Raw genomic sequence first — 56,010 nt, forward strand, 5'->3', positions numbered from 1 at the left:
GCGTCGGGGATTTCGACGGCGGTGGCGTTGCCAGAGGGGATGACGACGGCGCGGAACTGCATGGCTCGCCTCAGTGCGCGCGGATGAAATGCACCGCGGCCGCACCATACTCGCGGCGATCCTCGATGGTGAAGCCCTCGGGCAGCGCGAGTTCGACCTCGGAGCTCTCCTCCAGCACGATCGTCACGTCCTTGGCGAGCCAGTTGCCGTCGCGCAGTGAAATCAGCGCCTGCTCGCCCAGCCCCTTGGCGTAGGGCGGGTCCAGGAAGACCAGGTCGAAGGGGCCCATGGTGCCGGCGGGGCCCAGCGTGGTGGCGTCGCGGCGGAGGAGCTTGGCGATGCCGGCGATGCCGAAGGCTTCGATATGGTCGCGGATCAGGCCGCGGGATTCGGCTCCGGTGTCGACGAATACCGCGCCCGAGGCGCCGCGGGAGAGGGCTTCGAGGCCCAGCGCGCCGGTGCCGGCGAAGAGGTCGAGGACCTTGAGGCCGTCGAGGTGCACGCCGATGCGGCTCGCGAGGATGTTGAACACCGATTCGCGGGCCCGGTCCGAAGTGGGGCGGATGCTGTCGTCAGACGGCGACAGCAGCGCCTTGCCGCGAAACTTGCCGGCGACGATGCGCATCGCTTACTCGCGCGGCTTCTTGGGTTCGCGCGGACGGTCACCCGAAGGACGGCCAGCGCCGCCTTGGGGGCGACCAGCACCGCCTGACGGGCGCCCGCCGGACGGACGGCCACCGGACGGCTTGCCGGCGTAGGGCGGCTTACCGCCACCGCCGCCGGGCTTGCCGGAGTACGGCTTCTTGTCACCGAAGCTGCGCGGCTTGTCGCCGAACGAGCGGGCGGGACGATCGCCGCCTTCGCGGGGCGGACGGGTGCCGTAGGGTTTCTTGTCACCGAACGAACGCGGGGCAGCGTCGCCACGCGCCGCGTAGGGCTTCTTGTCGCCCAGCGGGCGGCTGCTGGTGCGCTCGCGGGGCGTCGAGTTGCGCGGTGCGTAGGGGCGCTCCTCGGCGCGGGGGGGACGGTCGGCGCCGTCGCGCGGACGATCGCCAGAAGAGCGATCGCCGCGGGGCGGACGGGCGCCGGAGGGCTTTTTGTCACCGTACGAACGGGGGCCGGCATCGCCGCGGGGCGAGTACGGCTTCTTGTCACCAAAGCTGCGTGGCTTGTCGCCATAGGCGCGGGCAGGACGGTCGCTGGCGTCGGTGCGGGGGGCGTAGGGCTTCTTGTCACCGTACGAGCGGGCAGCGCCGTCACCGCGCGGAGCGTAGGGCTTCTTATCGCCATAGGGACGGTCGCCGGCCGGGCGGGCCGAGCGGGGCTTGTCGCCATACGACCGTGCACCGGCCGGCTTGTCGCCATACGGGCGCTTGCCCGCCGGCTTGTCGCCGTAGGCGCGCTTCTCGCCATACCCAGGCTTGTCGCCATAGGCACGCTTCGGGCGGTCACCGCCCTCCGGACGCGGGGCGCGAGCGGGACGGTCCTCGTGGTGGGCGGGGCGGCCGAAGTTCTTGGCCGAGCTGTCCTCGGGGTCGTTCCAGCCCTTGCGAGCTTCGCCTGCCGGGCCTTCGCGGCGCGGCGGTTTGACATGAATTTCGGCTTCGCGGCCATCCTCGAAATGGATGGTGCGGATATCACGCGGATCGACCTCACGCGGCCGGCTCGGGGCCTTGACCGGGCGCTTGTCGAAGCGGCCAGGGCGATCCTGACGCGGACGTTCGGCGAAGGCAGCAGCAGCCGCAGCCTCGGTCTGGTCGTCCTCGAAGCGGAACTTGTTCTCGCGCGACTTGTGCGGCGAATCCTTGGGCAGTGGCTTGCCCGGCGCGGCGGCGCGGAGCTTGGGATTGGTGGCTGGCTTCTTCTTCGGCGCCGTCTCCGGCATTTCGCTCTCGAAATCGGTGTTGGCCTCGGCGGCAAGGCGCTTGCCGAGCTGCTCGCGCAGCACGCGTGCGGCCACGACCTCGACTTCGCCCTCGGGCAGGTCGCCGAGCTGGAACGGGCCGTAGCTGACGCGGATCAGGCGGTTGACCTGGAGGCCGAGCGCACCGAGGACGTTCTTGACCTCGCGGTTCTTGCCTTCGCGCAGGCTCAGGACCAGCCAGCTGTTGGAGCCCTGGGCGCGCTCGAGAATGGCCTCGATCGGGCCATACTGGATGCCTTCGATCTCGATGCCGTCCTTGAGCGTATCGAGCTGCGCCTGGGTGACGGAGCCGAAGGCGCGGACGCGGTAGCGGCGGAGCCAGCCGGTGGCCGGCAGCTCGAGCACGCGCTTCAGCCCACCATCATTGGTGACCAGCAGCAGGCCTTCGGTGTTGATGTCGAGCCGGCCGATGGAGACGACGCGCGGCAGGTCTTTTTCTTCCAGCGCCTCGAAGACGGTGGGGCGGCCTTCCGGGTCCTTCTCGGTGACCACGAGGCCGGCGGGCTTGTGGTAGAGCCACACGCGGGTGCCCTGGCGGGCGGCCAGCGGCTCGCCATCGACCTTGATCTTGTCTTTTTCGGAAACGTTGAAGGCCGGCGTGAGGACCTTCTTTCCGTTGACGGTCACTCGACCGTCCTTGATCCAGCCCTCGGCATCGCGGCGGGAGCACAGACCTGACCGCGCGATGACCTTGGCCAAGCGGTCGCCGTCCGTCGGGACGGCTGAAACATTCGACATATGATAACTCCTGCGGGACCCGTTACGGGCGGCGCATCTTTCGAGTTGAGGGGGTAGGTCCGTCTCTTCGAGACGTCCCCTACCGGCTAATTAGCCTGCGCGGTCAGGGCCTTGCGGACTTCCGGCGGGCACGACTTGTCAGTGAGCGGCACGAGGTCGCCGTTGGGCGCGAGACACACCAGGTCCTGCCCCTTGACCGTGGTGTAGTATTCTTCCGGCGGCAGATAGAGCGGACGCGGGCCGCCCTTCAGCTTTGCCGCGGTCATGCGGGCAGTCAGCTGCTTGGCTTCGACGTCGGTGAGCGGGCGCCCGTTGAGGGTGCGCAGGTCGACGACGCGGGCGTTACGCAGCCGCTTCAGGTCGGCCTCCGAGAGGTTGGAGGTGTCGATCTGGACGTTGCTCGAATCCTGGGGCAGCAGTTCGGCGGTCTTGCTTTCCGCCTGTGGCGCCGGCAGCGCGGCGGACTTGGGCAGGACCAGCGGGCCGCGGCGTTCCGCGTTCTCCGGCTTCTCCTCGCGCTCCATCACGCCCATGCCCTTCATGGTCTCGGTCAGCACTTCGCGCTCGAAGGTGCCGACGTCGCTGAGGGCATTGGTGCCTTCGGTCGTGGTGCAGGCGCTCAGGCCAAGGCCGAGCACCAGCCCAACGGTCAGCAATCCGCCCCGGGTCACGGCTTTGAAAGTGGGCCGCCGCCCGGTCAAATCACTCAGCATGAAACTTCCCTTTTCCCCGGCCCGTGCGCGCCCCGCGCGGGCCTTATAGACCATCATAGGCCCACGAACAATTCGCTCGGAATTGTTATCGCTTTCGTTGCCCACGCAACCGGGCCCTAAGGCCAGATTGAGGCGCCTTTGCGTTCAGGCAGGCTTCCTGCGGCCGATCCCGACGAAGTCGAGGAGTAGCAGCAACACCCCCAATGTGATCGCCACGTCGGCGATATTGAAGATGTAGAACGACCAATCCTGCCAATGAAAGTGAAAGAAATCCGCAACGGCGCCGTAAAGCATCCGATCGAGCGCGTTGGACACCGCGCCGCCGATGGCCAGCATCAGGCCATAGCGGACGAGGACGTCGGAGGTGCGCGACCACCAGACGAAGAGCGCGACGATGGCCACCACCGCAACGGCGCCGAGCGCCCAGACCGGCAGATCGCCGAGCAGGCCGTAGGAGACGCCGGTGTTCCAGACCAGCACGTAGTCGAAGAAGCTGGTTACGGGGACGATCTCGCCGCCGCGCCAGCCGAACGGCGCGGTGGGGGTGAAGAAGCCGAGATGCTCGATGCAGACGGTGGAGGCGGCGCCGACGCAGTCGGAGCTGACCTGCAGGAACTTGTGGCCACGATCGAGGGCGAAGGCGGCGACGCCGGCAAGGAGCGAGAGGAGGAGGTGGGGGCGGGTTAGCATGGGGAGCCTCTGTTGCCTTCTCCCCTTGTGGGAGAAGGTGCCCGCAGGGCCGATGAGGGGTTTCTCTCCGCGGACGCTGTCGCCCGTCGCTTCGCTCCGATCGCGCAACCCTTGGTTGCGGGACCCCTCATCCGGCCTTCGGCCACCTTCTCCCTCAAGGGGAGAAGGCAATCCGACTGTGAGGTCGGTGCCAAGCTCAGAGCCCCGCCGCCTTCAGTTCGCGCATCGCCTGCGCGTCGCGTAGGCTGAGGTCCGGGTACTCCGCGTCGCTGCCCACCTCCGGCAAAATCCGCCACGAACGCGCGCAGCGCTGGCCTTCGGCTTTGGCGAATACCACCGCAACACCACGAACTTCATCGAGACGGAACGCGTCGGACGGGCCCTCGCCCTCGATCACTTCAATGTCCGAGGTGATGGAGATTTCGGCCATGTCGGTGCCGCGGACGGCGGCGGCGAGCTTGTCGTCGGTGATGTACACCTTGGGCGCTGCTTCGAGGGAGGCGCCGATCACCTTGTCGCGGCGCTGGATTTCGAGGGCGCCGGTGACGACCTTGCGGACTTCGCGGATCGCCTCCCACTTCTCGTCGAGCTTTGCGTCGGTCCACTCGGCCGGGAGGTTCGGGAATTGCCTGAGGTGCACCGACGAGTCGGCGCCGGGGTGACGCTCCAGCCACGCCTCTTCCATGGTGAACACCAGGATCGGGGCGAGCCAGGCGGTCAGCGCGTCGAAGACGTGATCGAGCACGGTGAGGCTGGCGCGGCGGCGGACCGAAGAGATCGGGTCGCAGTAGAGCGCATCCTTGCGGATGTCGAAGTAGAACGCCGAGAGGTCGATGTTCATGAAATTCGACAGCGCAGCCACGATGCGCTTGTAGTCGTAGCTCTCGTAGGACTCGCGGACGAGCACATCGAGGTCCTTCAGCTTCGACAGGATCAGCTGCTCGAGTTCGGGCATGTCGCGGTAGTCGACGGTCTCGTCGGCCTTGCGGTGGGCGAGGTTGCCGATCAGCCAGCGGATCGAGTTGCGGAGCTTCCTATAGTTGTCGACGGTGGAGTTGATGATCTCCTTGCCGATGCGCAGGTCGTCCGAATAGTCGGACTGGGCGACCCAGAGGCGGAGGATATCGGCGCCGTACTGCTTGATGACGTCCTGCGGGGCGGTGGTGTTGCCCAGCGATTTCGACATCTTCTTGCCCTCGCCATCGAGGGTGAAGCCGTGCGTCAGCACGCTCGCATAGGGGGCGTAGCCGTTGGTGGCACTGCTTTCGAGCAGCGAGGAGTGGAACCAGCCGCGGTGCTGGTCGGAACCCTCGAGATACATGCCGGCCGGGAACTGCATGTCCGGCCACTTCTGCGAGTTGCGCAGCACCCAGGAGTGCGTGGTGCCGGACTCGAACCAGACGTCGAGGATGTCGTCGACCTTGGTCCAGTTGTCGGGATCGGGCACGGCGTTGCCGAGGAAGCGCTCCTTGGCGCCAGGCTTGAACCAGGCGTCGGCGCCCTCCTCGTCGAAGGCGAGGCCGATACGCTGGTTCACCATTTCGTCGACGAGGATGGTGTCGGTTTTCTCGTTGTAGAAGACGGCGATCGGCACGCCCCAGGCGCGCTGGCGGCTCAGCACCCAATCGGGGCGATCGGCGATCATCGAGCGGAGGCGGTTCTGCCCGGCCTGCGGGTAGAACTTGGTGTTCTCGATCGCAGTGAGGGCGATACTGCGGACGGTGTCGCCCGGCTGGACCTTCACCCGCTCCGGATGGTCCGAGAACAGCTTCAGCGTCGCGATCTTTTCTGCCGCATACGGGCGGTCCATGTAGACGAACCACTGCGGGGTGTTGCGGAAGATGATCGGCTTCTTCGAGCGCCAGGAATGGGGATACTGGTGCTTCACCCGGCCGCGGGCGACCATGGCGTTGCGCTCGGCGAGGGCGGCGATGACACGGTTGTTGGCGTCGCCCTTCTTGCCGGTATCGTCGATGACGCGCGCGCCCTCGAAGCCGGGCGCGGCGGCGGTGTAGAAGCCGGCGTCGTCGACGACATAGGGGATGGTGGTGTCGATGCCGTGCTCGGCGAGCTTGCGGCCGGAATCCATCCAGATGCCGAAGTCGTCAAGGCCGTGGCCCGGCGCGGTGTGCACGAACCCGGTGCCGGTGTCGTCGGTGACGTGTTCGCCATCGAGCAACGGCACTTCGAAATCATACCCGCCGCCGAGCCCGCGCAGCGGGTGCGAGCAGGAGACGATCTTGGAGCAATCCACATCGTGGAGACGGATGAAGGTATCGACCTTGGCCTTTGCCAGCGTCTCTTCGGCGAGCTTGTCGGCGAGGACGTATTTCTCGCCCTTCGAGGCCCAGTTGCCTTCGGGCGCGCCGGTGACCTCGTAGAGGCCGTAGCTGATCTTCGATGAGTAGCTGATGGCGCGGTTGGCCGGGATGGTCCACGGGGTGGTGGTCCAGATCACGACGTAGGACGAGCCGAAATCCTCGAACGAGCCGGTGCCGAAGGCGCCGTTGGCCGAGTGGATCGGGAACTTCACCCAGATCGCGTCGCTCTCGTAGTCCTGGTATTCGATCTCGGCTTCGGCCAGCGCGGTGCGCTCAACTACCGACCACATGACGGGCTTCGAACCACGATAGAGCTGGCCGGAAGCGGCGACCTTCATCAGCTCGCGGGCGATCTGCGCTTCGGCGTCGAAGCTCATGGTGAGGTAGGGGTTGGACCAGTCGCCGACCACGCCGAGTCGCTTGAACTCCTCGCGCTGGGTATCGACCCAGTACTGCGCGAAGCTCCGGCACTCGTTGCGGAACTCGTTGATCTCGACGTCGTCCTTGTTCTTGCCCTTGGCGCGATACTGCTCCTCGACCTTCCACTCGATGGGAAGGCCGTGGCAGTCCCAGCCCGGCACATAGGCCGAGTTGTAGCCGAGCATGGTCTTCGAACGCGAAACGAGGTCCTTGAGGATCTTGTTGAGCGCGTGCCCGATGTGGATGTTGCCGTTGGCGTAGGGCGGGCCGTCATGCAGCGTGAACAGGGGCTTGCCCTGAGCAGCGGCGCGCTGGCGAGCGTAAATGTCCATGTCTTCCCAGCGCTTCAGCCACTCGGGCTCGCGGGCGGGCAGCCCGGCGCGCATCGGAAACTCGGTTTCGGGCAGGAAGAGCGTCGCGGAATAATCGGTCTCGGCGCCGCTGGTCGCAGTATCGTTCATCGGAAGGTACCTTGGAAGCTGCGGGCTTTTAGCAAGCGGGGGGCTTGGGTGAAAGGGCGAATTGGGCTCGACCTCTCCGCCCTGCCTTCTCCCCTCGCCAATAGATCAGCGAAAGAACCCGAGCTTCTCGTCGAGGTCGGACACCGGCAGCGTCGCCTGCAGTAGATGCCGTGCCTGGGCGGCGTCGTTGTTCACCGCGGCGATCAGTTCGTCGAGACCGGCGAACTTCACCTGGCCGCGAACACTGCCGAGGAGCGCGACTTCCAGCGTCTGGCCGTAGATGTCCTCGTCGAAATCGAAGATCCAGGTCTCGAACGGCGGGCGCTCATTGTTGAACATCGGCTTGCCGTAGCTGGCGACGCCATCGAGCAGGCGGTTGCCGAGCTTGGCGCGGACGGCATAGACGCCCTGCAGCAGCCCGAAGCCGGTGGGGCTCGCGACATTGGCGGTGGGGAAGCCGAGCTCCCTGCCCCGCTGGTCGCCCTTGACCACTTCGCCCGAGAGGAACCAGTGGTAGCCGAGCAACTGTGCGGCAGCGGCGACATCGCCCTCGCCGAGCAACGCGCGGATGCGGGAGGATGAGATGTGGTCGTCGCCTTCATCGAGCATGTCGAGGATTTCGACCTCGAAGCCGTGGCGGATGCCGGCGTCCCTGAGGAAATCCGGAGTGCCCTGGCGCTTGTAGCCGAAGTGGAAATCGGCGCCGACCGAGACACCACGCACACCCAGCGCTCCGACGAGGAAGCGGGTGACGAAATCCTCGGCCTCGATGTGCGAGAACTCGAGCGAGAACGGCATCACCACGATGCCGTCGAGCCCGAGCGCCTGGGCGATCTCGGCCTTCTGGTCGGCATAGGTGAGGCGGAACATGAATGGGGCCGGCGCGAAGACGTCGCGCGGGTGAGGCTCGAAAGTGAGCACGAGCGCCGGCACGCCAAGCGCTGCGGCGCGGGCCTTCATTGCCCGGAACACGTGCTGATGACCGCGATGGCAGCCGTCGAAATTGCCGATCGCGACCATGGCGCCGCGAAGCGACGCCGGAACCTGGTCGAGGCCAGCGAGCCTGATGAAGCCGCTCAAATTCGTACCCGCCCTGAAAGTGATGGCGATATGGCAAGAAACCGGATGGGTTGCAAGGCGGCTAAGGTTGGAGGCTGGTATGCGGGGCGTGGGCCTTCTGCCTTCTCCCCTTGTGGGAGAAGGCATCCCGACTGATGGTCCTGCTGCTACCAGGTCAGCTTCGGCATGAAGCCCGCGACGTTGGCGCCGCTGGGTTCGACGAGCGCGCGGATAGCTGCAGGGTCGGCCTTGCCGAAGGCGTCGAGTTCGGCGGCGTGGATCGAGCCGGTGATGAACAGCAGGTCGAGCCCTGCCCCGGCGGCGCCGATGGCGTCGGTGCGGACCGAGTCGCCGATGGCGAGGATGCGGGAGCGGTCGACGGGTTGGCCGGCGGCCTTTTCGGCGAGGCGCAGGGCTTCGGAGTAGATCGGCTTGTAGGGCTTGCCGACCATGACGATCATGCCGCCGCGGGCTTCGTAGAGATCGGCCAGGGCGCCGCCGCAATAGATGAGCCGATCGCCGTGTTCCACCACCCGGTCGGGATTGGCGGCGATCAGGGGCAGGTTGCGGCTAAGCCACAGGGTGATGCGATCGTTGTACATGTCAGGCGTGTCGTCGTCGGTGTCGAGGTCGGTGACGACGACGGCGCGGGCGTTTTCGGCGGGGCCGATGGTGATGTCGAGGCCCTCGAACAGGCTGTCGTTTTCCTTGGGCGGGCCGACATAGTGGACGGTCTTGCCGCGATAGCCCTCGAGGATGACGCGGGTGGCGTCGCCGGAGGTCACCACGTTGTCATAGGCTTCGCGCGACACGCCGAAGCCATCCATCATCTCGATGATCGGGCCGGACGGGCGCGGGGCGTTGCTGATCAGGACGACGCGGCCGCCGCCACGGCGGTAGTTGACCAGCGCCTCGACGGCGGTGGGATGGGCGGCGACGCCGTTGTGAACGACGCCCCAGATGTCGCTCAACACCACATCGTAGCGAGGGGCGATCTCGCTCAGTCCATCAAGTGCCTGCATTGTAGATCCAGTCTGTTAGGCTTGCGCCTCGACGCGGCGCCCGGCATCGCGCGGGCGCTCGACCACGAGGTCGGGGCGCACCGGGCCGGGCCGGCCGATGTGGGGGCCCTGGACCAGGCTGATGCCATCTTCGAACAGGCTGAGCAACTGCTGCTCGTCGATCACCCCGGTGCCGCAGAGCTCGATTTCGAAGCGCTTGGCATAGGGCGCGATGTCGGCGGTGTGGAAATCGGTGAAGGTCTGCGGCTGGCCGAGGAAGCGGGTGGCATCGAAGCGGACCGAGCCGAAGCCGAGGCCCTCGAGCTCGGCGAAATCGAAGCGCAGCGACGTGGCATCGGTGAGCACGAACCCGGCGCCGGCCTTCCTGAACTCGTAGAGCGCGCGCTTTTCGCTGGGGCCGAGCGGCTTCCATTCGGTCTGGCGGATGGCGAAGTTCAGCGACGAGGTGATGGCCTGGTTGGCGACCAGCGTCGCGGTAACCTGCTCCAGCGCCTTCTTGTCGAGGATGGTGGCGCGGCTCAGCGGCAGGAAAAGCCTTATCGGCTGGCCGGCGGTCTTGGCGCGGCGGGCGATGGTGACGGCTTCCTCGAGCGCCATTGCCTCGATACGGCGGATCAGGTCCTCGCCGCCGCGGCGCGGCATGAAATCGGGGGCATCGGCGAGGCCCCCGGCGTCCTGCATCAGGCGCGGCACGAGGTCGTAGCCGAGTGGCTTGCGGGCCGGCAGGATGACGATCGGCTCGATGTGGAACACCAGGCGGTTGGCATCGAGCGCTGCGCGAAGTTCGGCCTCGGGGATCAGCGGATCGAGGAAGATGTCGTCATCGGCCGGCGGAGGCTCCTCGACCAAGGCACCGCGGACCGAACCGCCATCGGCGCGGCGGGCTTCCTCGAACTCGGCGAGCGCCTCGGCGAGCTGGCGGGTGACGGTGCCGAGCACCGAGATATCGGCTTCGATGCCATCAAGGCGGTTGCCGGCATTGGTGTCGGCGATGGCGTTGACGCGCTGGCTCAGCACTTGCCCGGCCTTGGCGTCAGTGGAGAGCAGGCGCGCCAGGTCCTCGACGGCGCGCTCAAGCCGCGCTTCGGAGCGCTGGCGCAGGCGACGTTCCATCAGCACGACGGCGATGGCGCCGAAGGCCATGGCGGTGACGAAGGCTTCGATGGGCGAAAAGGTCAGCCCGAAATACGCTGCGGCCGCTACGCCGAGCGTGGCCAGCGCGATGAAAATGTAGACGAGGCCTTGCACGTACGCTCAGGCTCCCAGGATGGCCAACACAATTCGACGCATCCCGTCATAGCATCGGGCGCGTGGCGCTGAAAGGCGCGGGAGAGAGGCAGGTGTGGCTAACCACGCGCTTTGGCGCGTTTTCGCACCGATCGCCTGGAACGCTTTATTTACCCAGTTCGTCAACACTCCATTCAGCACAGCCACGTGCCCGAGGACTTGTCGCCATGCCCGCTCCCGGCTTCGGCCAGGAAACTGCCGCCCGCATTCTGCTCGTCGATCGCGACGCGGCGGGTTGCAGCGCATTGATCGAAACGCTGAATGGCTGCCTCGTGGTGGCGCCGGCTGTTGCCGAAGCCCGCAACGGACGGCAGGCGGCGGATCGGCTGCGCGCCGAACGCTACGATGTGCTGTTGGTCGACCTGATGAGCCTCGACGACCTGTCGGCGGAAGCCGAGGAGGCGGTGACGCGCCTCGTGCGGCTGTCGCAGGGCGCACTGGTGATCGCGCTGTCGGACGGGGCTTCGGTGAGCGCGACGCTGTCGGCGCTCAGGGCTGGCGCCCATGATCATATTGCGCGGCCGCTCGGCGGGCGCGCCTTTGCAGCGCGGGTGGGCGAGCTGGCGCAGCGGCACGGCAAGACGCACGCGCTGTCGCTCGATCCGCGCGGCGCCGAGCGGACGGGACGCTATGGCGGGTTCGTCGGCGCCTCGACGCAGATGCAGGTGGTGTACGAGCAGATCGAGCGGGTGGCCGACTCAGCCGCTCCGGTGTTCATCACGGGCGAGAGCGGCACCGGCAAGGACCTTTGCGCCGAAGCGCTGCATGAACGCAGCAGCCGTGCACACCGGCGTTTCGTTGCAGTCGATTGCGCGGCTATCCCGCAGGACATGATGGAAGCCGAGCTGTTCGGCGTAGTCGGCGGCGCCATGGCCGGCGCGGACGAGCACAAGGGTGCGGCGGAGCTCGCCGATGGCGGGACGCTGTTCCTCGACGAGATCGGCGAGATCGACCTCAGTCTCCAGGGCAAGCTGATGCGGTTCCTGCAGACCGGCACGATCAGCCGGCTGGGCGAAAGCGGCGTGCGCCGGCTGGACGTAAGGCTGATCTGTGCCACGCATCGCAACCCGATGCAGCTGATCGCCGAGCGCAAGTTCCGCGAGGACCTGTTCTACCGGCTGCACGTTCTGCCGATCCACCTGCCGCCATTGCGACAGCGCGCATCGGATGTCGCCGTGCTGGCGCGACACTTCCTCGACCGCTTCGCGGCCGAGGAGCGCAAGAGCTTTGCCGGCTTCACGACGGAGGCGGCGGCGCAGTTGATGGCCCAGGAGTGGCCGGGCAACGTGCGGCAGCTCGAAACGCTGATCCACCGGCTGGTCGTGATGTTCGACGGCGGCGAGATCGACGCCGAGATGCTCGCGCAGGCCGACCTCGACGGGCCGGTAGCCACGCCTCAGCAGCAGCCAGCGCTGTTGCCGCGCCGCCAGACCGTGCTGCCGATGTGGCAGCAGGAGCAGCGGATCATCGAGGAAGCGATCGAGAATTTCGGCGGCAACATCGCGCTGGCCGCCCAGGCGCTCGAACTCAGCCCCTCGACGATCTACCGCAAGCGACAAGCGTGGGCGGAACTGGAAGGCAAGAAGGGCGCGGCTTAGCCCGCCTCAAGCCTTCGTCAGCTTGTCCCGGAACTTCTTGGCGGTTGCGAAGGCCTTGTGCTCTTCGCCGAGCGCGGTGCCGGTCTTTGCCACCTTGCCGTCGGCGCCGATCAGTTCCCACGTCCATTTGGTATTGGGGCCGACGCCGCCGGTGCGGCGGAGCTTGATTTCGAGTTCTGCGCTTACCGCCATGTGAACACCTTTGTAACAGAGTAGTTGAAGACCACGCTCATCAGCACGCCGAGCAGGCCCGCGAGGTAGAACGAGCCGTCATAGGCATAGATCCAGCTGGCGACGGAGACGTTGGCCAGGGCGCCGATGGAACAGACGGCGTAGAAGGTCAGCATGCCGGTGAGATAGCGCCAGCCGCGCAGCTTCTTGCTGGCGTAGGTCAGCTCGTTGTTGAGCACGAAGTTGAAGGTCATGGCGAGGATGGTCGCGGCCGTCTGCGCCCAGACGAAATTGAAACCCAGCCGCTCGTGTGTCAGCCAGAGCGTCCCCATGTGGACGATGACGCCGAAGCCGCCGACGAGGCCGAAGAGCAGGAAGCTGGTGGGCAACAGGCCGCGGGTGAGCTTGGAAACGATCAGGCCCAGGAACTGGACGACGATGATCGGGCTCATCTTGCTCTCGCCGGCATGGCGCGGGCGGAAGGTATAGGGCACCTCGCCTATCCTGAGCTGCTTGCCATGGAGAGCGTGGAACCGGCCCGCCGAGACGATGATATCGAGCAGAATCTTGAATCCGTCGTCGCTGAGCGCAGGGGCCACCTCGTCAAACACCTCGCGGCGCATCAGGAAGAAGCCGCTCATCGGGTCGCTGAGCGTTTCGCCGGTCAAGACGTTCGAGAGCTTGGTGGCGAAGCGGCTGCCGGCCTCGCGAGTCTTGGAAAGTCCCTCACCGACGCTGCCCTGGCCGTCATACCGGGTTCCGACGACGATGTGGTCGCCGGCGATGGCCTTCTCCAGCATCTGCGGCAGGATGCGCTCGTCGTGCTGGAGGTCGGCGTCGATGACGGCGAAATACGGCGCAGCACTTGCGAGGATGCCCTCGATGACGGCCGAGCTCAGGCCGCGCCGCCCGAGCCGATGGATGCCGCGCACGTTGGGGTGCCGACGCGCCATGTCTCGTACCAGGTCATGGGTGCCGTCGGGCGAGTTGTCGTCGACGACGATGAACTCGAACGGTATGGAGCCGAGCGCCGCAGTGACCTTCTCGTACAGCAGCGCGATGTTCTCGCGCTCGTTGTAGCTGGGCACGATGACGGCCAGTTGTGGGGCGACCCAGGCTTCCGGGGATTTGCGGGTATGGCTATCGAATTGGACGACGGTCACGTCTGCTCCGGGGTAATTTCAGCCTCAGGTACCGCCAAGCCGGGCGCTTTGCAACTTACCATCGGTCGGGTTTACGGTTTCTGTCCGCACCCAAACGCATCGGCAAGCCTCCTGTTTCATGCGCTCGTCGCATAGTCGCCACATCGCCAGCGTATGGCTGCGCTCGTCCTTGACTCGTTTCGGGGCCCCTCCTATATCCCCACCCAGCCGTTAGCACTCCTCGATCACGAGTGCTAACAGGTGCGAAATCATTAGAGGCTGATAGGAGCAAAAATGGCTTTCCGTCCCCTGCACGACCGCGTGGTCGTCCGGCGCGTCGACAGCGAAGAGAAATCGGCTGGCGGCATCATCATCCCCGATACCGCCAAGGAAAAGCCCTCCGAGGGTATCGTCGAGGCCGTCGGCCCCGGCGCCCGTGACGAGAGCGGCAAGGTCGTGGCGCTGGACGTCAAGGCCGGCGACCGAATCCTGTTCGGCAAGTGGAGCGGCACCGAGGTGAAGCTCGACGGCAAGGACCTTCTGATCATGAAGGAATCCGACATCATGGGCGTGATCTCGTAACCAGGCGCTTCGCCGGTTTCGACCACTCCCTTTTCAACTCGTAAGGAGCGCCTCCAATGGCTGCGAAAGACGTAAAGTTCTCCACCGATGCCCGCGACAAGATGGTCCGCGGCGTCAACATCCTCGCCAATGCAGTGAAGGTCACGCTCGGTCCGAAGGGCCGTAACGTCGTGATCGACAAGTCGTTCGGCGCCCCGCGCATCACCAAGGACGGCGTCACCGTCGCCAAGGAAATCGAGCTCGAGGACAAGTTCGAGAACATGGGCGCCCAGATGGTGCGCGCTGTTGCCTCGAAGACCAACGACATTGCCGGTGACGGCACCACCACCGCGACTGTGCTGGCCCAGGCCATCGTCAACGAGGGCGTCAAGCTCGTCGCTGCCGGCATGAACCCGATGGACCTCAAGCGCGGCATCGATCTGGCCGTGCTGGAAGTCGTCGACAACCTCGGCAAGGCCAAGAAGACCATTTCTTCGAACGCCGAAGTCGCGCAGGTCGGCACCATCTCCGCCAACGGCGAAACCGCCATCGGCGAGATGATTGCCAATGCGATGCAGAAGGTCGGCAACGAAGGTGTCATCACCGTCGAGGAAGCCAAGACCGCCGAGACTGAACTCGACGTCGTCGAGGGCATGCAGTTCGACCGCGGGTACCTCTCGCCGTACTTCGTCACCAATGCCGAGAAGATGGTTGCGGTGCTCGAGGATCCGGTGATCCTGCTGCACGAGAAGAAGCTCTCGAACCTGCAGGCCATGCTGCCGATCCTCGAAGCCGTGGTGCAGTCGCAGCGGCCGCTGCTGATCGTTGCCGAGGACATCGAGGGCGAGGCCCTGGCCACGCTCGTCGTCAACCGCCTCCGCGGCGGCCTCAAGGTCGCTGCCGTCAAGGCTCCGGGGTTCGGCGATCGCCGCAAGGCCATGCTCGAAGACATCGCCGTCCTCACCGGCGGCCAGGTGATCTCGGAAGATCTTGGCATCAAGCTCGAGAACGTCACCCTCGACATGCTCGGCACTGCCAAGCGCGTGGAAATCTCCAAGGAGAACACCACGATCGTCGACGGCTCCGGTCAGAAGTCCGACATCGAGGGCCGCGTGGCCCAGATCAAGGCGCAGATCGAAGAGACCACTTCGGACTACGACAAGGAAAAGCTGCAGGAACGTCTGGCCAAGCTCGCCGGCGGTGTTGCGGTGATCAAGGTCGGCGGTTCGACCGAAATCGAGGTCAAGGAGCGCAAGGACCGCGTCGACGACGCGCTGAACGCGACCCGCGCCGCGGTTGAAGAAGGCATCGTGCCGGGCGGCGGCGTCGCGCTGCTGCGCGCTTCGAACGCCATCACTGCCAAGGGTGCGAATTCCGACCAGCAGGCCGGTATCGCTCTCGTCCGTCGCGCGCTCCAGGAGCCAGTCCGTCAGATCGCCAACAATGCCGGCGATGAAGGCTCGGTCGTGGTCGGCAAGATCCTCGAAAGCACCAACCCGAACTTTGGCTACAACGCCCAGACCGGCGAATATGGCGACATGGTCGCCATGGGCGTGGTCGACCCGGTGAAGGTGGTTCGCACCGCCCTGCAGGACGCGGCTTCGGTTGCTTCGCTCCTCATCACCACCGAGGCGATGATCGCCGAAGTGCCGAAGGACGCAGCTCCGGCGATGCCGGGTGGCGGCGGCATGGGCGGCATGGGTGGCATGGACTTCTAAGTCCACGCAACGACATCCGACCTTTTCCCAAAGGTCACGAACGGGAGGGCGGTCCGCATGGGCCGCCCTTTCGTTTTGAGGTTTGCGCAGGGCCGCTGCGCATATCCGCGCGATTGACTCCGCCCCGCGCCCCGCGCCACACGTTGCGCACCCGCCGCCCACCCAGGAGTAACCCATGAGCGTTGTGCCGCCGATGACGGCCGTTCCGCCGATGACGGAGCAGAAGTCCGTGCCCGACCAGCCGCTCGACAAGGATTGGTGGCGTGGGGCGGTGATCTATCAGATCTATCCGCGCTCGTTTCAGGACCACAATGGCGATGGGGTGGGCGACCTGGTGGGGATCACCGAGCGGCTCGACTATGTCGCCGATCTCGGCGTGGATGCGATCTGGCTCAGCCCGTTCTTCACCTCGCCAATGAAGGACTTTGGCTACGACGTCTCCAACTACCGCGATGTCGATCCGATCTTCGGCACGCTCGGGGATTTCGACCGGCTGCTGGAGAAGGCGCATTCGCGCGGGCTGAAGGTGATCATCGACCAGGTGATCTCGCATACCTCGGACAAGCATCCGTGGTTCGCCGAGAGCCGGCAGAACCGGACCAATGCGCGGCACGACTGGTATGTGTGGGCCGATCCGAACCCGGATGGCACGCCGCCCAACAACTGGCTCTCGATCTTCGGCGGCTCGGCCTGGACCTGGGACAGCCGGCGCATGCAGTACTACATGCACAACTTCCTGACCTCGCAGCCGGACCTGAACTTCCACAACGCGGACGTGCAGGACGCGGTGCTCGGCGACATGCGGTTCTGGCTGGAGCGCGGCGTCGACGGGTTCCGGCTCGATACGGTGAACTTCTACTTCGCCTCGCTGGGGCTCGAGTCGAATCCGGTGGTGAAGCCGGAGGATTTCAACGCCTCCACCGCACCCGCGGTGAACCCCTACAATTTCCAGGAACACCTCTACGACAAGAGCCGGCCGGAGAACCTCGAGTTCCTCACCCGCATCCGTGCGCTGCTCGACGAGTATCCGGGCCGGACTTCGGTGGGCGAGATCGGGGACAGCCAGCACCAACTCGAGGTGATGGCGCAGTACACGTCGGGCACCGACAAGCTGCACATGGCCTACACGTTCGACTATCTGGGCGGGGCATTCGATGCGGGGCATTTCAAGAAGTCGATCGATCTCACCGAGAAGGACGCGCCGGAAGGCTGGATCTGCCTCGCGTTCTCAAACCACGACGTGGTGCGGCATGTGAGCCGGTGGATGAGCCATGGCGATCGCGAGGCGTTCGGCAAGCTGACGGCGACGATGCTGCTGACGATGCGCGGGTCGGTGTGCCTCTACCAGGGCGAGGAGCTGGGGCTGACCGAGGCGGAGCTGTCGTTCGAGGACCTGGTGGACCCCTACGGCATCGAGTTCTGGCCGCAATTCAAGGGCCGCGACGGATGCCGCACGCCGATGGTGTGGCAATCGTCGGCGCACCTCGGCGGCTTCTCGACCGCGCCGCGGGCGTGGCTGCCGGTGCCGGGCGATCACCTGCTAAAGGCGCCGGACCTGCAGGAAAAGCAGAACGACTCGCTGCTGCACCACTACCGGGCGACGCTGAAGCTCCGGAAGGAGCACAAGGCTCTGGTGAAGGGGACTATAAAGACGCTCGACGCGCCGGAGGGGGTGCTGATGTTCACCCGCACGGCAGATGGCGAGACGCTATTGTGTGCCTTCAACATGACTGGCGGCCCGATCGTCGTCGGCCTGCCCGACGGGATCGGGGTCAGGGGGATCGACGCTCCCGGCTCCGTCCCCGCTCCCGCCGGCGATGGCGGGCTCGACCTGCCGGCTTTCGGTGGATTTGTCGGGGCTGTCATCTAGCGCGGGAGCCGGTGGCTCTTCGACCGGCGGAGGGGGCTCAGGGGCTGCGGGTGGCGGCTCGGGTACTGACGCCGGCGGCAGCGGCCCGGGATACCGGGCGGCGAGCAACGCCTGCGTCGCGGGATGCTCCGCGGCTTCGGTCAGCTCGGAGGGCTTGCCTCCTTCGACGATGTGACCGGCCTCGAGCACCAGGATGCGGTCAGCGATGAGGCGCAGCACGTCGAAGTCGCGGCTGCCGCAGAGCACCGTGAGGCCGTAGTCCGAGCGGACACGGTTGAACAGCACCAGGAACTCGGCCTGCTCGACCGGATCGAGACGGGCGGTCGGCTCGTCGAGGACGATCAGGCTCGGGCGGCTGACCAGAGCACGCGCCAGAGCCAGGCGCTGCAGTTCCATGGCGGTGAACTGGCCCGGCAGGCGGTCGAGCACATCGGGCGCGACGCCGACAACGCGCACGGCCTCGACCAGCCGATCGGCCTGCTCGTCGATCAGCAATTGCTCTTCGACCCGCAATGGCTCGGTGAGCGACAGGCCGACCGGCAGGTCCGGATTGAAGGCGGCATGCGGGTCGGGGAACATGAAGCTGATGCGGGCGCGGGCCTCGTGGGCGAGATCGCTGCCGCGATATGGCACCCGATCGAACCCCAGCTGGCCGGAGCTGGCGCGCCCGAGCCCCGCGACCAACTGCAGCAGCACCGACTTGCCGGCGCCGGCGCCGCCGAGCAGGCCGACGGCCTCGCCACGGCGGACCGACAAGGTAATGTTGTCGAGGGCGGTGCGCGGCGGCTTGCGGTTCCACAGGCGCGAGGCCGGATCGGAAAAGCGCTTGCTGACGCCATGCAGTTCGAGAAGCGGCTCGCCGATCGGCGGGCGCGCCATGGTGCGGGTGCGGGGTTTGCCGGCGCCGATCAGCTCGCGCGTTGCGGCGTGCTGGGGATGCTCCTGCAGGGCAGCAGCCGGGGCGCGCTCGATGAGCTTGCCCTCGCTCAGGATGGCGGTTTCGAGCCCCATGGCGAGCGGCAGACGGAAATCGCGGGTGAGGATCAGCAGGGCGACGCCGCGATCGCGGTTGACGGCGAGCAGCACGCTAAGCAATTCGCGCTGCGCAGTAGGGGTGAGCGCCCTGCCCGGCTCGTCGCAGACGAGCAGCCGCGGGTGGTGATCGAGTTGGCGGGTGAGCTCGGCGGCGTCGGCATCGGGGCCGATGAGGGCGGTGTGAGCAGCCGGCAAACCGGTGCCCTCGACGACTGCGCCCGAAGGAAGCAGGCCGGCGATCGCAAGTGCAAGCAGGGTCTTGCCGCTGCCGGCGCGGCCGACGATGGCAAGTGCGGCGCCGTCGTCGAGGGCGAGGTCGATGCCGGCAAGTGGGCGCCGGCCGGCTACCGTGATGGCGAGGGCGGCGAGCTCAAGCAGCGCCATGGCGCGCTCCCCTCAAACCGCTGGCCGCCAGCATCAGCGCCAGCGCCGTGACGACGGCGACCGCGCCCGGCACGATCATCAGCAAGGGACGGACCATCATGAACTGCTGGGCGTCGCGCAGCATCAGCCCGAGGCTGACGCCGGGCGGCAGCACGCCGAGGCCGGCGAAGGACAGGCTGACCTCGATGAGAATGGCTACCGCCAGCAGTTCGAAGCCGAGGGCACCGAGTTGCGGCAGCAGGCGCGGCAGCACGTGACGCTGGGCCGCCGCCAGCGGGCGCAGGCCGGCGAGGCGCGCCGCGGCGACGAAATCACGCTGCCACAGCGGGGCGAGCACCTCGCGCGTGATGGCCGCCGCGACGACGACCCCCGGCAGGACGATCGCGAGGAAAATGGTGAGGTTGGCGGGGGCAGCCAGGCCGGCGAACACCATGCCGATCAAGAGGGCTGGCGGCAGCATGGCGATGGCATGGGCGATGAAGGTGGCGGGGCCGCGCAACAGCGCCAATGCGGCGCCGATGGGCACGCCGACGAGCAGGCTGACGAGGGTGGCGAACCAGGCGAGTAGGAGCGTTGCGAGCGTTGCGGCCATGAGGACGGACGCGCCGTCGCGGCCGGCGGCGTCGGTGCCGATCCAGTGCACCGCATCGGGCTCGGCGAGTGGTGCCAGCAAGGCCGAGCCGTGCGGGGTCCAGGCGAGGGAGACCAGCGCGAGGGTCGCGATGACTACCGCCAGCGCCCCACCGAGGACGACGCTCAGATTGACGCCGCGGCGCGCAGAGGGTGCAGCTTCGGCTGTCATTGCCGCACCGCGGGGCGAAGTGCGGGATCGACGAGCACGCGCAGCAACGCGAACAGCAGCATGCCGGAGGCGGCGACGAGGATCAGCAGGAACAGCGCACCACGCAGAAGCGCGAGGTCGTGCTGCTCGGCGGCGCCGAGGATCTGGCGGCCGAGACCCGGCAGGTAGAACACACTCTCGATCAGCGCCGCGCCGATCAGCAGCGCGCCAAAGGTGCGGCCGAGGATTTCCGGGAACTCGGGCAGCGCTCGGGCGAGCCCGATCTGCCAGGTGGCCTGCCGCTCGGGAACGCCACTGGCGCGGAGGCGGAGGATATCGGCGGGCGGCGTATCAGCGAGATCGCGGCGAACGCGCAGCGCCAGCTGGCCGGCATAGGGCAGACCGAGCGCGAGGGCCGGCAGCAGCAGCGAGGCGAGTGCGCCGGAGATGCTGTTGCCCCAGGGCACGAAACCGCTGGCGGGCAGCAGGCGGAGCAGGCCAGCGAAGATCAGCGCCAGCAACATGCCGAGCCAGAATGGCGGCACGAGCGTGAGGACGGCCGACAGCGCGCGCACCAGGCGATCGACGAGCGTACCGCGATAGCGGCCGGCGGCGAGGCCGAGCCCAATGCCGAAGGCCCCGGCGACCAGCAGCGCCAGCAGCACCAGCGGCAATGTCACTGCAAGGCGTTCGCCGAAGCCGTTAGGGCCGCTGCCGGTGTAGCCGATGAAGAGGCCGAGGAACCGCGCCCAGACGGGACGATCGACACCACCCGCGTCCGGGAGGACGTCGAGGAGCAGGAACAGCACGACGGCCGCACCGACAACTGCCCCGACGAAAACCGCGAGCCGCGTGAGGACGAAATCTCTCATGCCCCGGCGCCCCAAGAACCGATCAAATGAAGGAAAGACCCAACCGGCTAATGCTTAGTCAATGAGAGGTTAATTTCCAATGTATCGGATCAGCGCCGATCGCTGAAGCGGGTGGAAAGAATGACGGGCACCAGACCCACCAAGACGATCGTCAGCGCCGGAAGCGCCGCTTCGGTAAATAGGCTGACATTGGCGCGGGCGTAGACCACAGTCGCCAGTGTTTCGACGCCGAGCGGACGCAGCAACAGCGTCGCCGGCAGTTCCTTGACGATCTCGACGAAGACCAGTGTCGCCGCCGTCAGCAGAGCCGGCGAGAGGGTCGGCAGATCGACGCGCAACAACAGTCGCCAGCCGGTGACGCCGAGGACGCGACCGGCATCGAGCATGGTGTCGCCGCGCTTCTTCATCGCTGCATCGATGGTGGAGTGCGACACGGCGAGGAAGCGGATGGCGTAGACATAGAGCAGCGCGGCGACGGAGCCGGAGAGGATCAGGCCGGGGCGCCAATCGGCCAGCGCCATGGTCAGGCGGTTGAACCACAGGTCGGCCTGGCCGAGCGGCTGCAGCAGGCCAAGCGCTAGGACGGTGCCCGGGATGGCGTAGCCAAGGGTGGCGATACGGATGATGCCGTGCGCGGCGCGCGACTTGCCGATGCGGGCGGCGGTGAGGCCGATGGCGACGGTGATCAGCGCGCCCAGCGCGGCGAGGGTGATGGTGGTGAGGCCGGCGTTGACTGTGAGGCCGAAGGCGTCGGGGCCGAGATTGCGCAGGGCGAGCACCAGCAGCTCGCCCACCGGCACACCGAAGCCGAGCAGCAGCAGGATGCTGCAGAAGCCGACGGCGAGGGCGCGCTCGGCGCCGACCAGTTGCTCGCGCGGCGGGGCGACGCGGCTGTCGCGATGCAGCGCGTAGACGCGATCGCGGCGGGCCCATTGTTCGAGGAGGATCAGCAGGCCGATGATCAGGACGATCATCACCGCCAGTTGTGCGGCGCCGCCGAAGTTCGAGCGGTTGATCCAGGTGGAGTAGATCACCGCGGTGAGGCTGTTGACACCGAAATACTGCACGGCGCCGAGGTCGTTCACCACCTCCATCATGGCGAGGGTGATGCCGACGACGAGGGCGGGGCGGCTCAGCGGCAGGGTGACGGAGAAGAAGGCGCGAAAGCCCCCTGCTCCCAGCGTGCGCGCGGCGGCGGAGATGGAGCCCGACTGCATGACGAAGAAGGCGCGGCAGGAGGCGTAGACGTAGGGATAGAGCACCATCGAGAGGACGAAAGCGGCGCCCGTGGGGCTTTTGATCTGGGGGAACCAGTAATCCTTGATGGTTTCGCCGCCGATGACGGCGCGCAGCGCCTGTTGGATCGGGCCGGTGAAATCGAGGAACTCGACGTAGGAATAAGCCGCCAGATAGGTCGGGATGGCCAACGGCAGCACCAGCGCCCACTCGAAGATGCGGCGGCCGGGGAAATCGAAATGTGTCACCAGCCAAGCCGAGACGAGGCCGAGGACACCGGTGATGGCGCCGACCCAGGCCATCAGCGTCGCGGTTTCGCGCAAGGCCGTCGGCAGCATGGCGGCGGCGAGGCCGCCCGCGCCGGTGGTGTCGAGCGCGGCGATGGCCAGCCAGAGGATCGGCAGGCCCATCAGGGCCAGCAGCACAATGGCCGAAACCGGCGGGAGCTTGCCCTCGCCGGTTCCGGATCTCATCGGTGCTGCAGTCGTTCGGCTGATGCTCAGCCTCCGCCTCTAGTTAGTTCTGCGCACCTTCGTTGAATTTCAGCTCATCGACCAGCGCCGCCGCTTCGTCGCGGAAATCGGCAGTGGCTGTGAGAGAGACCTTCGAGGGCTTGAGTGTGCCCCAGCTCTGGGTCAGTTCAGCCGGCTTGACGCTCGTTACCGCCGGATACTCGTAGTTGGCATCTGCGTAAAGCTGCTGCGCCTCGTCGGAGAGCAGGAATTCGATCAGCTTGTTGGCGTTGTCGGCGTTCGGCGCGTATTTGGCGATAAAGGCGCCGGCGGCGTTCACCTGGGTGCCGTCAGTCTCGGCGTCCGGATAGACGATGCGGGCGGAGGCGGCCCAGTCCTTCTGCTCGGGCTCGGCGTCGTTGGTGAGCATCAGGCCCATATAGTAGGTGTTGGCGATGGCGAGATCGCACGAACCCTCGAGGATGGCCTTGACCTGAGCGCGGTCGTTGCCGGCCGGCGGAGCCGACATGTTGTCGCGCACGGCGGTCAGCCAAATTCGGGTCTTGTCCTCGCCCCAGGCGGCGATGCGGTTGGCAACAAGGCCGATATTGTAGGCGTGGTCGCCCGGACGGGTGCAAAGGCGGCCCTTCCACTCGGGCTTGGCAATGTCCTCATAGGTCAGCGCGGTGGCCTCGACGCGGTCCTTGCTGACGTAGAAGACCCGGGCGCGCAGCGACAGCGCGGCCCAGTGGCCGTCGGCGTCGCGGAACTCCGGCGACAGGCGTTCGGTCAGCGCCGGGGTGGTGATCGGTTGGGTCAGGCCCTGCGTCTTGGCGCCGACGAGGTTGCCGATATCAACGGTGAGCACGACGTCGACCGGCGACAGTTCGCCTTCGGCGGCGACGCGCTCGAGCAGGCCGTCACCGGCGTAGAGCACGGTGGCCTTGACGCCGGTGGCGGCGGAGAATTCGTCGAGCAGCGGCTGGATCAGACCGGGCTCGCGGTAGCTGTAGATATTGACTTCGCCGCTCTGGGCAAAGCTCGGCGCGGCGGTGCCGGCAATCATCGCGGCGCCAAGCAGCGTAGCCGACAGTCGCATCGTCATGGTCATCAGAATCTCCTGTGATCGGCGCCCGTGAGGCGCCGGTGACAGGGGCAAACACGAATTCTGACACGTAAAGTCAACAATCCGGCGCGACAGATTGTTGCCGGTTTGTGACCGTCTTTTAGAACGGTTCCAGGGCGGCGCTGGAGTCGCCAGCAGAGCCGCCGGTTTCGGGGTTGCCGGCGGCGTGGGTCGCTGCGGCAACGTGTCCGCGCTAGTTCTGCGGGCCTTCGTCGAAGCGGAGTTCGTCGACGAGGGCGCTGGCTTCCTTGCGGTGGGCGGCGATCTCGGTGAGCGGGGTCTTGTCGGCCTTGAGTTCGCCCCAGCTCGCGACGAGATCGGACGGGGCGACGCCGGCGACCACGGGGAATTCGTAGTTGCCGCTGGCATAGAGGTGCTGGGCTTCGTCCGACAGCAGGAATTCGACCAGCTTCTGGGCGTTGGCCTGGTTGGGCGCGTACTTGGCGATCACTGCGCCCGAGACGTTCACCTGCGTGCCGTCGCCATCGGGATCGGGGTAGATGATGCGGGCGGCGGCGGCCCAGGTCTTCTGCTCGGGCTCGGCGTCGTTGTTGAGCATCAGGCCCATGTAATAGGTGTTGCCGATAGCGAGGTCGCAGCTGCCATCGAGGATCTTTTTCACCTGATCGCGGTCGGCGCCGGAGACCGGGCCATTGAGGTTGTCGCGCACCTTGGTGAGCCAGTCGCGGGTCTTGTCGACGCCCCAGTGCGAGATGCGGGTGGCGATCAGCCCGATATTGTAGACGTGCTGGCCGGAGCGGGTGCAGAGGCGCCCTTTCCACTCGGGCTTGGCGATATCCTCGTAGGTCAGCGCCGTCTCGGGGACGCGATCCTTGCTGGCATAGAAGACGCGTGCTCGCAGCGACAGGGCGATCCACTGGCCATCCGGATCCTGGTAGGCGGCGGGGACACGGGCCTGCGCCTCGGCCGGGATCGCCTGGGTGATGCCGAAATCCTTGGCGTTGGCGAGATTGCCGATATCGACGGTCAGCACCACGTCGGCGGGCGACAGCTCGCCCTCGGCCTGGACGCGTTCGAGCAGGCCGTCGCCGGCGAACAGCACGTTGGTCTTGATGCCGGTTTCGGCGGTGAACTTGTCGAGCAGCGGCTGGATCAGGCCGGGCTCACGGTAGGAGTAGACATTGACCTCGCCGCTCTGCGCCAGGACGGGCTGCGTGGCACCTACAGCCAGCGTGAGAATGAGTGCGGTGCCGAAACGCGAAATCAAAGTCATCGTTAAATCCCGATCGCGGGAGCTCCCGCTCGGGCGCGTTTTGCTTTTTCTGACCGGGGAAGTCAACAAACCGGATCGTGAACGGCTAACGACGCTCGAGACCGGCAGCCGCGAGGACATCGTCCGATGCCGGCGACAACAGGAATTTCGACAGCAACTGCGCAGCGCTTGCATCCCCTGCCTTGGCGCTGATGCCAATGGCGAAGTCGATGTAGCTTTGGAGTTGCGAGGGAAACCGACCGACAAGCACGACCTCGGGAGCGGCGGCGAGGATCGACGTCACGGGGACAACCGCAAACTCGGCCTCGCCCCGCGCTACGGCAGTCGCGGTATGCCCGCCCTCTGTGGCCACCAGCTTGGGCTTCACCTCATCCGCCAACCCCAGGCGCTCCAGCAAGGCGGAGAAGTATGCCCCGCTGGTTCCTTCGCTGGCGTAGGCGATTGATCGGGCGCTCTTCAACGCCTGTGCGAATGCGTCCACCGACCCAATATCGAGCGGCTGGCTGCCCGCTTTGGCTGCGAGGCCCATGGCTGTTCGACCAAATGCGGCCTGGCTTCCCGCTTCGACCTTGCCGAGGTCGGCCAGATCCTGAACCAGGTTCGGATTGATGATGACGAGATCGAAGGGTTCCCCGGCTTCGATCTGCTTCTTGACCACCGGATTGAGCTCCCACTTCGCCGCGACCGTCAGTCCGGTGGCAGCTTCGAACTCGGGTATCAGCGCCAGGATGGCGGGGCGGATCGCGATAGCGCCAAGAAGCCGGATCTCCCGCTTCACGCCCCGGCCTCGCGAACCAGATCCGCCGGGATCAGCAGCGAGAACATGGTGCCGACGCCGACCGCCGGATCGACGGAGAGCGACAGGGCGTTGACCGCCAGCAGCGAGCGGGTGAGCGCCAGGCCGACGCTGGAACGCACCGGCTGGAGGGTTTCGCCATCCTTGCCGATGCCGTCGCGGAACACCACGAAGCGCTCGCCGAGGTCGCGGCGGGCCTCGCCGCCATCGCGAACGTTGACGATCACCGCACCATCGTCCTCGCGCTGCGCCGACAGGATGACCGAGCCGCCAATGGGGGTCTGGTCGATGGCGCTGGCCAAGAGGTTGAGGATGGCCTGGGTGAGCGAGGCAGTGTCGGCGGAGATGCGCGGCAGGCTTTCGGAGACGGCGCTCCGCACCAGGACACGCGCCTCGCCGGCCTGGCCGCGGACGCGCATCAGGCAGCTTTCAAGCAGCGCCGCAAGATCGATATCGGTGGCGGTCGCCGGATAGCGGCCTTCGCGCAGCCGGGCATAGTCATCGAGTTCGTCGAAGAGGGTGGCGATCTCCTGCCCGGCGGTCTTGATGTCCTGCGCGTATTCCAGATAGCGCTGGTTCTCGATCGAGCCGAACGCGGCCGAGCGGATCAGGTCGGCAAAGCCGATGACGGTGTTGAGCGGCCGGCGTACGCCACGGCTGATGCGGGTGAGCATCGAGGGTTCGACCTCGTCGGGCACCGGCGGGGTGACGGGGGTCGGCGCGGCCCAGGTCACGGTCTTCCTGAGGAAGGCGTAGTAGCCGGCGACGATCCCCGCCTGGCCTTCGGCGAAGAGCGTGATGCGGGTGTTGGGCACCGAGCCGGTCAGCACGATCGCCGGGCGCGACGTCTCGGCGAAACGGGCCGGACGCTCGAGGAAACGCTTCAGCTCGCCGAGTTCGGATGGTTCGACGAAGCTGGCGAGCGGCTTGCCGACGATATCTTCCTCGATATGGCCGATGACGATGCGGCCGTTGAGCGACACCGAGGTGACCATGCCGGACCGGTCGGCGGCCAGGAAGCCGTCATCGGTGGTTTCGGCGGCGAGTTCGGCGAAGGTGCGGACGGCGGCTTCGTGGCCGATACGGTTCTCGGCGACGCCGGCCGACAGCATCAGCGCCGGGCGGCCATGCCAGGTGATCGACTGCAGCCGCGCGTTGACGGTGGCCAGCGAGCCGTCGCGGCGTACCAGCTGCGTCACCGGGCCCGACACGGCGCTGTCCTCTGATGGGAAGATGGCGGTTAGGCCGGCGGCCCGCAGGCTCTCGATCGACTCATAGCCCGTGAGATCGGTGAGCGCACGGTTGGCGAACAGCACCTGCTGATCGCGGAACACCAGGATGCCGAGCGGCAGCCGGTTGAGGATAAAGGTCTCGCCGGTGAGATTGATCAGCGCGCCATCGTTGGCGGCCGTCGGCGGCGCCGTCTCCTCGGGCTGCGCCGGCGACTGGGCGCTGACGCGATCGGTGAGGATGCGGCTCAGCTCGTCGAAATTGTAGCGCGAGACGCGCTCGACGGTCTCGGCGTCCGGGATCGGCGCGTCCTCGACCGGCTCTTCCTCGGCCGGGAGATCTGGCGTCAACGCGGCGAAGCCACGGCCGATGACGCGCCAGACGGTGGCCTCGACCGGCTCCGGCTCGTCTTCATCGTCGTCGGCAAAATCGATCAGCGCGCCGATGACATCGGGCTCGGGGGCTTCGACAGGCTTGGGTGCCTCGGCAACGGGCTCTGGCTCGAGCGCTTCGGCGACAACCTCAATAGGCTCCGCGACGGGCTCCGCGGGCGCGGCAACCGGTTCGGGCTCGACAGGCTCGGGTTCCACGATCGGCTCGGGAACCAGTGGCGCTTCGACCGGCTCCGGCGGCGGCCCCTCGAAGTGATCGTCGGCAGGGTTGAGGGCGGTATAGAGGCCGCTGTCGTCCGCCAGGCGGTCGAAAAGCGAGGCGAGCGTGCCCGGTGCTTCGGGGGCCGCGGGAATCGGCTCGACCCAATTGTCTTCCTCGGCGACCACCGGCTCGTCGTCGGCATGTTCGGCCGGCGGCAGGCCCAGGGGCAGCAGCGGCTCGGATTCGGGCTCTATGGTGGGTGGCGCGGCAGGCGCGTCCTCGCGGTCGATAACGCCCTCCTCCGCCCGGACGTCGGCGATGGCTCGCGCAGGCGCCGCATCGGCAGGGCGCTCGAACAGCAGCAGCATGGCGTCGTGCGGGCTGGCCTTGAAGCGCGTCAGCTGCAGCGCTTCGCCGGCCAGTTCGACATCGGCGCTTTCGGCCTCGTGCGGCAGGCCCTCGCTCTCGATGATCGGGCCGAAATGCTCGAGAGCGTAGCGGCTGCCGCCGGTGATCTGGCTGTCCTCGCTGATCAGCAGGAATTCGGTGCCAGGAGGCAAGAGGCCCGCGGTCAGCGCGTCGACCTGCATCGAGTCGTTCGCCTCGAGCAGTTCGGGTTCGATCGGATCGACGCCAACGATGAGGAGGCCCGTGTCCCCGCTCTCCAGTTCGAGCGGGGTGCAGGTGCAGGTGGTGGAGATCGGGCGCTCGCCGGCGAGGAACTGGATGCGGCTGAGGCTGGCGCGGCCCATCGAGCCGAGGCGGATGAGCCGGGCGATCTGGCCCTTGATCGGCACGGCTTCGGGCGCGAGTTTCAGCCCGTGCTTCTTGATCTTGCCGTGGAAGTAGCGTGCCGCGTCGTTGCGCCAGAGCAGGGTTTCGCCGTCCTGCGACCACAGCCAGGCGGGGCGCGCATCAGCCCAGTGCAGCAGCACCAGCCGGGCCGTCGGCGATTTGATCCACTCAGCGCGCACGCATTACTCTTTTCCTGCCTCGTGCCAATTCGACACAAAGCGAACTCGGAATTTAATCTTCTCTAAATATCCCGGGGCTTTGACGGGGTCTATATCGCCCGGACATAAGGGGCTGGCATTCGGTCCCGATGGTTAAGCCGGGCTCCGTCAACAGGCAGTGAAAACAGGGCCAAATCGGCGCTTGCCAGCGGCAAGAAGTGAAACTATGGTCCGCCGCGCTTGCCGGGCCGCCTTAGCTCAGTTGGTTAGAGCGCTAGATTGTGGATCTAGAGGTCCCCCGTTCGATCCGGGGAGGCGGTACCACTCCCGCACTGGCTCCGGCACCAAGCAAAAATCCCCCACCGAACTGACCGAACGCTGGCCCATCCGGGTCTAGCGTGGCCCTGACATGGAGCGTGCCAATGGCCCGCGAATTCATCCTGACCGGTGCCCCGGGCGCCGGAAAAACCGTTATTCTACGGGCACTTGAGGTCGATGGGATCGATGTGGTCGAAGAGGCCGCAACCGATGTGATCGCGTTGGAACACGGCCGCGGCGAGGGCGAGGCCTGGAAGGGACCGGCGTTCATCGAGCAGATTGCGCGGCTGCAGCTGCAGCGGGCGGCGAGGCCAGCGGTTGGGGCGGTGCGGGTATCGGACCGGTCGCTGATCTGCACGCTGGCGCTGGCGGAATACCTAGGCCATCCGGTGCCGGAAATGCTCGTCGAATCAATAGGCTCGATGGTCGCTGCGGGGCAGTTCGAGCGGCGGGTGCTGTTCGTCGAGCTGCTCGGGTTCATCACCAGGACGGAGGCGCGGCGGATCAGTTTGGAGGATTCGCGGCGGTTCGAGCGGTTCCATATCGCGGCGTACGAGCGGTTCGGGTTCGAGCTGGTGCGGGTGCCGCCGGGGCCGATCGAGGAGCGAATGGCCCTCGTGCGGTCACAGATCGGCCTCGGGATTGCCCCCGCGATGAACCGGTTCTGAACGGCGCGTTGGAGGCAGGTTCAAGCGCCGGGCGGCAAACAGGGTGCAACACTCCATTCACCATGTCGCCCGGGGCTCGCATGTCCAACACGCTCAAGTTCTTCGCCACCACCATCGTCGCCGCCGCGCTGTCGATCGCGCCGGCCTTCGCTGCGCAGTCGCCGGCGGGCACCTGGCAGACGGTTACCGGCGAGTCGCGCTTCGAGGTGACGTTGTGCGGCGACGGCACCGAGGTGTGCGCGAGGTTGGTGTGGCTGCGCGACGATGCGCGCACCGCCGAGAACCTCAGCTATCTCAACTCGTATGTGCTGAAGGGCGCCAAGCGGGCGCTCGAGAACAAGTGGCGCGGCAGCGCGGAGTACATGGGCGAAGTGGTGAAGGGCACGCTGACGCTGGTCGACGGCAACACCATTACCATCAACGGCTGCAAGGGCGCCTTGTGCCAGAAGTTCGAACTGACGCGGATTTGACCGCAAAATGACCCGGAACCGCCGCAACCTGCCCTACTATCCGGACGTTATTGAAGTGCCACGCGTAGACGGAGTATTCCAGATGGAACGCCGCAGCTTTAGACTGACCTCACCGGCTGCCAGCCGCAGGGCCAAGCTCTGGTTGGCGGCGTCGAACGACGTGCGCCTGCGCCCCACCAACCCGATCGCCCCGATCACCGCCCCAGAGCTGCCGATGATTGTCAGCTTCGAAGGGCTGACCGAGGCGGAGCAGCGCGCCGCGCTCGCCGCCTTCCCGGGCGGCAAGCGGTTCGTGCTGCAGGGCTGAAGGCTACTGCGATAGGCGAAGGTCGGAAATGTTCTCGCCGATCTTCCTGAAGGCATTATTCAGTTCATCGCCGCCGTCCGCGCTGTATGCCTTGGAAGGATCGCTGGCGCAGGCGGTGAGCATGTCCACCTCATCACCCGTCGCGGGGAGGTTGAAGCCCACGGTGTAAACCACGATGTCCTCCTCCTTCATGTTGTGGCAGAGGTCCTCCGCCTGCCCCATAGGGCCCGCCATGATCCCGGTGGTCCCGTTCGGTGCAGTGCAACCGGAGTAGCTGGGGTTCACACCCTTGCAATACTCAGTATTGTAAAGGCCGTCGGTCATGATGATGACGATCTTGAGCGTGTTGGGCGCATCGTAAGCGGCGGGCTTGGACTCGAAATCTCCTCCCACCACGTCCGCCGCGTCATCGAACAACTCGGCGAAGTGCGGCGAAACCAGGTACCAGGCCCAGGCACTGCCGATCTGTCCCGCAGTCGAGCCGCTCGGCAGGAGCGCATTGGCCACCGTGTATGCCTCCAGCTTGCTCTTGTCGGACGTCAGCGGCTGCATCTTGGCGGCGCTGCCACAGGTACCCGTATCGGTGTAGTGGATCGCGAGCGGCGTCGTGCTCGGAGCGGTATCAATGAAGCTGTTCGTGCTGCGCTCGGTGACGCAACTGGCCGTGGGCACATAGGTTCGGCTTGCGCCCAGCCGGTAGTACGAGCAGCCATACTTCATGCAGAACGACGCGCCGCCTGACGTGTAAGCGCTGAACGTGGTGCCGCCCCATACCCCGAGCGGTGAGCTGTTGATGATGAACATGTCGTTCGTCAGTTTCGTCACCTGGAAAATTCGCGAATTTGTCGACTTGTTGAAATTCAACTGCGTCATTCCAGCGACACCGGTGAATACGACATAGTCACTTGTCGCGTGTCCGTGGGCAGCCGACGTTACCGCGATGTCGCACGTGGCGTTATGGCACCGTTGTACGGTGCCGCCGCTGGTGTAGGTCGAGTATGAGCCACCACTGGTGTTTACGTTTGATCCAGAGACAGTCTGCAAGGAAAACTTCTTTGTCTGCCCGGTGATCGGGACGACTTTGTATATCTTGCCGTTGACCTGCGTCATGCCGACGACGCCAGAAATGTAGACGTAGTCACCGCTCGAGAAGCCGTGGTCGACGGAGGTCGTGACGACGCCCGGATTGGCCTTGGTGATGCCGGTGATCGACTTCGACGCGCCGTTTTTCCAATCCGCTGCCGTGACGGCCGTCGAGCCGATGATGCTGCCCCGCGCCTCAACCGCATAGGCGGCGCCGACGCTGACTGCGGTGGAAAAGGGAACTAGCGCCATCTTGGAGTACGTCGGCGTCTGCACGTCCTTGACCACGAGCGGGATCAGCGTCCCCAGCGCGGTCTGCAACTGAGTGATACCGGTCGTGCCCATCGAGCCGGTGGTGTCGAGCGCCACGGCGACTTCGAGATTGATCGAGCCACGCGTCGCCTCGGACTTGACGCTGGTGGTCATGCTGGAAATGCCGACCAACTGGACGAAGGCCATGGGGACGGTGAGCGTACCCCTGAGCTCCAGGGTGCCGGTGGCGGTGGTGGCATCGGCGACGTCGACCGTGACGGTCAGGCTGTCATCGTTCAGACGTTCGACGACCAGGTCCTGCGCCTGGACGCGAAGCTCCTCTTCAGTATCGTCATGGATCTTGGGGGCAAGTCCGAGAGCGGCGGAATCGAACGCGATCTGCGCCTTGGCGCGGGCCGCTTCCAGCGAGGTGTAATCCACCACGGCGCCCGCCATGGCGACAAGGACAATGGCCATGAGGCCGAAGATGACGGCGAAAACGCCGCGCTCGTCGGCGCGGAACCGGTTCAGAAGCTTGAAAATGCCGCGCATGGCGCCGGAAAACCCCCAGAATTCCGGCGTCAGTGTCGCTGAAAATCCTAACTAAAGAACAATCACCTTCGCGCCAATTTTGACTCGGGCGTATAGGTCCTCGACATCATCATTGACCATGCGGATGCAGCCCGAGGACACGTCCTGGCCGATGGTCCAGGGCTCGTTGGTGCCGTGGATGCGGTAGAGCGTCGAGCCGATATAGATGGCGCGGGCGCCGAGCGGGTTGTTGATGCCGCCGGGCATGTAGTCGGGCAGCTCGGGGCGGCGCTTCTTCATCTCGGCGGGCGGGGTCCAGCCTGGCCATTCGCGCTTGTTGGAAACGCGGTGCGTGCCGCTCCACTCGAAGCCAGATTTGGCCGTGCCGATGCCGTAGCGCAGCGCCTTGCCGTTGCCGAGCACCAGATAGAGGTGCTTCTCGCCGGTATTGACGATGATGGTGCCGGCTTTCTGGTTGGATTTGTAGGCAACGACCTGGCGGCGGAACTGCGGCGCGAGGCGGACCTTGTTGCTCTTCAGCTGCAGCCCGTGGCGCGGCTTGCCATTGCTCAGCGACATGCCGGGCGGCGGATCGAACATGAAGAAGCCCTGCGCGGCATGGGCAGCATCGGCGAACAACGAGAAGGAAACGAGGCAGGCAGCGGCGGCGAGCACCGCCCGGGACGAACGCAGCATGGCACATACTCTTCGTTACGAATGCAACGCCCGAGGCAGATCGAGCGCGGCGAAGTATTGACGAGAATGCCGAATGGCCGGTGAAGCGGGATGGTTAAGGGAGGGTTGGCAGGGGCGGAGTTCTAGATGACGGTGGGCCGGAGCCTGGTCGTCGATCGAGTTCCGAAGATCCCCCCCCACGGGGGTGGGGGCGCTCTTCCCGCACGGGGCTTTTTGGACCGACTATGCCACCTTCTCGGCCAGCAGGTCATCGAGCTGGTCGTAGCTCAACGCCATGCCGTCGGTCATGCCGGTCGCGAGGACCTGGTCGCGCATGGTTCGCGACTCGAAGCTCATGGTGATGCTGAGGGTGGTGCGGTTGCCGGTTTGCTGGAACGTGGTGGTGACCAGCGCCTCACCCGGCTGGCCGATCATGCTCTCGGTGTGGACCAGGCGCCCGGGCACGATGATCTCGCGGTAGCGGCCGGTGAAGCCGAATTCGGAGGCATCGGTGTCGTTGCGCCAGATGTAGCGGTAGGTACCGCCGACCTTGAGGTCGATCTCGCAGACCGGCATGCTCCAGCCGGGCGAGCCGATCATCCATTTCTGTACCAGCTGGGGCTGCGTGTGGCAGGCGAATACCAGGTCGGCCGGAGCATCGAAGCTGCGCGTGACGGTGACGGCGCGGTCGGTCGGGTGGGTGACGTTCACGGGCGTCGGCATGATGGGACTCCACTTTGCATAACCTGAATGTTCTATAACGTTTCGGTTATGCACGGTCAAGGGTTACGTTGCCTTCGTGGCGCGCGCCCTGCCCTACAGCAGTATCCGCCCCGCATCCGGCTCTTCCGGGATCTGCCAGCCGTCGGGCAACAAGCGACCAAGCGCGGCGGCGGCATGGGCAAGGCTGAAGGGTTTGGTGAGGACTTCGCTGGCGCCCAATTCCCGGGCGCGGGCGATGGTCTCGCGGTTGGGATAGGCGGTGATCATCACCACGGGCACCTGCCCGTTGGCGGAAAAGCGCGGATCCCGGATGACCTCGAGCAGCGCCGCGCCATTCATTTCCGGCATGTACCAATCCATGAACACGATATCGTAGCGCGTTGCCTGGATAGCGCCCACGGCCGGGGCGGCGCCGGCGAGTTCATCGATAGCGACGAGGCCGAGCTTGCGCAGGGTTGCGGCAACGGCGGAGCGCGCATACGCATTGTCGTCGACGACGAGCGCCTTGAGGTCTTGCGGCAGGATCATTGGCGTGGCCCCCCAGCCGATTCGCCGATGGCCACATCTATTTACCGGGAGTTAACCATGTCAACGCCGACCGAGGTGAGCCGCTGCGGCTGGGCCGGGAGCGACCCGCTCTACCAGCACTATCACGACCGCGAATGGGGGCGGCCGGTGACGGACGATACGCGGCTGTTCGAGAAGCTCTGCCTCGAGGGATTCCAGTCGGGGCTGGCCTGGATCACCATCCTCAGGAAGCGCGAGAACTTCCGCGCGGCATTCCATGGCTTCGACATCGAGAAGGTGGCGGCGATGGGGGAGGCCGACATCGAACGGCTGCTCGGGGATGCCGGCATCATCCGGCATCGGGGCAAGATTGCCTCGACCATCAACAATGCCAAGCGGACGCTGGAGATCCGGCGCGAGTTCGGCTCGCTGGCGGCCTATGTCTGGCGGTTCGAGCCGGAGCCGGTGAAGGGGCCGATCTTTGCGGGAAGCATTCCGGCGGAGACGGAGGCGTCGAAGGCGATGAGCAAGGATCTGCGGAAGCGCGGGTTCTCGTTCGTGGGGCCGACGACGAGCTACGCGTTCATGCAGGCGATGGGGCTGGTGAACGATCATGTGGATGGGTGCTTTTGCCGGGCGGAAGCCGCGGCGGAGCGTAAGGCGCTGAAGCGGCCTTAGGGGACCATCGGCTCCATCACCTTCTCCCCTTGTGGGAGAAGGTGGCCGACAGGCCGGACGAGGGGTCCGCAACCGCAGGTTGCACGATCGGAGCGAAGGCGACGAGCGACGGAGTGCGCGGAGACAACCCCTCATCCGCCCTTCGGGCACCTTCTCCCACAAGGGGAGAAGGCGACCACCGAAGGATCACTGCCTGATCAGCAGCAGTGCCAGAAGCTCGAGCTTGCTCAGGTTGAGCCTCGGACGCAACTCGTCAGACGCGTGGGCCGCACGGGCCGGGTCCCGGGGCTTTTGCGCGCTGCGGCGGAGGCCGGGTTTGCGTGGAAAGAACATTGGTTTCGTCCGGCGTAGTTGCGCCGGCTCCCTCAATAGCGGCTTTGCTGTTGACGGCTCAGGAACAGCACCAGCAGTTCGAGGCCGGCGATGTTGCCGGGCGGCATCTCGTCGTTTCGTCGCTCCCGAGGCGGAAGCGGTTCGTCGACCGCGGCATTCCGGCGTCTGCCGCCGGGAAATTTGAGTAAGAACATTGCGTGTCCGGACGCGGGGTTCGCGCCGGCTCCCTGATTGATGAATTGAAACTGGTGGGGCCGGCTCTCGCCGACCCCAGTTCTTGCCGCCTACATCCGGAAATCGGGCGGGAGCCCGATATCCCTCAGCAGGTGGGGCGACAGCGGGGCTGCGCTGCCCCGGCGATAGGGCCGGAGGACGCGACGCAGCATCGCGTCGGCACGACGCCGGGCGATGAACAGACGCAGGCGCCCGACGAGGCCGAGTTGCCCGAGGTCAAGCCCGGGCGTGGAGAGGATGCGCGCAGTGGCGCGGTCCCTGACAATGAGAACCATTTGGCTCGTCCGGGCCGAAGCCCGGTCCTCTGGTGAAAGCAGAGGGACGGCCGGAGCGGTTGGCTGCGAACCCCAAGTCCGCAGCCGATCGCTTATCGGTAGTCCCAGTGGCTTTTCGGCTCCATCACCTCGGGCATCAGCCCGAGATCGCGACGGAGATGGCTTGGCACAGGTGGCGAACCGCGAGACTTGTAGCGTCTCGCCGCGCGGGCCAGCTGGGCGTTGGCAAGCATCGTGACGGCAGCTGAAACCAGCGCGCCTGCGACGCCGACATGGGTGTGCGCCGGAGCGCGGTGAGTACGTGCCGGGGCACGGGTCTGGAGTTCGAGAGTCATGATCTCATCCGGGCGCAATGCGGCCCGGTCCTCTGGTTGAGAGACAATGGTGGTGGCGACGGAATCCGGACGCGCGAAGACGCCGAATGGCGATGCCGGTTGCTGACGTTCAGTCGAGGCTAGAAAGAGCTGGTGGGAAGGACCCCGGGGAGGGGTCGGCGCGAATTAGGCGCGATAGCAACCAGCTGGGAGAACGCCAGGACCGGAGACGAACATCGAATGAATCATGCGTCGCCTCCTCTTTGGTTGGCGTTGAACGACGCGGTTGGTACGCCGACTCGAAACCAATGCCAACCCCCGATGCGACAGCCTGCCGCACCACGGATGTTACTGTTGCCGGAAAGACACAGGTCCGTTCCTTGAGTCGACGGGGGCTTTCCGTTAGGAACCAGCCTCAGATTCCGGGCTCCGAACAGCAAACACCATGACCGACAAGAAGAAGCTCATCGCGCCGCGGCTGCCGCGCGGCTTCGAGGACCGTTTGCCGGTCGATATTTCCGCCGTCAACGCCATGACTGCGAAGATTCGCGCGGTGTACGAGCGCTATGGGTTCGATCCGGTGGAGACGCCGCTGCTCGAATATACCGACACGCTCGGCAAGTTCCTGCCCGACACCGACCGGCCGAACGCCGGCGTGTTCTCGCTGCAGGACGACGACGAGCAGTGGATGAGCCTCCGCTACGATTTGACGGCGCCGCTGGCCCGGCATTTTGCCGAGAATTTCGACAAGCTCGCCAAGCCCTATCGCAGCTATCGGGCGGGCTATGTGTTCCGCAACGAGAAGCCGGGACCGGGGCGGTTCCGCCAGTTCATGCAGTTCGATGCGGATACGGTCGGCGCGGCGGGGCCCGAGGCCGATGCCGAGATGTGCATGATGCTCGCCGATGTCATGGACGCGCTGGGCCTGACGGGGAAGTACGTCGTCAAGGTCAACAATCGCAAGGTGCTGGACGGCGTGCTCGAGAGCGCCGACGTGCACGAGTACGAGCAGAAGCTCGCGGTGCTGCGCGCCATCGACAAGCTCGACAAGTTCGGCACCGACGGGGTCAGGCTATTGCTCGGCGAAGGCCGCAAGGACGAGAGCGGCGATTTCACCAAAGGCGCCGGACTGTCGGCCGCCCAGCAGCAGGTTGTGCTCGATTTCATTGCGGGCAAGGCGCCCGAAGAGAATGAAGGCGTCGGCGAACTGCGGGTGATGGAGGCACTGTTCCGAGCCGCTGGCTATGGTCAGGATCGGATCGAGATCGATCCCTCCATCGTGCGCGGTCTCGAATACTATACCGGCCCGGTCTTCGAAGTTGTGCTCACCTTCCCGGTGACCAACGAGAAGGGCCAGGAAGTGATCTTCGGCGCCGTGGGCAGCGGTGGTCGCTATGACGGCCTCGTCTCGCGCTTCCGCAGCGAGCCCGTCCCTGCGACGGGCTGCTCGATCGGCGTTTCCCGCCTCGCTCATGCGCTGAAGCTCACCGGCAATCTCAGTGCCGCCGAGCCGGTCGGGCCTGTCGTGGTGCTGGTGATGGATCGCGAGCAGACGGCGCGCTACCAGGAGATCACCTCGCGGCTGCGCCGGGCGGGGATCCGGGCTGAGATGTTCATGGGCAACACCAAGAATTTCGGCAAGCAGGTGGCCTATGCCGACAAGCGCAACGCGCCCGCGGTGATCATCGAGGGCACGCAGGAGCGCGAGCAGGGCATCGTGCAGATCAAGGACCTGATTGCCGGCAAGGAAGCGGCGAAAGCCATTTCCGACAATGCCGAGTGGAAGGCCGAGCGGCCGGGCCAGTTCGAATGCAAGGACGAGGACATCGTCGAAAAGATTTCGGCGCTGCCCGCTGTCGCCGCTTACCTGGAAGCCAATAAGTGAAGACAGCGTCGGAGAGATACGCAGCGCTGGTGCGGCTGGTCGAGTCGCGCACCGTGACGCGCGCCACCCCGGCGCTGCTGCTGCCGGCGGGGCCATATTTCGACCTCGCGGGCGAGGAGTTCGGCCGGAACCTCTTGCTCACCACCACCAATAACGGCGTCGAGTACTGCCTCAGGCCGGATTTCACCCTGCCGATCGCGCAGCAATATCTCGAGGACGGGCTGCTGGGCGCGCCCTCGGCCTATACCTATCTCGGGCCGATCTTCCGCCAGTACAACTCGACGCCGGTAGAGTTCGAGCAGGCGGGCCTGGAACTCTTGGGCCAGGCCGACGCCGACAACGCGCTCGACCAGGTGCTGACCTTCGCGCGCTGGGCGCTGGCGATCTACGACATCACCGCGCCGAATGTGCGGCTGGGCGGCGTCGGGCTGTTCGAGGCGTTCCTCGAGGCGGCGCAGATCCCCACGGCGTGGCGGAGCCGCATCCGTCACCGCTTCGGCCACCCCGAGGCGCTGGAGCGGCTGATGGACCGGCTGGCCAACCCCGAGCAGCGGGTCGAAGCCCCTGCCCCGGACAGCCGCGACACGGTGATCGAGATCGTCACCGATGCGATGCTGTCGGGCGGACTTAGCCTCATCGGCAGCCGTACGCCGGAAGAAATCGCCGACCGCTATCTCGAAAAGCAGGCGCTGGAATCGGCGCCGATCCCGCCCGAGACCGTGGCGCTACTGCAGAACTACCTGTCGGTGGCTGAGAGCACCGAGACGGCGTTCGAGCGGATTTCGGAGATGTGCAAGGAAGCCGGGTTCGATTTCGACGAGCCGCTGTACCAGGTACGTAACCACGCTGCGGCTCTCGCAGCGCTGTCGCCGAACGCCGACGTGATCTTCGACGCGAGCTTCTCGCCGCGACTCGACTACTACACCGGCATCGTGTTCGAGATGACCGGGACAGACGGCGAGGTGCTGGCGTCGGGCGGCGAATACGATCGCATGCTGGAGCGGCTGGGCGCGGGCGAGCCGGTGAAGGCATCGGGCTGTGCGCTGTGGGTCGACCGGCTGGAGAGGGAGGCCGAACAATGAGCACTTTGCCCGGCGGCCTGACGCTCGCCATTCCCAGCAAGGGCCGCCTCGAAGAGCTGACCCGCAAGGCGTTCTCGACGGCGCGGATGAACATCGCCCGCCCCGGCGGCGCGCGCTCCTATGTCGGCTCGATCAAGAACCAGCCGCAGGTGACGGTGCGATTCTACCCGGCGGCCGAGATTGCGCGAGAGCTGATCCTCGGCGGCGTCGATATCGGCGTGACCGGCTCGGACCTGATCCACGAAGCCAGCGAGAACGGCGAAGAGAACGTGCTGTTCGTGCGCGGGCTGGGGTTCGGCGAGGCCAATGTGGTGGTGGCGATCCCCGACAGCTGGATCGACGTGCAGCAGATGACCGATCTCGCGGACGTCGCGTCGGACTTCCGCTCGCGCCATGGCCGCTGGCTGCGCGTCGCGACCAAGTACGTGAACCTCACGCGGCGGCATTTTGCCAAATACGGCATTGCCGAATACCGCATCGTCGAAAGCGCTGGCGCGACTGAGTCTGCTCCTGCCGCAGGTTCCGCCGACCTGATCGTCGACATCACCTCGACCGGCTCGACGCTCGCCGCGAACCAGCTGCGGGTGCTGGAGGACGGGCTGATCATGAAGTCCGAGGCGAACCTGATCGTCTCGCGTACCGCCGACTGGACGCCGCTGCGCAAGGCGCAGCTCGAGGCGCTGCTGTCGATCATGGGCGGGGTGCCGCCGGGGATCTCCACCCTGCTGTGACCTTCGACCTGACGATCCTCGTCGCGCTCGGCTTTGTCGGGCTGCTTGCCGGCTTTGTCGACGCCATTGCTGGTGGCGGCGGGCTGATCGCGCTGCCAGTGCTGCTGTCTGTGGGTATCCCGCCGGTCACGGCGTTCGGCACCAACAAGCTGCAATCGGTGGTAGGGACGGCAATCGCCGCCTTCACCTACTGGCGCAAGGGGTTCGTGTCGCTGCAACTGCTGGCGCTGGCGATCCCGCTGACGTTCATCGGCTCGTTCCTCGGGGCGCTGGCAGTCAAATCGGTCGACACGACCGTGCTGCAATACGCCGTGCCTGTGGCGCTGATTGCCGTCGCGCTCTACTTCGCCTTTGCTCCAAAGCTCACCGACGAGGATAGCCACGCCCGGCTCAGCGTCGCGGTCTTCGTGCCGCTGATGGGGTTCGCGATCGGCTTCTATGACGGCATCCTGGGGCCCGGCACCGGATCGTTCCTGACGCTCGGCTTCGTGACGCTGTTCGGGCTCGGCGTGACACGGGCGGCGGGGCATACCAAGGTGCTGAACCTCACCTCGAACATTGGGGCGCTGGCGCTGTTCATTCCGTCGGGAAACGTGGTGTGGCCGGTGGCGGCGGTGATGATCATCGGGCAGATCGCCGGCGGCTATCTCGGGGCGCTCACCGGCATCCGCTTCGGCGCGAAACTGATCCGGCCGCTGGTGGTGGTGATCTCGGTCGCACTGGCGGTGAAGCTGCTGGCGTTCCGCTAACGGCGGAAGCGCAGCACGCGCCGCTCGATCCGGCCCTGCAGTAGCGGCGCGATGAGGCTCAGCGCGTGGGCGAGCTGGCGCGGGACAGCGCGCAGTTCGTTGAGCGCCCCCTGCAGACCGCTGCGGCTCGACTGGCGCTTGCCGCGGATATCGGAGGGGACGGCGACCTGCTCCTGCTCGCAGATGGCGGGCTCCAGGATGTACGGCGCGAGGCGGTCGAACAGCTTCGAGCGGCCGGGATTGAACATCATCTGGTCGATCGGATCATCCACGGAGGCGGTGGCGGCGAGCAGCATGCGGGCCCCGGCGACCGAGACGACGTAGCCGGCGGTACCGGCGCATTTGCCGTAGAAGCGGCCGACGCGGCGACCGTGGGCGGGCCGGGCGTCGCGATCCATGAACATCGGGCGGAGCCGGCCGTAGCGCTCGAGCTTCACCACATCGGCGCCCGGCGGGATCCAGCTGCCGTCAGCGAAGAACTGCCCGCAATCGTCGGAGAGGATCGCGTCGTCCTCGAGCACGACGGCATGGGGCGCCCCGCTCTCGAGGAAGAGCCGCCAGAACTTGCGGTGACTGAGCGTACAGGCGAGATCGCCCTTCGAGATGCGGCCATGGGAACCGGTGCGAACTTCGATCTCGTCGAAATTCTCTGAGGCCGACTGCGCGTCGACGGCGTCGATATAGTCGAACTCCAGCCCCAGCCGATCGGCCTGTTCCTGCATGAACGCCCTGCGGTCGGGGCGGCGCGCCAGATTGATCACGTAGACATGCATTCGACACCGCAGGGTGGTCAGGATTGACGCTGAGCTTCTTGGCCAATGCCGGTCGTGATGGCAAGCGCCGTAGCCGGCGCTTCAGGCTTCGTTGAGGACGCACGGAGAGTTGCGTCGCCGGTGGCGGCTGAAAACGTTAGTATCTCGAATAACTTACATTCGGCAGGTGAAATTATGCGCGCATTTCTGGGCCTGATGGGGATGGTGTTTCTGCTGCTCGTTGCCGCACCGGCACAGGCGGCGAGCTTCGATTGCAGCAAGGCGACGGCGCCCGACGAGAAGGCGGTGTGCCAGGATGGCGTAACCTCGGCGCTCGACAGCGAGATGGCCGGATTGTTCTTTGCCTACGACAGGGTGCCGATGCTGATGGGATCGAGCGGGGCGCGGCACGACGATGCCGAGGCATTCCTCGCAGAGCGCGGCAAATGCGGCGCCGATCTCACCTGCCTGCGCAAGGTCTACACGGCGCGCATCGCGACGCTGAGGGAGAGCATCGAGGTGTCGATGAAGCAGTTCTTCGACCTGCAGAACAACACCCCGCCGGTGACCGTTCCCGTGCCTCCGGGCATCGAGACGATCATTGCCGGCTATGCCGACCAATGCACCAAGCTTGGCGGCTCGCTGGCCGCCGGGGCCAACCGGCCGCTGATGATGAGCACCGACCTCGATGGTGACGGGATTGCCGACTATCTGCTCAACCCGCAGAACCTGCAGTGCAGCACCACTGCGACGGCGTTCTGCGGCAATGGCGGATGCCAGATCGATATCGCGGTGTCTCGGGATGGGTTCGCCGAGCCGATCGAGGCAATGGGCGGCATGCCGACGCTGGTGCAGTCGGAGGCCGGAACGGTTGCCAAGGTGTGGGTGGACGCCAGCAACTGCCCGAAGGCCGCCGCTGAGGACGCATGCTGGGCGAGTTACGCCTGGGTGGATGGGAAGCATGCGGTGACGTATGCGGCGCAGCCGGCGCCGGCGATGTAGGGGGCGCGCGCCAGCCTCTCCGTGATCCCCTCGCTTCGCAGGGGAGGACCACCCCTCATCCGCCCTTCGGGCACCTTTCCCACAACGGGAGAAGGCACTGGCTGATGGTCCTCAGCGGGTGTTGTGCAGCATGCCCTGGAAGGCGCGGTAGCTGCCCTTGGGCGTCCGGACCTGGGTCTCGTAGTCCACGTGTACGATGCCGAAGCGGGAGGTGTAGCCTTCGGCCCACTCGTAGTTGTCGAGCAACGACCAGGCGAAGAAGCCCCTGACATCGGCGCCCTGCCCCTGCGCGTTGGCGACGGCGCGCAGGTGATCGTCGTAGAACTTCACCCGGCGCTCGTCGTTGGTCTCGCTCATGCCGGTCTCGGTGACGTAGAGCGGCAGCTTGGTGTAGTCGCGGTTGACGCGCACCAGCAGGTCTTCGAGGCCCTTGGGGTAGATTTCCCAGCCGAGATCGCTGCGCTCGAGATCGCCGGAGCGGCGTTCGGCGCCGAACAGGCCCTTGGGGCCGGCCGCGTAGATGCCGCGCGTGTAGTAGTTGATGCCCAGCCAATCGAGCGGGCGGGAGACGACTTCCATGTCCTTCTCGAAACCCACCGGCAGGTAGGGCGCGAGGCGGCTGGTGAGTTCCTCGGGGTAGCGGCCCTTGAACACGCCATCGAGGTACCAGCGGTTGAAGGTGGCGTCGCCGAGGTTCTGCGCCTCGAGGTCCTCGGGCTTGTCGGAGGCGGCTTCGGCCTTTTCGAGGTTGAGCACGATGCCGAGGTTCTTCACGCCTTCGCCGCGCAGCGCGTCGATCGCGGTGCCGTGGGCGAACAGCACGTGGTGCATGGCACGGGCAGCGGCGCGGAGGTCGCGATAGCCGGGGGCGTGGATGCCGAGCATGTGGCTGAGGAAGGCGACGCACCACGGCTCGTTGATGGTGGCGGTGGCGTGCAGGCGATCGCCGAAGTGGTGGCCGACCAGCGCAGCGTACTCGGCGAACCAGCTGGCGATGTCGCGGTTCATCCAACCGCCCTTGTCCTGCAGGGTGCTGGGGAGGTCCCAGTGGTAGAGCGTGGCGTAGGGCTTGATGCCGCGTTCGAGCATGCCATCGATGAGGCGATCGTAGAAATCGAGGCCCTGCTGGTTCACGGCGCCGATGCCCTCGGGGATCAGGCGCGGCCAGGCGAAGGAGAAGCGGTAGGCGTCGAAGCCGCCGTCGCGGATCAGGTCGAGGTCGCCGGGCCAGCGGTTGTAGTGGTCGCAGGCGATGGCGCCGCTATCGAGGTTCTTCACGTTGCCGGGGGTGGCCGAGAAGGTGTCCCAGATGGAGGTGCCGCGGCCATCTGTCTGGCCGCCCTCGATCTGGTAGGCAGCGGTGGCGGCGCCGAAAGTGAAGTTCGGGCCGAGTTCGTCACGCGAAATCGAAAACAAGAAGTCTCTCCTCAACAGGGCGGCGCTGTTGCGCTCGTTGCGGTCGTCCCGCGGGGCCGATTCTCGACGTCAGCGGATCAATGTAATCGATTGCATAACAGCGCGGAGGGGATGTGTCACCATGGGGAGGGTGAGCGCCTCTCTCATCGTGGCTGAAAGATACCCCCACCCCTGTCCCCCTCCCCGCAAGGGGGAGGGAGAGCAAGACAATAACGTCGGTGGGAGCGTCTCCTCCGGGGGAGGGATAGGGTGGGGATATCGTCCCGCGCCGGCTTCTCAATCAGGGGTGAGCTTGCGGCCAGCGCAGGAAGATCAGCTCGGGGTCGCCGGGATCGAGGTGTTCGAACATGCCGGTCTGGATGAAGCCGAGTTGCGGCAACAGGTTCCGCATCGGGGTGTTGGACTCGTTGGTCGAGGTCCAGAGCTTCTGATCAGGCGGGGTGAGCGCGATGCAGTGCTCGATCAGGGCGCGGCCGATGCCCTGTCGGCGGGCGGTGGGCGAAACCACCAGCATTTCGATGAATGGGGAGCGGAAGAAGCTGCGGGTGAGGACGACGTAGCCGGCGGCGAAATCCTCGCGCCAGGCGATGTGGCACTCGCCGGCGTGGACCCACTCGGCGATGGCTTCGCGGCGCTCGGCGCCGGCGGGCGCGATGCCGACGACGGCGTCGATGTCAGCCGCGGTGGCGAGCCGGATCGACAGCATGGCTCAAGGTTTGAGCTGCGGGTTGGCGTCGAGGAGGGTGCGGATGATGCCGCGGAAGGCCTGGGCCTCGGGGCCAGCGGGGTCGGTGGCGACGACGGGCTTACCGGCGTCCGAGCTTTCGCGGATCGACATCACCAGTGGGATTTCGCCAAGGAACGGGATGTCGAAGGTCGAGGCGGCCTGGCGGGCGCCGCCGTGGCCGAAGATGTCGTAGCGGTTGCCGGTGTCCGGAGCGACGAAGTAGCTCATGTTTTCGATCAGGCCGAGGATCGGCACGCCGGTGCGCAGCAGCATGTCCATCGCTTTCTTGGCGTCGATCAGCGCCAGGTCCTGCGGGGTGGAGACGATGACGGCGCCGAGCAGTGGCACCTGTTGCACCAGCGAAATCTGGATGTCGCCGGTGCCGGGCGGCAGGTCGACGACGAGCACGTCGAGGCCACCCCAATCGCTCTCGCGCAGCAGCTGGCGGAGGGCGGAGGTGGCCATCGGGCCGCGCCACACCACTGCCTGGTTGGCGGTGAGCATCGAGCCGATCGACATGGCGCGGAGGCCGTAGGCCTCATGCGGGGCGAAGATGCCGTCGTCGCGGACGGCGGGCTTGCCTTCGAGGCCGAGGAGCTTCGGGATCGACGGACCGTAAAGATCGGCGTCGAGGATGCCGGTGCGCAGGCCCTCGGCGGCGAAGCCGAGCGCCAGATTGACGGCGACGGTGGATTTGCCGACGCCCCCCTTGCCGGAGCCGACGGCGATGATGTGGCGGACGCCGGGGACGGCTTCGCGCGGCGGCGGGCCGGGGCGGCCCTGTGCCTTGGCCTGGCCGGTGGCGGCCTGGGCGCGGTCGGAGGTCAGCGACACCATGACCTTGCGGCCCTCGGCGACCTTTTCGGCAGCATGCTGCGCGGCCTCGCGGGCGGGGCCGAAGGCGGCCTCCATGCCCGGGGCGACGGAGATGGCGAAGGCCACGGCGCCGGTGGTGACGATGATCTCGCTCAGCCCGCCATAGCCCGCGAGTTCGCCGCCGCCGGGGATTTCCACGGACGCGAGCGCGTTGCGGACGGCGCTGGCGATGAGTTCATTGGCCATTGGTGACTTGCCTCATGAGCTTGGGCGGGCCCCACTTACCCTTCTCCCCTTGTGGGAGAAGGTGGCGCGCAGCGCCGGATGAGGGGTCGCAATCGCAGATTGCGCGCGCCGAGCGAAGCGACGAGCGACCGGAGTTGGGGGAGAAAGGCCCCTCATCCGCCCTTCGGGCACCTTCTCCCACAAGGGGAGAAGGCGGTCCGTTGCAGCCCGGTGTCAGATCAGAGGATCGACTGGCCCGTGCTCTTCCAGTCCTTCACGAACGCCTCAAGCCCCGACTTGGTCAGCGGGTGGTCGGCCAGCTTGTAGATCACCGCCGGCGGGATGGTGGCGACGTCGGCCCCGGCGAGGGCCACTTCGGTGATGTGGTTCGGGGTGCGGATCGAGGCCGCGAGGATCTCGGTGGCGAAGGAGTAGTTGTCGTAGATCGTGCGGATGTTCTCGATCAGCTCCACGCCATCGGCGTTGATGTCATCAAGGCGGCCGATGAACGGGGAGATGTAGGTGGCGCCGACCTTGGCCGCGAGCAGCGCCTGGTTGGGCGAGAAGCAGAGCGTGACGTTGGTCTTGATGCCTTCCTTGGAGAAGGTCTTGGTGGCCTTGAGGCCATCGATGGTCAGCGGGACCTTCACGACGACGTTCTCGGCGAGCTTGGCCAGCACATGGCCCTCGGCGATCATGCCGTCATAGTCGGTGGCGGCGACTTCGGCCGAGACCGGGCCGGGGACGATCGAGCAGATCTCCTTGATCACGTCCTTGAACTGGCGGCCGGACTTGGCGATCAGCGAGGGATTCGTCGTCACCCCGTCCAGAAGGCCGGTTTCATAGAGATCGCGGATGTCCTTGATCTCGGCGGTATCGACGAAGAACTTCATTGGGTTTCCTCCAGGAAACAGCGTTATTTGTCTGCCTAATAGGTAGTCAATTTCCGGCGCGGAGCAAGGCCGCGGCAGGTCTTCAGCGAATAGCAGCGAGCATCTTGTCGGCCAACTCGCCGATGCGATCCTCGGGGATTCCCGCGACGTTGATGCGACTGTCGTTGATCATGTAGATGCCGTCGTCCAGCTTGAGCTTGGTGACGACATCCTCGGGCAGCCCGAGCAGCGAGAACATGCCGGTGTGCTCGGCGATGAAATCGAAGTCCTTGCTGTTGGACCGCTGGCGGATGGCGTCGGCGAGTTTGACGCGCAGGCGCTTCATGCGTTCCCGCATCTCGGTCAGTTCGGCTTCCCATTCGGCGCGCAGTTCCTTGTCCTCGAGGATGACGCGGACGATTTCGGCGCCATGGTCGGGGGTCTGGCTGATGGTGGCGCGGATGACGTTCTGCATCTGCGAGGAGACGACGTCGGCGGACTCGGAGTCCTTGGCAATCGCGATGGCGACGCCGGCACGCTCGCGGTAGAGGCCGAAGTTCTTCGACGCCGAGAAGGCGACCATCGACTCGGGCACAGAGGACACGACCTTGCGCACACCATAGGCGTCGGCCTCAAGCCCATCGCCGAAGCCGAGATAGGCGAGATCGACCAGCGGGAAGGCGCCGGTGCGCTTCAGGCTCTCGACCACCTGGTCCCACTGCGCATTGGTGAGGCTGGCGCCGGTCGGGTTATGGCAGCAACCATGCAGCAGCACGATGTCGTCGGAGTTCAACTTGTCGAGCGCGGCGAGCATCGCCGGGAAATCGACGACGCGGGTCTTGTGGTCGAAATACGGGTAGTAGACCGGGGTAAGGCCGGCGAGTTCGGCCATCGGCCAATGGTTCGGCCAGCTCGGATCGGAAATGAAGATACGGCCCTTCGGCCGGGCGCGACCGAGGACGTTCATCAGGATCGACAGCGCACCGGTACCGCCGGCACCGTTGACGCAGCGGATGCGCTTCTGGTCAACCACGCCACCCAGCGCCAGATCGACGATGGCGGCGGAGAATTCCTTGTTGCCGACCACACCCTTGTAGGTCTTGGTCTTGGCGCTATCGAGGATGCGCTGCTCGGCCTTTTTCACCGACGACATGACGGGCGTGACGCCCTTCGGATCTTTGTAGACGCCGACGCCGAGATCGATCTTTCCATCGCGGGGATCGGCGGCATACTCGGCCATCAGCACGAAAATCTTGTCGAGCGTGGCCTTCTTGAGGGTCTCAAACATCAGTCATGTCCGGGGAAAACGAGGGCGGGGTGTTTATAGGCGGTAGCGGGGGAATTGCAACGGGGCGGATGGTCTGAGCGGGAAGAGTACCCCCACCCTGTCCCTCCACCGCAAGGGGGGGAGGTGACGCTCACACCGGCGCCGGTGTTTTGGTCTTGCGGGGAGGGGACAGGGGTGGGGGTATGTTCCCCGCACCGGCCTGTTCGTCAGCGTTTCAACCCCGCAATCAACTGCGGCACCACCTCGAACAGGTCCCCGACCAGCGCGATGTCCGCGATCTTCATCAGCGGCGCCTCGGGGTCCTTGTTGATGGCGATGATCTTCTTGGCGCCCTGGATGCCGGCGAGGTGCTGCAGGGCGCCCGAGATGCCGATGGCGATGTAGAGGTCGGGGGCGATGATCTTGCCAGTCTGGCCGACCTGCCAGTCGTTGGGGGCGTAGCCGGCATCGACGGCGGCGCGGGTCGCGCCGACCGCGGCGCCGAGGGCTTTCGCCAGATCGGAGACCAGCGCGAACTTTTCGGCCGAACCGAAGCTGACGCCACCGGCGACCACGATCTGGGCGGTCGAGAGGTCCGGCAGGTCGCTCTCGGTGCGGTGTGCGGCGATGAAACGCGCCACTGCGGCGACGTCGCCATCGACCGCGTGGACCGGGGCACTATTGCCCGAGGCGGCGGGGCGGAAGGCCGAGGCGCGGATGGTGAGGAGGTGCTTGGCTTGGCCGGACGAGACGGTCTCGATAGCGTTGCCGGCGTAGATCGGACGATCGAAACGGGTCGGGCCGTGGATGGCGACGACGTCGGTGATCGGCATCAGGTCGAGCTTGGCGGCAAGGCGCGGGATGGCGTCGCGGCCGGTGGAGGCAGCGGCGGCGGCGATGTGGGTGTAGGGCTCGGCGAGGCGGGCAAGCAGCGCGGCGACGGCCTCGGGGGACAGGCTAGCGAGGGCAGCGCTGTCGGCGACGAGCACCTTTTCGACGCCGGCGAGCTTGGCCGCTTCGGCAGCAACGGCGGAGACGCCCTGCCCGGCGACCAGAACATCGACCGGGCCGAGCTTTTCGGCGGCGGCGACGATGCGGGCGGTGGCGGCGGAGAGCGTGCCGAGGTCGTGTTCGGCGAGAACCAATACGGCCATCAGAGCGCCTCCAGCTCGGACAATTCGGACTTGATTGCGGCCGTCAGCTCGGCCGATGTGGCGACCTTGCGACCGGCGACGCGCTCGGCGGGCGGGCTGACCTTTTCGAGCTTCAGGCGCGGCGTGAGATCGACGCCGAACTCGGCGGCGGGGCGCACGGCCAGCGGCTTCTGGCGGGCCTTCATCACCATCGGCAGCGCGGCGTTGCGCGGCGTGTTGAGGCGAAGATCGGCGGTGACGATGGCGGGGAGCGAGACACCCACCGTGGCGCGGCCGTAGTCGACCTCGCGGGTGACTTCGAGGCCATCGCCCACGACCTTGATCTCGGAGGCGAAGGTCGCCTGCGGCCAGTCGAGCAGCCCGGCGAGCATTTGGCCGACCTGGTTGGAATCGTCATCCACGGCTTGCTTGCCGAGCAGCACCAGATCGGGCTTTTCCTCCGCGACGACGGCCTTGAGGAGCTTGGCCACCGCGAGGGTTTCAACCCGGCCATCAGCCTCGATCAGGAGACCGCGATGAGCGCCCATGGCGAGGGCGGTGAGGATGACGTCGTTGCTCTGCTTGGGGCCGATGGAGACGACGACGATTTCAGTCGCGTGCCCGGCTTCGGCCAACTGCACAGCCGCCTCGACGGCGTGCTTGTCGAAGGGGTTCATCGACATGCGCACGTTCTCGGTCTCGACGCCCGACCCATCGGGGCGGACGCGGACACGCACCGCGTGATCGACAACGCGCTTGACGGCAACGAGGATTTTCATCGGTTCCTCCGGTGTTGCCGGGTGTTTGGCAAATATGGCGGGGAGGGGCAAGTTCGGGCGGGGAATTTCTGACTACTAGGAAGGGGGTTAGGGAGAATGGCGTGCCTCAGCGCCGATAGGCCGGTGCGGGAAGAGTACCCCCACCCCCGTCCCCTCCCCGCAAGGGGGAGGGAGACCAAAACACCGACGCCAGTGCGGCCGTCTCCCTCCCCCTTGCGGGGAGGGGACAGGGGTGGGGGTGTCTTTGGAACTCAGTGCCTATGGCAGACGATTGCGCCCTTGCGACGTCTGCCGGGTTGACGCCCCTACCCTGCACCCCGCACATTGTCGCCTTACTAGCGTTCAGGTTCTTCATGCCCGTTATCAACCGTATCGCGGAATTCGCCGACGAGGTCGCCGAATGGCGCCGCGACTTCCACGTTCACCCCGAACTTCTGTACGACCTGCCCCGCACCTCGGGGAAAGTTGCCGAGCTGTTGCGCTCGTTCGGCGTCGACGAAGTGGTGACCGGGATCGCGAAAACCGGCGTGGTCGGGGTGATCAAGGGGCGTGGACCGGGCAAGACCATCGGGCTGCGCGCCGACATGGATGCGCTGCCGATCGCCGAGCGGACCGATAAGCCCTATGCAAGCGGGACATCGGGCCGCATGCATGCCTGCGGGCATGACGGGCACACCGCGATGCTGCTGGGCGCGGCGAAATATCTCGCCGAGACGCGCAATTTCGACGGCAACGCGGTGGTGATCTTCCAGCCAGCCGAAGAGGGTGGCGCCGGTGGCCGGATGATGGTGCAGGAGGGGATGATGGACCGCTTCGGCATCGAAGAGGTCTATGGCATGCACAACATGCCGGGGACGCCTGCCGGCCATTTCGCCATCCGCACCGGTGGCATCATGGCGGCGAGCGACGAGTTCAAGATCACAGTCGAGGGCCAGGGCGGCCACGCGGCGTTTCCGCAGAACACCGTCGATCCAGTGATGATCGCGGCGCAGCTGATTGTCGCGTTGCAGACGATCGTCTCGCGCAACGTCGACCCGATGCGCTCCGCGGTGCTGTCGGTCACCATGATGCGGGCCGGCGAGGCGTTCAACATCATCCCGCAGAGCGTGCAACTGACCGGCACGGTGCGGACACTCGACGAGGCGGTGCGCGACCTGATGGAAGCGCGGCTGAAATCGGTGAGCCAGCAGCTCGCCGCGACCTTTGGCGCCAAGGCCGAGGTGACCTACCGGCGCGGCTATCCGGTGACGGTGAACGCGGCCGACCAGACCGCCTATGCCGCCGAGGTGGCAGGCGCGGTGGCCGGGGCCGACAATGTGAACACCGGCGTCGACCCGACGATGGGCGGCGAGGACTTCTCATACATGCTGCAGGCGCGGCCGGGGGCCTTCATCTTCCTCGGCAACGGGCCAACCTCGCAACTGCACAGCGACACCTACGACTTCAACGACGAGATCATTCCGGCGGGGGTGAGCTACTGGGTGAAGCTGGTCGAGGGCACGTCGCAGGGGTGACGGGACAGGGGTGGGGGTCCGCACCTACCTCCGAATGGATCGCTTTCCCCACCCCGCCGACTCGTGGATAGTTAGCGTCCTAGCCATCTCGATTCCCCACGCCATATGACCGCCCCCCTTGCCGCTGGCACGGTTGCCCGCCGGACGTTCGTGACATTGCTGATCTCGGCGGCCGGCGGCGGCGTCGCGGCGGCGCTCAGCCTGCCCGGCGCGTGGCTGATGGGCGGGGCCCTGGCGGTGGCGATCGCGGCGCTGCTGGGCGCCAAGGTGATGCTGCCCAACTGGCTGCGCGACGCAGCGTTCGTGTTCACCGGGCTATCGATGGGCGCGAGCGTCGCGCGCGATTCGCTGGCGCTGATGGTGCAGTGGCCGGTGACGCTGGCGGCGCTGGTGGTGGAGCTGATCCTGATCATCTCGCTCACCGGCTATCTGCTGCGCAAGCTCTTCGGGCTCGACCGGGGCACGGCGTACCTCAGCTCGTTCCCCGGGCACTTGAGCTTCGTGATGGCAATCGCCGCGGCGGGGGTCGGCGATACGCGGCAGATCATCATCATCCAGGTGATCCGCATCCTGATGCTGACGATCTGCGTGCCGATCGGCGCGCTATTCCTGCCGCTCGGGCAGCATAGCGGCGGGCCGGGAGCGGCGCCGATGGGGTACGACACGCTGGCGCTCATGGCGGTCGGGTGTGCCATTACCGGGTTCATTTTCACCAGGCTCAGGATCCCGGCCGGCTATGCGCTTGGCGCCATGGCGGCGTCGATCACCGCCAAGTTCGCCGGCTGGTTCGAGGGCGCGGTGCCGCTGCCGGTGCTGATCGGCACATTCATCCTGATCGGGGCGCTGATCGGCTCGCGCTTCAATGGCATCAGCCGCGACGAGTTCAAGCAGGCGGCGATCGGCGGGCTGGCCGGCACGGCGCTGACCGTGGGCATCTGCACGCTGGTGACGTTCGCGGTGGCGCCGTTCGTCGACATGCCGTTCGGGCAGATCTGGCTGGGGCTATCGCCGGGGGCGCTCGAGGGCATGGGCGCGCTGGGCATCGCGCTCGGGTTCGACACGGCGTTCATCGCGGCGCATCACGTGAGCCGGCTGCTGCTGCTCACCTTCGCCATTCCCGTGGTCGCCATGCTGGTGCGCGAGAAAGACCTGCCCTAGGGCATGCAATTGCCAAAATCAGCGGCTAAGCGCCTGCCATTCATGGAGAAACAGATGTTGCGTCAGCTGATCATTGCCACCCTTGCTTGCGGCGTTGCGGCCGTTACCCCGGCACTGGCACGCGAGAACTGCGACCTGAACGGCAGCCGGCCGGGGCTGACGGTGGAGTTCGGCTTCTCGATCGGCGGCAAGAAGGGCGGCGACAGCTTCGACCACGACATCGCCATGATGGAACTGCGCAAGCGCGGCGTCATCGCCCGCTCGGTCAGCAAGGCGTCGGACGGCTGCATCGAGGCCTTCGTGCAGTACCCGGATGGGTCGTGGCACAGCGATTATTATGATCCCGACACGTGGGAACAGGTGGACTGAGGGTCCGTCACATCGGCGAATAGAAAAAGCCCCACCTGCCTAGCAGACGGGGCTTTTGATTTGGCGTCGGCTGAACCTTAGAAGTGGAAGTTCACGCCGGCCTTGATGGTATGCAGATTGAACGAGACGTCGTCGGGCGTGCCGTCGTTGTAGGTCACCGCGCCGAGATCGTAGTAGAGATACTCTGCCTTCACCGACACGTTTTCGGTCACAGCAACTTCAACACCGACACCAGCCGTCCAGCCGAAGTGCGTTCCGTCCGACGCCGGATCGATGCCGTCGAGGTCGTTGAAGGTGACACCGGCACCCGCGATACCGGCAGTGGCGTAGAGCAGCACCTGGTCGAACGCGACGCCGGCGCGGCCACGGAGGCTGCCCAGCCAATTGACGTCGGTCAGGCCATAGGGGGCACCAGCGGGCAGGATTTCGTCTTCGTTGGTGATGTTGGTCCAGGCGATGTCGCCTTCAACGCCGAGCACGAAGGTGTCGAACTGGGCGTTGGCACCAGCCTGCACGCCGAGCAGCCAACCCGTGGCGGTCGTCTCGTCCGGCGCGTCGATAGGATCGGCCAGCACAGAGCCGCTGGCCCAGCCGGCGTGAGCACCGACGTAGAAGCCCGACCAGTCGAAGGCGGAGGTCGGAATGACGGCGGCCGGTTCATCGATGATGAGGTCCGCTGCCATGGCGGACGTCGACAGCAAGGCGACTACGGCGCCCATCGCAATACGAGAAAGCATCTTGCACCCAAGCGAGAAATTTGATGGCCACATAGTAGCCAATTCTGGGCGGAAGTCTGTAGCAGCGCAGCAACAATGATAGAATTGCGTGGATTTACAGGTCAGTAACTATGGCCGCCTCCGCCGGCCGCCGAACGCCACTTTCAACTCGCTGGTCGCGAAGAATGCAAAGCCGTTGGCGGCGAGCTTCAGCCTGCTCTTCTTGCGTTCCGCGCCGTGCGACAGGTCCAGCGGCTCGAAGCCTTCGCCGCCGTCGAGTGTTACGGTGATCGGGTCGGCGGATAGATTGAACAGGCAGGTGACGGCGCCGTCCTTGCCGGTGCGGCGGAAGGCGAGCAGCGGTTCGGAGACTTTCAGGAACTCGATGTCGCCCGAGGCGAAGACCGGGTGGGCGCGGCGGAAGGCCAGCGCCTTGCGGTAGAAGTTGAGCGTCGAGTCGGGGTCGGCGTTCTGGCCCGCGACGTTAAGCGCCGAGTGGTTCGGTTTCACCGGCAGCCACGGCTTCACGTTCGAAAAGCCGTTGGGCGCGTCGCCCTCGTCCCATGGCATCGGCGTGCGGGCACCGTCGCGACCCTTGTATTCGGGCCAGAAGCGGATGCCCGGCGGGTCGGTCAGTTCCTCGAACAGGATGTCGGCTTCGGGCAGCCCCAGTTCCTCGCCCTGGTAGAGGCAGACCGAGCCCTTGAAGCTCAGCAGCATCGCGGCGGCCTGCCGCGCCAGATCGGCGGGGTTCTGCGAGTACGGCGCCCAGCGCGTCATGTGCCGGTTGACGTCGTGGTTGGAAAAGCTCCAGCACGGCCAGCCGTTCGGGGCGCCGGCAAAGAACTTCGCCATCTTGGTGCGGAAATGCTCGGCGGTGAATTCGGGGCCGAGCATGTCGAAGGTGTAGGCCATGTGCAGCTTGTCGCCGCCGGAGGTGTACTCCTCCATCAACTGCAGGCCGCGATGGCTGTCGCCGACTTCGCCGACGGTGGTGGTGCCGGGGTACTGGTCGAGCAGCTTCCGCACCCGCTTGAGGAACGCGACGTTCTCGGGCTGGCTCTTGCCGAACTTGTGGTCCTGCATGTCGTAGGGATTGACTGCGTAAGGCAGGTGCTTGGGTCGGCGGGCGGGCGGATTGCTGCGGAGCTGCTTGTCCTGGAAATAGTAGTTCACGGTGTCGAGGCGGAAGCCATCGACGCCGCGCTCGAGCCAGAAGCGCATGACGTCGAGCACCGCATCCTGCACGTCCGGGTTGTGGAAGTTGAGGTCGGGCTGCTCGATCAGGAAATTATGGAAGTAATACTGCCCGCGCGAGGGGTTCCATTCCCAGGCGCGGCCGCCGAACACCGAGGGCCAGTTATTAGGCGGCGAGCCATCGCGCTTGGGGTCGGCCCAGACGTACCAGTCGGCCTTGGTGTTGGTGCGGTTGAGCTTGCTCTCGCGGAACCACGGGTGCTGGTCGGACGAGTGCGACAGCACCTGGTCGATGATCACCTTCAGCCCGAGCGCGTGGGCGCGCTTGATCAGGTCGTCGAAGTCTTCGAGGCTGCCGAACAGGCGGTCGACGTCCTTGTAGTCGGAGACATCGTAGCCCATGTCGCGCTGCGGCGACTGGTTGATCGGCGAAAGCCAGATGCAATCGACGCCAAGGCTGGCGATGTGATCGAGCCGCCGCATGATGCCCGGCAGGTCGCCTATCCCGTCGCCGTTGCTGTCCTGAAACGACCGCGGGTAGACCTGATAGATCACCGCGCCGCGCCACCAATCCGTCATCAAAGTCTCCGCCGTAACGTGGCCAGCACTGTCGCGAGCGGCCGCCGGAAAGGCAATCGCTTAAAGGACATATGGGTTCCCCGGCAATTGCGGGGCGATTTGCTTCGGCAGTAGAATTTAGCCCGGCGCGAGGGGCGCCGTGGGGAGTTCGAAAATGCTACCGATCAACTGGTTGGCCGTGCTTGTCGCCGCCGTCATCCGGATGGCGGTAGGATTTGCGTGGTATTCACCGCCGCTGTTCCTGAAACCCTGGCAGGCGGTGACCGGGGTGACACCGCAGTCGATGCGCGCCGGGCTGGGCAAGGCGATGGTGGTCGACGTCATCGCCTCGCTGATCATGTCGTTTGCGCTCGCCAATATCATCGTCGGCGCCGGTATCACCGACTGGCTCAACGGCGCGCTGGCCGGCTTCTGGGTATGGCTTGGCTTCATGGCCACGCTGATGGTGTCGCTGTGGGGCTACGAGAACCGCTCGCTGAAGCTGATCGCCATCAACCTCGGCAACAACCTGATCGCCCTGGTGCTGATGGGGGCGTTGCTGGCGGTTTGGCGCTAGCCTGGCCGTCAGTCGAGAGCAGCGGGCTGGCCGCGAGGCCAGCCTCAGTCGCCGCTGCGGACGGCGAGTGCCCGTTCCACCCTGGCGAGGACGATCGGGAACCGCTCGATGTAGGAATCAAGGTGCAGCCGTTGAATCATCAGGCACTGCGTGTCGGTGAGCGCCCTCACGCTCGCCACGCGCGTCGAATGCTTCATGTTCGCGATCTCACCGAAAAAGTCGCCTGCCCCCAGGCTATTGACGACCTTTTCCTCCGGCTTGCCCAGAGCCTTGATGACTTCAACGCTTCCGGAAACGATGAGGAAGAATGCCGCGCCGACGCGTCCCTCCCGTAGGATCACACGCCCCGGCTCATAGGTCTCGAGGCGCGTGGACGGGATCAGTTCCTCTAGGTCCGCTTCGTTCATCTCGCTGAAGAGCGGCGTCTGCTTCAGCAGATCGACTATTTCCATCGGCGCGCTCCCCCTGACGGAAGTCACACCCGTAGCAAATACCGCTCCGTTTCAGAGGTCAACGCGCTTGCGGTGGAGGTCGGCAAGCGCCGGCGTCTCGGTGCGTCAGCCCTCTGCCCTCAGCTCTCGTACGCCACCGATGGCAGCTGCGTCGCATACTTGCCGCCCGAGCAGTCGATCGAGGTGCCGGTGATGTACCCCGCCAGGTCCGAGGCGAGGAAGCAGATGAGGTTGGCGACGTCCTGCGGGTCGCCCCAGCGGCGAAGCGTCAGGGTGT

General features: G+C 66.0%; 54 protein-coding genes, 1 tRNA gene and 1 pseudogene (2 of these 56 running past the window's edge). 18 read left to right on the plus strand and 38 right to left on the minus strand.

The genetic code is table 11. The features are described 5' to 3' along the window. The 9 genes from AC1DYL_RS18200 to AC1DYL_RS18240 form a co-directional block, all read right to left on the minus strand. Positions 1-62 carry the 5' portion of a YdeI/OmpD-associated family protein gene (locus tag AC1DYL_RS18200; protein ID WP_477174265.1) on the minus strand. 373 nt of this gene lie to the left of the window's left edge, so the window shows 62 of its 435 coding nt (coding positions 1-62); the start codon lies at positions 60-62; its stop codon lies beyond the left edge, outside the window. Positions 63-70: 8 nt separating this feature from the next. Beyond that, complete coding sequence (rsmD, locus tag AC1DYL_RS18205) at positions 71-625, minus strand: 16S rRNA (guanine(966)-N(2))-methyltransferase RsmD (protein WP_477174266.1); 555 nt, start codon at positions 623-625, stop codon at positions 71-73. A 3-nt stretch (positions 626-628) separates the two neighbouring features. Then, positions 629-2,662: a pseudouridine synthase gene (locus AC1DYL_RS18210; protein WP_477174267.1), complete on the minus strand. Its 2,034-nt coding sequence runs from the start codon at positions 2,660-2,662 to the stop codon at positions 629-631. An 86-nt stretch (positions 2,663-2,748) separates the two neighbouring features. Continuing rightward, a complete protein-coding gene (locus AC1DYL_RS18215; RefSeq protein ID WP_477150544.1) occupies positions 2,749-3,375 on the minus strand; it encodes a hypothetical protein in 627 nt (208 codons plus the stop codon). Positions 3,376-3,519: 144 nt separating this feature from the next. Continuing rightward, positions 3,520-4,065: a signal peptidase II gene (gene lspA / locus AC1DYL_RS18220; RefSeq protein WP_477174268.1), complete on the minus strand. Its 546-nt coding sequence runs from the start codon at positions 4,063-4,065 to the stop codon at positions 3,520-3,522. A gap of 196 nt (positions 4,066-4,261) precedes the next feature. Beyond that, positions 4,262-7,267 carry an isoleucine--tRNA ligase gene (gene ileS, locus AC1DYL_RS18225; RefSeq protein ID WP_477174269.1) on the minus strand — a complete coding sequence of 1,002 codons (3,006 nt, stop codon included), beginning with the start codon at positions 7,265-7,267 and terminating at the stop codon, positions 4,262-4,264. 105 nt (positions 7,268-7,372) lie between these two features. Then, positions 7,373-8,347: a bifunctional riboflavin kinase/FAD synthetase gene (locus AC1DYL_RS18230; RefSeq protein WP_477174270.1), complete on the minus strand. Its 975-nt coding sequence runs from the start codon at positions 8,345-8,347 to the stop codon at positions 7,373-7,375. 146 nt (positions 8,348-8,493) lie between these two features. Next, a complete protein-coding gene (locus tag AC1DYL_RS18235; protein ID WP_477174271.1) occupies positions 8,494-9,348 on the minus strand; it encodes a TIGR01459 family HAD-type hydrolase in 855 nt (284 codons plus the stop codon). A gap of 15 nt (positions 9,349-9,363) precedes the next feature. Beyond that, positions 9,364-10,596 carry an EAL domain-containing protein gene (locus AC1DYL_RS18240; protein WP_477150539.1) on the minus strand — a complete coding sequence of 411 codons (1,233 nt, stop codon included), beginning with the start codon at positions 10,594-10,596 and terminating at the stop codon, positions 9,364-9,366. Positions 10,597-10,802: 206 nt separating this feature from the next. Here AC1DYL_RS18240 and AC1DYL_RS18245 point away from each other — a divergent pair, with 206 nt between their 5' ends. Continuing rightward, a complete protein-coding gene (locus AC1DYL_RS18245) occupies positions 10,803-12,233 on the plus strand; it encodes a sigma-54-dependent transcriptional regulator (RefSeq protein WP_477174272.1) in 1,431 nt (476 codons plus the stop codon). Positions 12,234-12,239: 6 nt separating this feature from the next. Here the strand turns inward: AC1DYL_RS18245 and AC1DYL_RS18250 are convergent, their stop codons facing one another. After that, positions 12,240-12,425, minus strand: coding sequence for a hypothetical protein (locus AC1DYL_RS18250; protein WP_477150537.1), 186 nt, complete (start codon positions 12,423-12,425; stop codon positions 12,240-12,242). After that, complete coding sequence (locus tag AC1DYL_RS18255; RefSeq protein ID WP_477150536.1) at positions 12,416-13,567, minus strand: glycosyltransferase; 1,152 nt, start codon at positions 13,565-13,567, stop codon at positions 12,416-12,418. Before AC1DYL_RS18255 ends, AC1DYL_RS18250 begins: the two co-directional genes overlap by 10 nt. Positions 13,568-13,840: 273 nt before the next feature. On the opposite strand from AC1DYL_RS18255, the gene AC1DYL_RS18260 reads away from it, so the two are divergent. The 3 genes from AC1DYL_RS18260 (at position 13,841) to bglA (ending at position 17,695) form a co-directional block, all read left to right on the plus strand. Further along, positions 13,841-14,128: a co-chaperone GroES gene (locus AC1DYL_RS18260; RefSeq protein WP_055884854.1), complete on the plus strand. Its 288-nt coding sequence runs from the start codon at positions 13,841-13,843 to the stop codon at positions 14,126-14,128. Between the two features lie 56 nt (positions 14,129-14,184). After that, complete coding sequence (gene groL, locus AC1DYL_RS18265; RefSeq protein ID WP_477150535.1) at positions 14,185-15,825, plus strand: chaperonin GroEL; 1,641 nt, start codon at positions 14,185-14,187, stop codon at positions 15,823-15,825. Positions 15,826-16,036: 211 nt separating this feature from the next. Then, a complete protein-coding gene (bglA, locus tag AC1DYL_RS18270; RefSeq protein ID WP_477174315.1) occupies positions 16,037-17,695 on the plus strand; it encodes a beta-galactosidase BglA in 1,659 nt (552 codons plus the stop codon). Between the two features lie 330 nt (positions 17,696-18,025). Here bglA and AC1DYL_RS18275 read toward each other — a convergent pair. From AC1DYL_RS18275 to AC1DYL_RS18310, 8 genes and pseudogenes are all read right to left on the minus strand, one after another. Next, positions 18,026-19,114 (minus strand): annotated as a pseudogene (locus tag AC1DYL_RS18275) (ATP-binding cassette domain-containing protein); the annotation flags it as partial. Then, the gene (locus tag AC1DYL_RS18280) at positions 19,101-19,916 is read right to left on the minus strand and encodes an ABC transporter permease (RefSeq protein WP_477174273.1); all 816 of its coding nucleotides are present in this window, start codon (positions 19,914-19,916) and stop codon (positions 19,101-19,103) included. The pseudogene AC1DYL_RS18275 and the gene AC1DYL_RS18280, both read right to left, overlap by 14 nt. Then, a complete protein-coding gene (locus AC1DYL_RS18285) occupies positions 19,913-20,767 on the minus strand; it encodes an ABC transporter permease subunit (protein WP_477174274.1) in 855 nt (284 codons plus the stop codon). The genes AC1DYL_RS18280 and AC1DYL_RS18285 overlap by 4 nt, the downstream gene beginning before the upstream one ends. Before the next feature lie 89 nt (positions 20,768-20,856). After that, complete coding sequence (locus AC1DYL_RS18290; protein WP_477174275.1) at positions 20,857-22,476, minus strand: ABC transporter permease; 1,620 nt, start codon at positions 22,474-22,476, stop codon at positions 20,857-20,859. Between the two features lie 43 nt (positions 22,477-22,519). After that, positions 22,520-23,566 carry an extracellular solute-binding protein gene (locus AC1DYL_RS18295; RefSeq protein WP_477174276.1) on the minus strand — a complete coding sequence of 349 codons (1,047 nt, stop codon included), beginning with the start codon at positions 23,564-23,566 and terminating at the stop codon, positions 22,520-22,522. Between the two features lie 208 nt (positions 23,567-23,774). Further along, on the minus strand, positions 23,775-24,815 hold the full coding sequence (locus AC1DYL_RS18300; RefSeq protein WP_477174277.1) for an extracellular solute-binding protein: 1,041 nt from the start codon (positions 24,813-24,815) through the stop codon (positions 23,775-23,777). Between the two features lie 85 nt (positions 24,816-24,900). Continuing rightward, entirely contained in the window at positions 24,901-25,593 is a 693-nt protein-coding gene (gene modA / locus AC1DYL_RS18305; RefSeq protein WP_477174278.1) for a molybdate ABC transporter substrate-binding protein, read from the minus strand. After that, positions 25,590-28,409 carry a sensor histidine kinase gene (locus tag AC1DYL_RS18310; RefSeq protein ID WP_477174279.1) on the minus strand — a complete coding sequence of 940 codons (2,820 nt, stop codon included), beginning with the start codon at positions 28,407-28,409 and terminating at the stop codon, positions 25,590-25,592. Before AC1DYL_RS18310 ends, modA begins: the two co-directional genes overlap by 4 nt. Before the next feature lie 226 nt (positions 28,410-28,635). Here AC1DYL_RS18310 and AC1DYL_RS18315 point away from each other — a divergent pair. From AC1DYL_RS18315 to AC1DYL_RS18330, 4 genes are all read left to right on the plus strand, one after another. Beyond that, positions 28,636-28,712 (plus strand) — tRNA-His (locus AC1DYL_RS18315). Between the two features lie 98 nt (positions 28,713-28,810). Then, complete coding sequence (locus tag AC1DYL_RS18320; RefSeq protein ID WP_477174280.1) at positions 28,811-29,374, plus strand: AAA family ATPase; 564 nt, start codon at positions 28,811-28,813, stop codon at positions 29,372-29,374. An 80-nt stretch (positions 29,375-29,454) separates the two neighbouring features. Further along, the gene (locus tag AC1DYL_RS18325) at positions 29,455-29,844 is read left to right on the plus strand and encodes a DUF2147 domain-containing protein (protein WP_477174281.1); all 390 of its coding nucleotides are present in this window, start codon (positions 29,455-29,457) and stop codon (positions 29,842-29,844) included. Positions 29,845-29,851: 7 nt separating this feature from the next. After that, positions 29,852-30,151, plus strand: a complete 300-nt coding sequence (locus AC1DYL_RS18330; protein ID WP_477174282.1) for a hypothetical protein — start codon at positions 29,852-29,854, stop codon at positions 30,149-30,151. A 3-nt stretch (positions 30,152-30,154) separates the two neighbouring features. Here the strand turns inward: AC1DYL_RS18330 and AC1DYL_RS18335 are convergent, their stop codons facing one another. The 4 genes from AC1DYL_RS18335 to AC1DYL_RS18350 form a co-directional block, all read right to left on the minus strand. Next, positions 30,155-32,038: a ubiquitin-activating E1 FCCH domain-containing protein gene (locus AC1DYL_RS18335; RefSeq protein ID WP_477174283.1), complete on the minus strand. Its 1,884-nt coding sequence runs from the start codon at positions 32,036-32,038 to the stop codon at positions 30,155-30,157. A 51-nt stretch (positions 32,039-32,089) separates the two neighbouring features. After that, entirely contained in the window at positions 32,090-32,713 is a 624-nt protein-coding gene (locus AC1DYL_RS18340) for a L,D-transpeptidase (protein ID WP_477174284.1), read from the minus strand. A 222-nt stretch (positions 32,714-32,935) separates the two neighbouring features. Then, complete coding sequence (locus AC1DYL_RS18345) at positions 32,936-33,415, minus strand: SRPBCC family protein (protein ID WP_477174285.1); 480 nt, start codon at positions 33,413-33,415, stop codon at positions 32,936-32,938. Positions 33,416-33,508: 93 nt separating this feature from the next. Continuing rightward, positions 33,509-33,943 carry a response regulator gene (locus tag AC1DYL_RS18350; protein ID WP_477150522.1) on the minus strand — a complete coding sequence of 145 codons (435 nt, stop codon included), beginning with the start codon at positions 33,941-33,943 and terminating at the stop codon, positions 33,509-33,511. A gap of 57 nt (positions 33,944-34,000) precedes the next feature. Between AC1DYL_RS18350 and AC1DYL_RS18355 the strand changes: the two genes are divergently transcribed. Then, the gene (locus AC1DYL_RS18355) at positions 34,001-34,600 is read left to right on the plus strand and encodes a DNA-3-methyladenine glycosylase I (RefSeq protein ID WP_477174286.1); all 600 of its coding nucleotides are present in this window, start codon (positions 34,001-34,003) and stop codon (positions 34,598-34,600) included. Positions 34,601-34,965: 365 nt separating this feature from the next. On the opposite strand, the gene AC1DYL_RS18360 is transcribed toward AC1DYL_RS18355, so the two are convergent. The 3 genes from AC1DYL_RS18360 to AC1DYL_RS18370 form a co-directional block, all read right to left on the minus strand. Next, positions 34,966-35,127 carry a hypothetical protein gene (locus AC1DYL_RS18360; protein WP_477174287.1) on the minus strand — a complete coding sequence of 54 codons (162 nt, stop codon included), beginning with the start codon at positions 35,125-35,127 and terminating at the stop codon, positions 34,966-34,968. Positions 35,128-35,217: 90 nt separating this feature from the next. Next, entirely contained in the window at positions 35,218-35,442 is a 225-nt protein-coding gene (locus AC1DYL_RS18365) for a hypothetical protein (RefSeq protein ID WP_477174288.1), read from the minus strand. A gap of 92 nt (positions 35,443-35,534) precedes the next feature. Next, positions 35,535-35,777 carry a hypothetical protein gene (locus AC1DYL_RS18370; protein ID WP_477158301.1) on the minus strand — a complete coding sequence of 81 codons (243 nt, stop codon included), beginning with the start codon at positions 35,775-35,777 and terminating at the stop codon, positions 35,535-35,537. A gap of 424 nt (positions 35,778-36,201) precedes the next feature. On the opposite strand from AC1DYL_RS18370, the gene hisS reads away from it, so the two are divergent. The 4 genes from hisS to AC1DYL_RS18390 are packed head-to-tail and all read left to right on the plus strand — an operon-like array spanning position 36,202 to position 40,203. Beyond that, on the plus strand, positions 36,202-37,641 hold the full coding sequence (gene hisS / locus AC1DYL_RS18375; protein WP_477174289.1) for a histidine--tRNA ligase: 1,440 nt from the start codon (positions 36,202-36,204) through the stop codon (positions 37,639-37,641). Further along, the gene (locus AC1DYL_RS18380) at positions 37,638-38,723 is read left to right on the plus strand and encodes an ATP phosphoribosyltransferase regulatory subunit (RefSeq protein ID WP_477158303.1); all 1,086 of its coding nucleotides are present in this window, start codon (positions 37,638-37,640) and stop codon (positions 38,721-38,723) included. Before hisS ends, AC1DYL_RS18380 begins: the two co-directional genes overlap by 4 nt. Beyond that, the gene (hisG, locus tag AC1DYL_RS18385) at positions 38,720-39,454 is read left to right on the plus strand and encodes an ATP phosphoribosyltransferase (RefSeq protein WP_055884785.1); all 735 of its coding nucleotides are present in this window, start codon (positions 38,720-38,722) and stop codon (positions 39,452-39,454) included. Before AC1DYL_RS18380 ends, hisG begins: the two co-directional genes overlap by 4 nt. Continuing rightward, positions 39,451-40,203: a TSUP family transporter gene (locus AC1DYL_RS18390; protein WP_477150516.1), complete on the plus strand. Its 753-nt coding sequence runs from the start codon at positions 39,451-39,453 to the stop codon at positions 40,201-40,203. The genes hisG and AC1DYL_RS18390 overlap by 4 nt, the downstream gene beginning before the upstream one ends. On the opposite strand, the gene AC1DYL_RS18395 is transcribed toward AC1DYL_RS18390, so the two are convergent. Then, positions 40,200-40,976 carry a glycosyltransferase family 25 protein gene (locus AC1DYL_RS18395; protein WP_477174290.1) on the minus strand — a complete coding sequence of 259 codons (777 nt, stop codon included), beginning with the start codon at positions 40,974-40,976 and terminating at the stop codon, positions 40,200-40,202. The genes AC1DYL_RS18390 and AC1DYL_RS18395 overlap by 4 nt on opposite strands. Before the next feature lie 174 nt (positions 40,977-41,150). Here AC1DYL_RS18395 and AC1DYL_RS18400 point away from each other — a divergent pair, with 174 nt between their 5' ends. Then, positions 41,151-41,957, plus strand: a complete 807-nt coding sequence (locus AC1DYL_RS18400; protein ID WP_477174291.1) for a lysozyme inhibitor LprI family protein — start codon at positions 41,151-41,153, stop codon at positions 41,955-41,957. A gap of 111 nt (positions 41,958-42,068) precedes the next feature. Here AC1DYL_RS18400 and AC1DYL_RS18405 read toward each other — a convergent pair whose 3' ends face one another. The 7 genes from AC1DYL_RS18405 to AC1DYL_RS18435 form a co-directional block, all read right to left on the minus strand. Then, entirely contained in the window at positions 42,069-43,373 is a 1,305-nt protein-coding gene (locus AC1DYL_RS18405; RefSeq protein WP_477150513.1) for a GH1 family beta-glucosidase, read from the minus strand. 280 nt (positions 43,374-43,653) lie between these two features. Then, positions 43,654-44,079, minus strand: a complete 426-nt coding sequence (locus AC1DYL_RS18410) for a GNAT family N-acetyltransferase (protein WP_477174292.1) — start codon at positions 44,077-44,079, stop codon at positions 43,654-43,656. 3 nt (positions 44,080-44,082) lie between these two features. Next, positions 44,083-45,162 (minus strand): Mrp/NBP35 family ATP-binding protein, encoded by a 1,080-nt coding sequence (locus AC1DYL_RS18415; RefSeq protein ID WP_477174293.1) that lies wholly within the window; start codon positions 45,160-45,162, stop codon positions 44,083-44,085. Positions 45,163-45,380: 218 nt separating this feature from the next. After that, the gene (gene fsa / locus AC1DYL_RS18420; protein WP_477150510.1) at positions 45,381-46,034 is read right to left on the minus strand and encodes a fructose-6-phosphate aldolase; all 654 of its coding nucleotides are present in this window, start codon (positions 46,032-46,034) and stop codon (positions 45,381-45,383) included. An 82-nt stretch (positions 46,035-46,116) separates the two neighbouring features. Then, a complete protein-coding gene (locus AC1DYL_RS18425; RefSeq protein WP_477174294.1) occupies positions 46,117-47,301 on the minus strand; it encodes an amino acid aminotransferase in 1,185 nt (394 codons plus the stop codon). 206 nt (positions 47,302-47,507) lie between these two features. Further along, a complete protein-coding gene (locus AC1DYL_RS18430) occupies positions 47,508-48,434 on the minus strand; it encodes an electron transfer flavoprotein subunit alpha/FixB family protein (RefSeq protein ID WP_477174295.1) in 927 nt (308 codons plus the stop codon). After that, entirely contained in the window at positions 48,434-49,192 is a 759-nt protein-coding gene (locus AC1DYL_RS18435; protein WP_477174296.1) for an electron transfer flavoprotein subunit beta/FixA family protein, read from the minus strand. Before AC1DYL_RS18435 ends, AC1DYL_RS18430 begins: the two co-directional genes overlap by 1 nt. Positions 49,193-49,545: 353 nt before the next feature. Between AC1DYL_RS18435 and AC1DYL_RS18440 the strand changes: the two genes are divergently transcribed. The 3 genes from AC1DYL_RS18440 to AC1DYL_RS18450 all read left to right on the plus strand — a co-directional run bounded on the left by AC1DYL_RS18440 (position 49,546) and on the right by AC1DYL_RS18450 (position 52,233). Next, positions 49,546-50,706, plus strand: coding sequence for a M20 aminoacylase family protein (locus tag AC1DYL_RS18440; protein WP_477150506.1), 1,161 nt, complete (start codon positions 49,546-49,548; stop codon positions 50,704-50,706). 105 nt (positions 50,707-50,811) lie between these two features. Then, a complete protein-coding gene (locus tag AC1DYL_RS18445) occupies positions 50,812-51,864 on the plus strand; it encodes an AbrB family transcriptional regulator (RefSeq protein ID WP_477174297.1) in 1,053 nt (350 codons plus the stop codon). A 54-nt stretch (positions 51,865-51,918) separates the two neighbouring features. Then, entirely contained in the window at positions 51,919-52,233 is a 315-nt protein-coding gene (locus AC1DYL_RS18450; protein ID WP_477174298.1) for a hypothetical protein, read from the plus strand. 77 nt (positions 52,234-52,310) lie between these two features. Here the strand turns inward: AC1DYL_RS18450 and AC1DYL_RS18455 are convergent, their stop codons facing one another. Together AC1DYL_RS18455 and AC1DYL_RS18460 are read right to left on the minus strand one after the other, a co-directional pair. Next, positions 52,311-52,970, minus strand: a complete 660-nt coding sequence (locus AC1DYL_RS18455) for an outer membrane protein (protein ID WP_477174299.1) — start codon at positions 52,968-52,970, stop codon at positions 52,311-52,313. Positions 52,971-53,078: 108 nt separating this feature from the next. Then, positions 53,079-54,725 (minus strand): alpha-glucosidase family protein, encoded by a 1,647-nt coding sequence (locus tag AC1DYL_RS18460; RefSeq protein ID WP_477174300.1) that lies wholly within the window; start codon positions 54,723-54,725, stop codon positions 53,079-53,081. Between the two features lie 154 nt (positions 54,726-54,879). On the opposite strand from AC1DYL_RS18460, the gene AC1DYL_RS18465 reads away from it, so the two are divergent. Beyond that, a complete protein-coding gene (locus tag AC1DYL_RS18465) occupies positions 54,880-55,281 on the plus strand; it encodes a DUF1761 domain-containing protein (RefSeq protein ID WP_477174301.1) in 402 nt (133 codons plus the stop codon). 44 nt (positions 55,282-55,325) lie between these two features. Here the strand turns inward: AC1DYL_RS18465 and AC1DYL_RS18470 are convergent, their stop codons facing one another. Then, on the minus strand, positions 55,326-55,733 hold the full coding sequence (locus AC1DYL_RS18470) for a cyclic nucleotide-binding domain-containing protein (RefSeq protein WP_477174302.1): 408 nt from the start codon (positions 55,731-55,733) through the stop codon (positions 55,326-55,328). Between the two features lie 119 nt (positions 55,734-55,852). Then, on the minus strand, positions 55,853-56,010 hold the final stretch of the coding sequence (locus AC1DYL_RS18475; RefSeq protein WP_477174303.1) for an SDR family NAD(P)-dependent oxidoreductase. 625 nt of this gene lie beyond the right edge of the window; 158 of the gene's 783 nt are visible here — the last part of the coding sequence; the start codon falls outside the window, past its right edge; the stop codon is at positions 55,853-55,855.

The sequence above is a fragment of the Devosia sp. P1_H9 genome, assembly GCF_056405135.1.

Coding starts and splice junctions, on each gene's coding strand:
- AC1DYL_RS18320 (WP_477174280.1), top strand. CDS start 28,811: ATGGCCCGCGAATTCATCCTGACCGGTGCCCCGGGCGCCGGAAAAACC.
- AC1DYL_RS18260 (WP_055884854.1), top strand. CDS start 13,841: ATGGCTTTCCGTCCCCTGCACGACCGCGTGGTCGTCCGGCGCGTCGAC.
- AC1DYL_RS18410 (WP_477174292.1), bottom strand. CDS start 44,079: ATGCTGTCGATCCGGCTCGCCACCGCGGCTGACATCGACGCCGTCGTC.
- AC1DYL_RS18285 (WP_477174274.1), bottom strand. CDS start 20,767: ATGAGAGATTTCGTCCTCACGCGGCTCGCGGTTTTCGTCGGGGCAGTT.
- AC1DYL_RS18300 (WP_477174277.1), bottom strand. CDS start 24,815: ATGACTTTGATTTCGCGTTTCGGCACCGCACTCATTCTCACGCTGGCT.
- AC1DYL_RS18395 (WP_477174290.1), bottom strand. CDS start 40,976: ATGCATGTCTACGTGATCAATCTGGCGCGCCGCCCCGACCGCAGGGCG.
- AC1DYL_RS18330 (WP_477174282.1), top strand. CDS start 29,852: ATGACCCGGAACCGCCGCAACCTGCCCTACTATCCGGACGTTATTGAA.
- AC1DYL_RS18370 (WP_477158301.1), bottom strand. CDS start 35,777: ATGACTCTCGAACTCCAGACCCGTGCCCCGGCACGTACTCACCGCGCT.
- AC1DYL_RS18430 (WP_477174295.1), bottom strand. CDS start 48,434: ATGGCCGTATTGGTTCTCGCCGAACACGACCTCGGCACGCTCTCCGCC.
- rsmD (WP_477174266.1), bottom strand. CDS start 625: ATGCGCATCGTCGCCGGCAAGTTTCGCGGCAAGGCGCTGCTGTCGCCG.
- AC1DYL_RS18450 (WP_477174298.1), top strand. CDS start 51,919: ATGTTGCGTCAGCTGATCATTGCCACCCTTGCTTGCGGCGTTGCGGCC.
- fsa (WP_477150510.1), bottom strand. CDS start 46,034: ATGAAGTTCTTCGTCGATACCGCCGAGATCAAGGACATCCGCGATCTC.
- AC1DYL_RS18440 (WP_477150506.1), top strand. CDS start 49,546: ATGCCCGTTATCAACCGTATCGCGGAATTCGCCGACGAGGTCGCCGAA.
- AC1DYL_RS18325 (WP_477174281.1), top strand. CDS start 29,455: ATGTCCAACACGCTCAAGTTCTTCGCCACCACCATCGTCGCCGCCGCG.
- AC1DYL_RS18245 (WP_477174272.1), top strand. CDS start 10,803: ATGCCCGCTCCCGGCTTCGGCCAGGAAACTGCCGCCCGCATTCTGCTC.
- AC1DYL_RS18415 (WP_477174293.1), bottom strand. CDS start 45,162: ATGGCCAATGAACTCATCGCCAGCGCCGTCCGCAACGCGCTCGCGTCC.
- AC1DYL_RS18215 (WP_477150544.1), bottom strand. CDS start 3,375: ATGCTGAGTGATTTGACCGGGCGGCGGCCCACTTTCAAAGCCGTGACC.
- AC1DYL_RS18350 (WP_477150522.1), bottom strand. CDS start 33,943: ATGATCCTGCCGCAAGACCTCAAGGCGCTCGTCGTCGACGACAATGCG.
- bglA (WP_477174315.1), top strand. CDS start 16,037: ATGACGGAGCAGAAGTCCGTGCCCGACCAGCCGCTCGACAAGGATTGG.
- lspA (WP_477174268.1), bottom strand. CDS start 4,065: ATGCTAACCCGCCCCCACCTCCTCCTCTCGCTCCTTGCCGGCGTCGCC.
- AC1DYL_RS18295 (WP_477174276.1), bottom strand. CDS start 23,566: ATGACCATGACGATGCGACTGTCGGCTACGCTGCTTGGCGCCGCGATG.
- AC1DYL_RS18355 (WP_477174286.1), top strand. CDS start 34,001: ATGTCAACGCCGACCGAGGTGAGCCGCTGCGGCTGGGCCGGGAGCGAC.
- AC1DYL_RS18445 (WP_477174297.1), top strand. CDS start 50,812: ATGACCGCCCCCCTTGCCGCTGGCACGGTTGCCCGCCGGACGTTCGTG.
- AC1DYL_RS18345 (WP_477174285.1), bottom strand. CDS start 33,415: ATGCCGACGCCCGTGAACGTCACCCACCCGACCGACCGCGCCGTCACC.
- AC1DYL_RS18400 (WP_477174291.1), top strand. CDS start 41,151: ATGCGCGCATTTCTGGGCCTGATGGGGATGGTGTTTCTGCTGCTCGTT.
- AC1DYL_RS18435 (WP_477174296.1), bottom strand. CDS start 49,192: ATGAAAATCCTCGTTGCCGTCAAGCGCGTTGTCGATCACGCGGTGCGT.
- AC1DYL_RS18290 (WP_477174275.1), bottom strand. CDS start 22,476: ATGAGATCCGGAACCGGCGAGGGCAAGCTCCCGCCGGTTTCGGCCATT.
- groL (WP_477150535.1), top strand. CDS start 14,185: ATGGCTGCGAAAGACGTAAAGTTCTCCACCGATGCCCGCGACAAGATG.
- AC1DYL_RS18460 (WP_477174300.1), bottom strand. CDS start 54,725: ATGACGGATTGGTGGCGCGGCGCGGTGATCTATCAGGTCTACCCGCGG.
- ileS (WP_477174269.1), bottom strand. CDS start 7,267: ATGAACGATACTGCGACCAGCGGCGCCGAGACCGATTATTCCGCGACG.
- AC1DYL_RS18455 (WP_477174299.1), bottom strand. CDS start 52,970: ATGCTTTCTCGTATTGCGATGGGCGCCGTAGTCGCCTTGCTGTCGACG.
- AC1DYL_RS18250 (WP_477150537.1), bottom strand. CDS start 12,425: ATGGCGGTAAGCGCAGAACTCGAAATCAAGCTCCGCCGCACCGGCGGC.
- AC1DYL_RS18365 (WP_477174288.1), bottom strand. CDS start 35,442: ATGGTTCTCATTGTCAGGGACCGCGCCACTGCGCGCATCCTCTCCACG.
- hisG (WP_055884785.1), top strand. CDS start 38,720: ATGAGCACTTTGCCCGGCGGCCTGACGCTCGCCATTCCCAGCAAGGGC.
- AC1DYL_RS18425 (WP_477174294.1), bottom strand. CDS start 47,301: ATGTTTGAGACCCTCAAGAAGGCCACGCTCGACAAGATTTTCGTGCTG.
- AC1DYL_RS18360 (WP_477174287.1), bottom strand. CDS start 35,127: ATGTTCTTACTCAAATTTCCCGGCGGCAGACGCCGGAATGCCGCGGTC.
- AC1DYL_RS18470 (WP_477174302.1), bottom strand. CDS start 55,733: ATGGAAATAGTCGATCTGCTGAAGCAGACGCCGCTCTTCAGCGAGATG.
- AC1DYL_RS18335 (WP_477174283.1), bottom strand. CDS start 32,038: ATGCGCGGCATTTTCAAGCTTCTGAACCGGTTCCGCGCCGACGAGCGC.
- hisS (WP_477174289.1), top strand. CDS start 36,202: ATGACCGACAAGAAGAAGCTCATCGCGCCGCGGCTGCCGCGCGGCTTC.
- AC1DYL_RS18210 (WP_477174267.1), bottom strand. CDS start 2,662: ATGTCGAATGTTTCAGCCGTCCCGACGGACGGCGACCGCTTGGCCAAG.
- AC1DYL_RS18340 (WP_477174284.1), bottom strand. CDS start 32,713: ATGCTGCGTTCGTCCCGGGCGGTGCTCGCCGCCGCTGCCTGCCTCGTT.
- AC1DYL_RS18235 (WP_477174271.1), bottom strand. CDS start 9,348: ATGCAGGCACTTGATGGACTGAGCGAGATCGCCCCTCGCTACGATGTG.
- AC1DYL_RS18280 (WP_477174273.1), bottom strand. CDS start 19,916: ATGACAGCCGAAGCTGCACCCTCTGCGCGCCGCGGCGTCAATCTGAGC.
- AC1DYL_RS18465 (WP_477174301.1), top strand. CDS start 54,880: ATGCTACCGATCAACTGGTTGGCCGTGCTTGTCGCCGCCGTCATCCGG.